Source organism: Pseudomonas sp. CFBP 5748 (genome assembly GCF_053850495.1).
Genome location: NZ_JBSPTN010000002.1, coordinates 456,304 through 512,118 on the forward strand (window position 1 = coordinate 456,304; position 55,815 = coordinate 512,118).

A 55,815-nucleotide genomic window follows, 5' to 3' on the forward strand; every position below is an offset into this window, starting at 1 on the left:
TATTGTTCAATTTCACAAAGATCGGTTTGGCCGGGAGATTCGGCTTGAGGCGGTTGGCCTCTATCGCGAGCAAGCTCGCTCCCACAGGTTATGTGGCTGGATCTGCGGTCTGCGGCAACAACTGAACCCCCAGGTACAACGCCAACATCCCATCCAACCGCAGCGGATCCACGCCGCTCAGCTCGGCGATGCGTTCCATACGGTAGCGCAAGCTGTTGCGGTGGATACCCAGGGCGTCGGCGCAGGCCTGGCTCTGGCCGTCGTGTTCGCACCAACTGCGCAGGGTGGCGAGCAACTGGCCGTTGCTGTCCTTGGCGATGACCTTGCGCAACGGGCTGAGCAATTCGTCCAGGGCATCGTCGCTGCGGTGGCGCCAGAGCAGGACCGGCAGGCGATAACGGTTGAGGTTCAACAAGCGCACTTGTGGCAACACATCACGCCCATAGGCCAACAGGTCCGCCACCCGTCGGTAGCAACGACGCAGCCCCGTCAGCCCTTCGGCCTGGCCACCCACCGCCACCCGCAGAATGTTCCAACCCAGCCCGTCGAGCTTGCCCAGCAGCCGCTCGTTCTCCACCGAAGCGGTGACCGGTCGGCACCAGAGCAAGGAAGACGTGGACGAGGTCAGGCACCAACTGTCGGGGTAACGGGACATCAGCCAGGCGCTCAGCGCCTCGACGGTCTGCCCAGGCCCGTGCTCCAGTCCCAGCTCGAACAGATAGGGCACCCGCGACAATTGCGGCTTGAGGCCCATCTGCCGCGCTTCGTCCAACAGCCGTGGCGAGTCCCCGGCGTCGCCCAGCAGCAGCGCCAGCAAGTCATCGCAACGTTGTCGGCGCCACTGCTGTTCGGCCTGTTGGTTGCGCTGGCCCACCAACATTTCGGCGGTCATGCGCACCAGTTCGGCGTAGGTGCGCAGTTGCGCTGGCTCGCCGGTGATGCCCAACACCCCAATCAGGCGTTGATCGAGCATCAATGGCAGGTTGATTCCCGGCTGCACGCCCTTGAGGTGCATCGCGGTGTGCTCGTCGATTTCCACCACCCGGCCATTGGCCAGGACCAGTTGCGCACCCTCGTGACGGGTATTGACCCGCTCACGCTCGCCACTGCCAAGAATCAGGCCCTGGTTGTCCATGACGTTGACGTTATAGGGCAGGATCGCCATCGCCCGGTCGACGATGTCCTGCGCCAGGTCGTGATCAAGTTCGAACATGGACGGTGTTCCTTGCAAGCGGCGTGGGTTGTTGTTTTGAGCATGGGATTGGTCAGGCGCACAGGGTCCGCATTCAAACCCTGTGCTCAGGCACAAAGACACGAGACCTCGGGCTGGCCGAGACTCCAGGGGCAGTCAACGTTACCCCTTGGCTCGCAAAAAATCATAATAAAGAGAGACCCTCCATGTCCCAGAGCGCAGCAGCCCTCCTGGCTACCCCCGACGAAAAAAACACCGTCTACAAGCGCATTACCCTGCGCTTGATCCCGTTTATCTTCATCTGCTACCTGTTCAACTACCTCGACCGGGTCAACGTTGGCTTCGCCAAGTTGCAGATGCTCGATGCCTTGAAATTCAGCGAAACCGTGTACGGCCTCGGTGCCGGGATCTTTTTCATCGGCTACGTACTGTGTGGCGTGCCGAGCAATCTGGCCCTGACCCGATTCGGCCCGCGGCGCTGGATCGCGCTGATGATGATCACCTGGGGCACCCTATCGACCTGCCTGCTGTTCGTCACCACGCCCACCGAGTTCTATACCTTGCGGCTGTTTACCGGCGCGGCTGAAGCCGGATTCTTTCCTGGCGTGGTGCTGTATCTCTCGCAATGGTTCCCGACGTTCCGACGCGGCCGGATCATGGCCTTGTTCATGTCGGCCATTCCGGTGTCCGGCCTGCTCGGCAGCCCGTTTTCCGGCTGGATCCTCAATCACTTCGCCGCCGGCCAGGGCGGCCTGGCGGGTTGGCAGTGGATGTTCCTGCTGCAAGGCATCCCGACGGTGATCCTCGGGGCGCTGGCGTTTTTCCTGCTCAGCGACACCTTCGCCAACGCCAAGTGGCTGACCGACCAGGAGCGCGCCGTGCTCACCGCGGACCATGCCGAAGACCTGGCGAATAAACCGAAAACCACCACCGACTCCCTGCTGGCGGTGTTCAAGAACCCGGTAATCTGGGCCTTTGGCCTGGTGTACTTCTGCATCCAGAGCGGCGTGTACGCGATCAACTTCTGGCTGCCGTCAATCATCAAGAGCCTGGGTTTCAGCGATAACCTGGTAATTGGCTGGCTGAGTGCGATCCCCTATCTGCTGGCGGCGGTGTTTATGTTGCTGGTGGGCCGTTCGGCGGACCTGCATAAGGAGCGTCGTTGGCATCTGGTGGTGCCGATGCTGATGGGCGCGGTCGGGCTGCTGATTGCCGTCAACTTCGCCGCCACCCCGGCCATCGCCATCCTCGGCCTGTCCATCGCCACCATGGGCGCCCTCACCGGTCTGCCGATGTTCTGGCCGGTGCCCACCGCGATGCTCAGCGCGGGTGCGGCAGCCGGTGGGTTGGCCTTGATCAACTCCATGGGCCAGATGGCCGGTTTCCTGAGCCCGTACCTGGTGGGTTGGGTCAAGGACGCCACTGGCTCGACCGATGCGGCGCTGTACCTGCTGGCGGCGGTGATTGTCGGCGGCAGCCTGCTGGCGTTGCGCATGACCCGCACCCTGCGGGCCTGACGCAAATCCCCTTGTGGGAGCGGGCTTGCTCGCGAAGGCGTCGTGTCAGGCACCATTGATGTTGACGGATACACCGCTTTCGCGAGCAAGCCCGCTCCCACAGTTGATTTGGGGGTGTTTGAGAATTGTGTTTGATCCAAGCGGTGGTTCTGGGGTTTGATTGGGCCTTTCTCTCCGGCAAAAGGATTTCGTCATGAGCTACCGCACGCTAGGCCATTCCGGGTTGCAAGTCTCGACACTGACCCTGGGCACCATGATGTTCGGCGAACAGACCAGCACCGAGGACTCGCTGCGGATCATCGACAAGGCCTGGGACCAGGGCATCAATTTCATCGACACGGCGGACGTCTACACCAACGGCCGTTCCGAAGAGATCGTCGGCGAGGCGATCGCCCGTCGCCGCCAGGAATGGGTGCTGGCCACCAAGGTCGGCTTCGGCCCACCGGACGGCGTGCCCAACCGCAGCGGCCTGAGCCGCAAGCACATTTTCAATGGCATCGAGGCCAGCCTGACGCGCCTGGGCACCGACTACCTGGACATCTATTACCTGCATCGCGAAGACCACAATACGCCGCTTGAGGTCACGGTGTCGGCCATTGGCGATTTGATTCGCCAGGGCAAAATCCGCTATTGGGGCCTGTCGAACTACCGGGGTTGGCGCATCGCCGAGGTGATCCGGATCGCCGACAGCCTGGGCATCGACCGGCCGGTGATCAGCCAGCCGCTGTACAACATCGTCAACCGCCAGGCAGAAACCGAGCAGATCACCGCTGCGCAGAATTATGGCCTCGGCGTGGTGCCCTTCAGCCCCCTCGCCCGCGGCGTGCTCAGCGGCAAGTACGCGCCGGACGTGGCGCCAGACGCCAACAGCCGTGCCGGCCGCCAGGATAAACGCATCCTGGAAACCGAATGGCGCGTTGAATCCCTGCGCATTGCCCAGCAGATCCAGCAATACACCCAGGACCGGGGCGTGGGCATCGTCGAGTTCGCCATTGCCTGGGTGCTGAACAATCGCGCCGTGACCTCGGCCATCGTCGGACCGCGCACCGAGGAACAGTGGGACGGGTACACCAAGGCGCAGGCGGTGGAAATCACGGCAGAGGATGAAGCCTTCATTGATTCGCTGGTGACCCCGGGGCATGCCTCGACGCCGGGGTTCAATGACGTCGGCCATTTCGTGTCGGGGCGGGTGCCGCGTACAGTTTAAGCCCTTTCCTGAAATAATCGTGGCGAGGGAGCTTGCTCCCTCGCCACAACCCTGCTTCATTTCCGTCAACAGAGGCTTCAGTGTCCAAAGGCATCGCTCTATCGGTCTCGGCCTCTGTGCTGTTCGCCGTCATGTACTACTACACGTCACTGCTCTCACCGCTGACCGGCCTGGAGATATTCGGCTGGCGCATGCTACTGACGATGCCGTGCATGACGGTGTTCATGCTGCTGGCCCGGGAGTGGAGCCTCGTTACGCAGTTGGTCCGGCGCCTGATCGCCACGCCACGGCTGTTGATCGCGGCGATCGCCTCTTCGGCACTGATGGGTGCGCAGCTGTGGCTGTTCATGTGGGCACCGCTCAACGGCTACAGCCTGGACGTGTCGCTGGGGTATTTCCTGCTGCCGCTGTCGATGGTGCTGACCGGTCGCATCGTCTACGGCGAACGCCTGTCGTACTTGCAGAAAGTCGCCGTGTTCCTTGCCACCCTTGGCGTGTTCAACGAGGTGTACCAAGTGGGCGGTTTTTCCTGGGCCACCTTGCTCGTGGTGCTGGGCTACCCGATCTACTTCATCCTGCGCAAACGCATCAAGACCGACAACCTGGGCGGGCTCTGGCTGGACATGACCCTGATGCTGCCACTGGCGCTCTGGTTCGTGCAGAGCGGTGAGCAAGGCTTCAATGTGTTCGATCAATACCCCAGGCTGTCGCTATTGATTCCGGTGCTCGGAGTCATCAGCGCTTCGGCCCTGGTGACCTACATCCTCGCCAGTCGACTGCTGCCGTTCAGCCTGTTCGGCCTGTTGAGTTATGTCGAGCCGGTATTGCTGCTGGGCGTTGCGCTGCTGTTGGGCGAAAGCATCCAGACCAGTGAATGGCTGACCTACATCCCCATCTGGATCGCGGTGGCGGTGCTGGTATTCGAAGGGTTCAAGCACCTGACGCGGCAGCGACGCCGGTCTTAAGGCTCACATCGCCCCCACAGGGGTTCTGTATTGGCAATAAAAAGCCCGCCCGACATCACTGCCGGGCGGGCTTTTTATTGGGTTCAGGCCTTAATCGGTAGCCAGCACCCCACGTCGCACCTGGTCACGCTCGATGGACTCGAACAGCGCCTTGAAGTTGCCTTCGCCGAAACCATCGTCGCCCTTGCGCTGGATGAATTCGAAGAACACCGGCCCCATCAGGGTTTCCGAAAAGATCTGCAGCAGCAGGCGCTTGTCGCCCTGCTCGGAAGCACCGTCCAGCAGAATGCCCCGCGCTTGCAGTTCGTCCACCGGCTCGCCGTGGTTCGGCAGGCGGCCTTCGAGCATTTCGTAATAGGTGTCCGGCGGCGCGGTCATGAAGCGCATGCCGATGCTTTTCAGCTTATCCCAGGTTTTGATCAGGTCATCGGTGAGGAATGCCACGTGCTGGATGCCTTCGCCGTTGAACTGCATCAGGAACTCTTCGATCTGCCCGGCGCCCTTGGACGACTCTTCGTTCAACGGGATGCGGATCATGCCATCCGGGGCTGTCATGGCCTTGGAGGTCAGGCCGGTGTATTCGCCCTTGATGTCGAAATAACGGATCTCGCGGAAGTTGAACAGCTTCTCGTAGAAGCCGGCCCAGTAGGCCATGCGTCCGCGATAGACGTTGTGGGTCAGGTGGTCGATGATTTTCAGGCCCGCGCCCACCGGGTTACGCTCAACGCCCTCGATGAACACGAAGTCGATGTCATAGATCGAGCTGCCTTCGCCAAAACGGTCGATCAGGTACAGCGGCGCGCCGCCAATGCCTTTGATCGCCGGCAGGTTCAGCTCCATCGGGCCGGTTTCGATGTGGATCGGCTGGGCGCCAAGTTCCAGGGCACGCTTGTAGGCCTGTTGCGAGTCCTTGACCCGGAACGCCATGCCGCATACCGACGGGCCGTGCTCGGCCGCGAAGTACGAGGCCACACTGTGGGGTTCGTTGTTGAGGATCAGGTTGATCGCACCCTGGCGATACAGATGCACATCCTTGGAGCGGTGGGAGGCCACTTTGGTGAAGCCCATGATCTCGAAGATCGGCTCCAGGGTGTTGGGTGTTGGGGATGCGAATTCGATGAATTCAAAACCCATCAGGCCCATCGGGTTTTCGTATAGATCTGCCATGTCGGCGCCTCATCATGCTTATCAAGTAACAGGAACGTTAGTTGCTGGCCATGCTGAGGGCGTGCGGTGGCGCGCAGGAAATGCCGCGAACGCTGCGGGCGAGGAAATCGCCATAGATCAGTTGAAACCCAAGTATCTTCATTGTCGACCCAAGGCTCTTGCGGGCGAGGCTTCTGCTGCCAGAAGACGTTTATTCTTATATGCGTAAATCGATTCTACACAGCGTAACCAGGTTTGTCCGCCTTCTGTATCAAATCGTCTTTTCCGCCGAGCGCGCAAGGGGTTTGTTGCACAGGAAAATGCCCACCAGGATCACGCCCCCGCCTACACACATCAAGGCTGTGAGCCGTTCGTCCAATAGCAGCGCTCCCAGCAGCACCGCCGTCAGCGGATTGAGGGCGATAAACACGCCGGAACGGGTCGCGCCAATCCGACGAATGCCGTCGTACCAGGCGATGTAGGCCAAAGCCGAACCCAGTACGCCGAGGTACAGCAAGCTCAGCCATTGGCGGATGTCCAGCCCGCGCAGTGCTTCGAAGCGAATCTCGCCCCCGGCCGCGCAGGCCAGCCACAACATCAACGTGCCCAGCAGAATCGACCAGGTTACGGTCTGCAGGGGGCCAAGGCTTTCGTTCAGGTTTCTGGAAAACAGTGAATAGATGCCCCAGCCCAGCACGCAACCAAAAATCAGCAGGTCGCCGATCCAGCTCTGCGCCGAACCCTGCAACAAAGACGGATCGCGACTGACGATCACCAACCCTGCCCCGCCGATGCACAGCACGATGCCCGCCACTTTCAAGCGGCTCAGCCGCTCCTTGAACAACCACCAGGACGCCAGTCCGATCACCGCCGGATTCAAGGCGACGATCAATGAGGCGCGCGACGCATTGATGTACTGCAGGCCGTAAAAGAAGCACAGGTTATAGAAGAAAATACCGAAGAACCCCAGGGCAGCCAATTGCAGCCCTTGCTTCACGCTGGGCCTGGCCAGCGGGATCCCGGCCACGGCGAGAAACAGCAGCAACGCGACACTCGCCAGCAGGAAACGCAGGCTGGCGGCGAACAGAGGCGCCAGGGCATCGGAAAGGATCCTGCCAGCGACGAAGGTGCCGCCCCAGATCATGGTGACCATGGCGAGCTTCAGGTAGACCGGCAGGTCTGAGGGCGTTGGGATGGTTTGTTCGAAGGTTTTCATGGTTCACCCGTTGAATCAAACAAATACCTGGGGCGAGGGAGCAAGCTCCCTCGCCCCAGAAAAGCTCCTGGCACCACAGTCCTTGTGCGCTTGAGATGTCGTATTGTTTACCTCATGCTTGGTCATCGTAAAATGAGCAATCACTCATGACCCTCACCCAACTCGAAATCTTCTCCCTGGTCGCCGAGCTGCGTGGCTTCACCGCCGCGGCAACGCGATTGGGCATCGGCCAGTCGGCGGTGTCCCACGCCATCAAATCCCTGGAACAAGAGTTGGGCGTGGAACTGCTCAGGCGTCATCAGTCTGCGGTGGAACTCAGCGACATTGGCGAGCAATTGCTGCTGCGGGCCCGGGCCATGCTCGGGTTGGCCAACACCTTGCGCCAGGAAGCCGCCGACGCCCGAGGCATGCGCCGTGGCACCTTGCGCATCGGTTCGTTCGGGCCGACTTCGTCGATGAAATTGCTGCCCGCCATCCTGCAGCGCTACCGCGCGCTGCATCCGGGGATCGAGGTGCACATCGACGAAGGACCGGACCGACAAGTCATCCAGTGGCTGGATGAACGACGAATAGACGTCGGCTTTGTGGTGCTGCCCGAGGACCGTTTCGATACGTTCATGCTGATGGAGGATCAGATGGTCGCCCTGCTCCCCACCGCCCATCCCCTCGCCGCCCAGGCCAGCGTGAGCCTCAAGGACCTGTGCAACGACCCCTTCGTACTCACCGAGGCCGGATCGTCGGAGCTGGTGTCGCGCCTGTTCAATGCCGCCCGGCTTACACCAAACGTGCGCTTTCGTTGTTCGCAACTGCTCAGCACCCTGGATGTCGTCAGCCGCGGCGAGGCGGTGAGCGTGGTTTCCGAAGGCTCGCTGCCGGGCGGCCCCAACCCGGGCTTCGTCACACGGCCATTGTCACCTCGAGTTCCGCGCCAGATTGGCCTCGCGGTATTGGACAGCCGCCAGGCCTCACCGGCCACCCTGGCCTTTGTCGAACTGGCCCGGCAGTCATGAGTCTCCAGATCCCACAGAGGATTTGCAGAGACCACAAAACCCAAGGCCACCCTCCCACACTCCATCACAGGTGTTCACACCGCTCGGGGCAAGGAACCGGCCGGCCATCTATCATGGTCAGCATTCGACGCGTCCTCTCCTTGATCCCTTTTCCCTCACGCCACAGGTTGTGCAGATGCCCTTGACCGCCACACGCTCGCGCACGCGGCCCCGTCGCTACCTGATCACCCTGCTCTGCGGCCTGCTGCCGATATTGTCTGGGCTGGGCATCCTGTACATGCAGGCCGAACGGACGCTGGAGCAACACACCCGGCAGACTGCCCAAGAGCTGGTCCAGCAGGTCGAGTTGATGCTCGACAACACCGCGTTGTCGTCTCGTGAATTGCTGCCCCTGGCCGGCCAGCCTTGCGAGGCGGTCAAGCTGGCGTTACGCGAACAAGTGACACGACGGCCCTTTGTCCGTTCGACCAACCTGGTACGAGACAACACCCTGTATTGCAGTTCGTTGTTCGGCGCCTTCGAGGAAAAGGTCAATCCGGACGATTACCACCAGGGCACGTTGTGGCTCATGAATGGCAACCCAGTCACGCCCGACACCGCGCTGCTGATCTACCGGCTCAACGAGGGCCAGCAAGGCGTATTGGCGACCCTCGACGGTTATTACCTGGCCAATGCCCTGCATCTGATTGGCGGCCAGACTCGACTGCGGCTACAAGTAGGATCGAACTGGCTGGCGGCGGACGGCAAGGTCCGACAAACCCCACTGCCCGCGCTGCTGGTTGCCCAGAGCGGCCTGGCCTCATCACGCTACCCATTCAATGTTGAAGCCGGCTTTGATGAGGGGGAAGTCTGGCGTTACATGGCCCGGGAGTATCCACCGCTGTTCAGCCTGCTGATCTTCTTCGGTGCCATCGCCGCAGCACTCGGACACTGGCTGCAACAACGCACCTCCTCTCCCAGTCGTGAACTGCAACGGGCCCTGGAAGCCGGAGAGTTCGTTCCGTACCTGCAACCGATCGTGCATAGCGACAGCAAGCGCTGGGCTGGCGTTGAAGTGCTGATGCGCTGGAACCATCCCACCGAAGGCCTGGTACGCCCGGACCTGTTTATTCCGTTCGCCGAACACAACGGCTTGATCGTGCCGATGACCCGGGCATTGATGCAGCAAACCCTGCAGTTGCTGGTACCGCTGACTCCTCTGCTGGAAGCGCCGTTTCATGTCGGCATCAACATCACCGCTCGCCACTGCCAGGATCTGGCGCTGGTGGACGATTGCCGCCGGTTTCTCGATGCCTTCCCACCGGGTGCGATTGCACTGGTGCTGGAGCTGACCGAGCGCGAACTGATCGAACCTACGCCCATCACCCACCAATTGTTCGAACAGTTGCATGGGCTGGGGGTGAAGATCGCCATCGACGATTTCGGCACCGGACATTCCAGCCTGGGTTATTTGCGTCAGTTCAATGTGGACTTCCTGAAGATCGACCAGAGCTTTGTCGCGATGATCGGTGCCGACGCCCTGTCGCGCCACATCCTCGACAGCATCATCGAACTGTCGGGCAAGCTGGACCTGAATATGGTTGCCGAAGGCGTCGAAACCGTCGAACAAAGCGACTACCTGGCGGCCCACGGGGTGAACTTCCTACAGGGCTTTCTATTTGGTCGACCGATTAGCGGGCAGGACTTCATTGAGGCCTTGACCGCCCTTAATGGCAATTACCCGCCGCCGGGCTATTGACGATGACCCGCCGACGGATAAAAACGTTTGCTGTTGTTACATAACGAAAAAGTTACGATTTACACTTTCCTGATTAACTACTACAATTTTTTTACCTGTGCTAGACAGCAGGAGAGTCATTTATCACCGAGTCGCTTCAAGGCACTTGGCTTATAGCTTTGTTTGCGGTTGGTATCAGCCAAACATTCTGATTGGAGTAACGATTTTGTCCAGACTCGCTGAATTTCGTGCAGCCGAAAAGGCCCTTCAAGAGCAGCTCAAGCAGCTGGAATCGCTGAAGAACGATGCCGGGCTCAAGAAAGAAATCGAATTCGAAGAAAAGCTCCAGGGACTGATGAAAACCTACGGCAAGAGCCTGCGCGACATCGTCGCGATCCTCGATCCGAACCCGTCCAAGACCAGCCTGCAATCGACCAAGCCCGTTAAGACCCGGCGTGCGCGAGTGGTGAAGGTTTACCAGAACCCGCATACCGGTGAGTTGATCGAAACCAAGGGCGGCAACCATCGCGGCCTGAAAGCCTGGAAAGAACAATACGGTGCGGGCACCGTTGATTCCTGGTTGCGTGGTTGAAATCTCCTGGATGAAAAAAAGCCCTGAGTACATTCAGGGCTTTTTTATGGGATCAACTTCTGGATCACACCATGGCGTATTGCGCTGCTCGCCTTATAGTTTCAGGCTCTTTCGTACCGACTGTATTTCATCCTGACTTTCAACAAACACCTGCGCCTGTCCCGCATAGGACAGCACATAAGCCCGGCCCTCATTTAGTGCCGCGACGAGAGTCTGAGACAACACATGTCGGCCGTTCTGCGTGATTGTGCAAGTGGTTTCCAAGGCCGTGACCTCGCCCAACATGGAAGAATGAATCCTGTTACACACACTTTGATAACCGCCCTGGAAAAAATCCTTTTGGATTGACTTACGCATTTCCAGTAAAACGCCTTCTAAGTTGACTTGATGATCGGGCCCGACGGGCGTTGCGGTCAGTTCCATGACCATGACCGCATTGCCCGCAGAATCGCTTTTGGTCGCGCGTTGTCGAGTGGTTCCCGGCGCCGCCGTCGGCGCAGGTGCATCGGCGGGCAGCGGCTCGACGACCCAACCCGCTGGCCATGCGACCTGCGGCTGGCCTGCCTGGACGCCGACACTCGCAGCGGTGGCCAACAGCAGGACAAACAGCGAAAGAAACAGTCGAATCATTGCGTTGCACTCAAGGACGAAGCGTAAAGTCTGAAGCCCGCCGCAGAACCAGGCAATAGCCACACGCGGTTTGGCGATGCCACGTCCCTTGCGTATCATGGGCGCACCTGCATGGAAGCCATCTGACGCAAGCCCAGGAACCGTCACAGCACATTTGCGACGCCGTTTGCCCCACTTATTCTCCGGAGGGCCCATGAGCCTGCAAGAACTCAATACTTTCCCTGGCGTCACCGCACAACCTGACGCCGCCACCGCCAAATTCGTTTTCAACCACACCATGCTGCGGGTCAAGGACATCACCCAGTCACTGGATTTCTACACCCGCGTGCTGGGTTTTTCGCTGGTGGAGAAGCGCGACTTCCCGGAAGCTGAATTCAGCTTGTATTTCCTGGCCCTGGTGGACAAGAGCCAGATTCCAGCAGAAGCCGACGCACGTACCGAATGGATGAAGTCGATCCCTGGCATCCTCGAGCTGACCCACAACCACGGCACCGAAAGTGATCCGGCATTCGCCTATCACAACGGCAACACCGACCCGCGCGGCTTCGGCCACATCTGCATCTCGGTGCCGGACATCGTCGCGGCCTGCGAGCGCTTCGAAGCACTGGGCTGCGATTTCCAGAAGCGCCTGAGCGACGGCCGCATGAAAAGCCTGGCGTTCATCAAAGACCCGGATGGCTACTGGGTTGAAATCATCCAGCCTGCGCCGCTGTAAACCTCACCACCATCCCCCTGTGGGAGCGAGCTTGCTCGCGATGACGGCGGTGCATTCAACATGAATGCAGGCTGAACCACCGCTATCGCGAGCAAGCTCGCTCCCACAGAGTGACGCTTGATCCAAAATAAAACCCCATGAGCCATGGCCCATGGGGTTTTGTTTTTTCCGCTATCGGCTGTTTACGCCGGCGCAGAGGTACGGATCAGGTGGTCGAAGGCGCTCAGCGAAGCCTTGGCCCCCTCGCCCACGGCGATCACGATCTGCTTGTACGGCACGGTGGTCACGTCACCGGCGGCGAATACCCCCGGGATCGAGGTTTCACCACGGGCATCAACGATGATCTCGCCACGCGGCGACAGCTCGACGGTGCCTTTGAGCCAATCGGTGTTGGGTAACAGGCCGATCTGCACAAAGATCCCTTCCAGCGCCACATCGCGCACTTCACCACTTGGACGGTCCTTGTAGCGCAAGCCGTTGACCTTCTGGCCATCGCCCGTCACTTCGGTAGTCTGGGCGTTGGTGATCACCGTCACGTTCGGCAGGCTGTGCAGCTTGCGTTGCAACACCGCGTCGGCACGCAATTGCACATCGAACTCCAGCAGGGTGACATGGGCCACGATACCGGCCAGGTCGATGGCCGCTTCGACGCCGGAGTTACCGCCGCCAATCACCGCCACGCGCTTGCCTTTGAACAACGGACCGTCACAGTGCGGGCAGTACGCCACACCCTTGTTGCGATATTGCTGCTCACCTGGCACGTTCATTTCGCGCCAGCGGGCACCGGTCGCCAGGATCACGGTCTTGGCCTTGAGGCTCGCACCGCTGGCGAATCTGATTTCGTGCAGCGCGCCATCCTTGCCAGACACCAATGCATCGGCGCGTTGCAGGTTCATGATGTCCACGTCGTACTGCTTGACGTGCTCTTCCAGGGCGACAGCCAGTTTCGGCCCTTCGGTTTCCTGGACCGAGATGAAGTTCTCGATGGCCATGGTGTCGAGCACCTGACCGCCGAAACGCTCGGCCGCGACACCGGTGCGGATGCCTTTACGGGCCGCGTAGATCGCCGCTGAAGCACCGGCCGGGCCACCGCCAACCACCAGCACATCAAAAGCCTCTTTGGCGCTGATCTTCTCGGCCTGGCGTTCGATGCCGCTGGTGTCGATCTTGGCAAGAATCTCCTCCAGGCCCATGCGGCCCTGGCCAAAGTTCACACCGTTCAGGTAAACGCTCGGCACGGCCATGATCTGGCGTTCATCGACTTCGGCCTGGAACAGCGCGCCATCGATAGCGACGTGACGAATGTTCGGGTTGAGCACCGCCATCAGGTTCAGCGCCTGGACCACGTCCGGGCAGTTCTGGCACGACAGCGAAAAATACGTCTCGAAGTTGAACTCACCTTTAAGGGAGCAAATCTGTTCAATGACTTCGACACTGGCCTTCGAAGGGTGGCCGCCGACTTGCAGCAAGGCCAACACCAGCGAAGTGAATTCGTGCCCCATGGGGATGCCGGCAAAACGCAGGCTGATATCGGCTCCCGGGCGATTCAACGAAAACGATGGCTTGCGCCCGTCGGTGCCGTTGTCGAGCAAGGTAATCTGGTCGCAAAGACTGGCAACGTCTTTGAGTAACGCAAGCATTTCCTGGGATTTCGCACCGTCGTCGAGGGAGGCGACGATCTCGATCGGCTGGGTGACCCGTTCCAGGTATGACTTCAACTGAGCTTTAAGATTGGCGTCCAACATACGGGCGATTTCCATTTTTTGATTTTCAGAAAAAACAACGCCCGAGCGAATCTCGCCCAGGCGTTTTTTGGGGCGAAGCGGCTTGCTTGATTAAGAGCGAATCGCCCTCGAATGACTCACAGGTTTAGATCTTGCCGACCAGGTCCAGGGACGGAGCCAGGGTGGCCTCGCCTTCTTTCCACTTGGCTGGGCAGACTTCACCCGGGTGAGCGGCAACGTACTGAGCGGCCTTGACCTTGCGCAGCAGCTCGGAAGCGTCACGGCCTACACCGCCGTCGTTGATTTCAACGATCTTGATCTGGCCTTGTGGGTTGATCACGAAGGTACCGCGGTCAGCCAGGCCGACTTCTTCGATCAGCACGTCGAAGTTGCGGGAGATAACGTGGGTCGGGTCGCCGATCATGGTGTACTGGATCTTGCCGATGGCTGGCGAAGTGTTGTGCCAGGCCGCGTGGGCAAAGTGGGTGTCGGTCGACACGCTGTAGACTTCGACGCCCAGTTTCTGGAATTCGGCGTAGTTGTCGGCCAGGTCTTCCAGCTCGGTTGGGCAAACGAAGGTGAAGTCAGCTGGGTAGAAGAACACGACAGACCACTTGCCCTTCAGGTTGGCGTCCGATACTTCGACGAATTCGCCGTTTTTGAAGGCGGTAGCGTTGAACGGTTTAACTTGGCTGTTGATGATAGGCATCGATGTTTCTCCATCAGGGTTGAAAAGTTGATGGAGGGAATCTTATCCACTCATTCCTGGGCTGGCTCATTGGCAAACCTCATGTGAATGATTGGTTTTGGCTATCAGCAGCTAAATCAATAGAAGAAAACTTAATATGGCGAGCAAGCGCGCTCGCCATATGTTCGCTTGGTGATCAGGAGGCTACGGGGGTACGCATGGTGACGAATTCCTCGGCGGCGGTTGGATGCACGCCGATGGTTTCGTCGAAATCACGCTTGGTGGCGCCGGCCTTGAGGGCGATGGCCAAGCCTTGGACGATTTCCCCGGCATCCGGCCCGACCATATGGCAACCCAGCACCTTGTCGGTCTTGGCATTCACCACCAGTTTCATCAGGGTGCGCTCCTGGCATTCGGTCAAGCTCAGCTTCATCGGCCGGAAGCGGCTTTCGAATATCTCAACCTCATGGCCCTCCTCCCTGGCCTGCTCTTCGGTCAGACCCACGGTGCCGATGTTCGGCAGGCTGAACACGGCGGTGGGAATCATCCGGTAATCCACCAGGCGATACTGCTCAGGCTTGAACAGACGCCGCGCCACCGCCATGCCTTCGGCCAAGGCAACGGGGGTGAGCTGGACGCGACCGATCACGTCGCCAATGGCCAGGATCGACGGTTCAGTGGTCTCGTATTTTTCGTTGACCACGACAAAACCCTTCTCGTCCACTGTGACAGCGGTGTTCTCCAGGCCAAGATTGTCGAGCATCGGTCGCCGGCCAGTGGCGTAGAACACGCAATCGGTGATCAACGTCTTGCCATCCTTGAGCTCTACCCTGAGGCTGCCATCGTCCAGTTTTTCGATGGATTTGATGTCCGCGTTGAATTGCAGATCCAGGCCACGCCGGGTCAGCTCTTCCGCCAGGTGCTTGCGCACCGCACCGTCAAAGCCGCGCAGGAACAGGTCACCGCGATACAGCAGTGACGTCTGCGCGCCCATGCCGTGGAAAATCCCGGCGAACTCCACCGCAATGTAGCCGCCGCCCACCACGATGACGCGCTTGGGCAGTTCCTTGAGGAAAAACGCCTCGTTGGAGCTGATGGCATGCTCGCGCCCCGGAATGTCCGGGATCACCGGCCAGCCGCCGGTGGCGATCATGATGTGCTTGGCGGTATAGCGTTGGTCGTTGATCTCGACCTCATGGGGCCCGGTGATTTTCGCGTGACCTTCGTGCAGCACAACGCCGCTGTTGACCAGCAGGTTGCGATAAATCCCGTTGAGGCGATTGATTTCCCGGTCCTTGTTGGCGATCAGCGTGGCCCAGTCAAAACTCGGCTCCCCCGCCGTCCAACCATAGGCCGACGCTTGCTCGAAATCCTCGGCGTAATGCGCGCCGTAGACCAGCAGCTTCTTGGGCACGCACCCCACGTTCACGCAGGTGCCACCCAGGTAGCGGCTCTCCGCCACGGCCACTTTCGCGCCAAAACCGGCCGCGAACCGCGCCGCCCGCACACCGCCGGAACCGGCGCCAATCACATACAAGTCAAAATCGTAGGCCATCTCTATCTCCTTCGGCAGGCCATCAGCATACCCGCTGTTTTCACCTGAGGCAGCGTTGCGATGGTTATGGGGGCGGAAAATGGAAAAGCCAGCTGGACTGGATCGAATTGGCAGCAATGCTCAAGTTAAGCGCACTCCCACAGGGGGGTTTGCTTGTGTGATCTGCGAGCAACTTTTCCCCGGGCAAAAAAAACGCCCCGAACCAGTCGGGGCGTTTTTTTCAAGGCATGGCCCAGGCTATCAGTAAGCCTTGCCCGTCTTGTAGAAGTTCTCGAAGCAGAAGTTGGTCGCGTCGATGTAGCCTTCGGCGCCGCCGCAGTCGAAACGCTTGCCTTTGAACTTGTAGGCCATGACGCAGCCGTTCTGGGCCTGCTTCATCAGGGCGTCGGTGATCTGGATTTCGCCGCCCTTGCCTGGCTCGGTCTGTTCGATCAGGTCGAAGATGTCCGGGGTCAGGATGTAGCGACCGATGATCGCCAGGTTCGACGGTGCATCTTCAGGCTTTGGTTTTTCAACCATGCTGTGGACGCGGTAGATGTCGTCGCGGATCATTTCACCAGCAATCACCCCGTACTTGTGGGTTTCCTGCGGATCGACTTCCTGGATCGCCACGATGGAGCAGCGGAACTGCTTGTACAGCTTGACCATCTGGGTCAGCACGCCGTCGCCTTCGAGGTTGACGCACAAGTCATCCGCCAGGACCACGGCGAACGGTTCGTCACCGATCAGCGGGCGGCCGGTCAGGATCGCGTGGCCCAGGCCTTTCATTTCGGTCTGGCGAGTGTAGGAGAACGAGCACTCATCCAGCAGTTTGCGGATGCCGACCAGATACTTCTCTTTGTCGGTGCCCTTGATCTGGTTTTCCAGCTCGTAGCTGATGTCGAAATGGTCTTCCAGGGCGCGTTTGCCGCGACCGGTGACGATGGAGATTTCCGTCAGGCCCGCATCGAGGGCTTCTTCGACGCCGTACTGGATCAGTGGCTTGTTCACCACCGGCAGCATTTCTTTGGGCATGGCTTTAGTCGCTGGCAGGAAGCGAGTACCGTAACCGGCTGCTGGGAACAAGCATTTCTTGATCATATAAGTCCTTGAAAAGGCGGTGTGTACGAGTTTCGGGGCAGTCTAATCAGGCGGCGGGCACCTTACAATGCCCGCACTGGCCAACCGATGCCATCATAGAGAAATAAAAAACGCCGGATAGTTCAATCGCCTTTCGTCTCGATGGGTCCGGCGGTCTCACTGTACGCCCATGAGCGCTGTTTGCGAGCATTTGACGTATCATGGCGCCCTTGATTCCGCCAACGAGGCAGTTAGATGTCGGTCACACAAAACGCAAACGGTTATTCGGTCAGCCAGGACAAGGACGGCCAATGGTGGATTATCAACTACCACGGCGAGCAGGTCGCCGGCCCCCTGCCCAGCAAGTCGATGGCGGTAGAAGTGGCGGCGGTATTCCAGGACGACCGCTCGGCCCCGGCGACCAAGGAACGTGAAACGGCCCCGGCCCGCAGCCCTCGCCGCAAGAAGTAAACAGACACGCCTCAAGTAAATGACGCACGGCATTGAACGGGGCTTTGTTTATCTGTACCGGAATGGCCATTCGCTATACTCTCGGGCCTGCCCCTCCCTTCTTGATGACGATTCGATGAAAACACTTCTGGCGCTGTTTGCCGTCCTGGCCTTGGCGGGCTGTGCCTCTGCCGAAAAAACCTACTTGAACAATGGCGAACAGGGGCTGACCATCGATTGCTCCGGCGAAGCCAATTCCTGGGCCACCTGCTATGAAAAGGCTGATGCATCCTGTGCCGGTACTGGCTACCGCATCGTCGGCACCGATGGCACGCCGCAAGCCAAGGAAAGCGAAAAGACCCTGGGGGTCGATGTCGGCAACTACACCAGCCGCAGCGTCCTGGTCGTGTGCAAGTAAATAACTAGATATGGATCTCGGCGAATTTGATCCCCAAGCCACGTATGGTCTCGATCAAATCGTCGAGACGGCTGAAAGACTCGACTTCGTCCTGCTCATCCACCAGGAAAAAACTGCGCCCGGCGCTTTTTTTGAAGAAGACGATCCATTCGCCCGGGCTCGCCGGGTTCTGAATCACATGGGTGGCAGATATAAGACCTTCTGCATGGCGCTCCCGCACCTGCTCGCGTTTCATCGACTGACTCCATAAATGACAATGCCGCCAACGTTGACCGTGGCGGCATTTTTTGTCGAGGGCAATAGTTTATCCGATGCCCGGCCCGCTCGTCAGGTCGCGCTCAGCCGGAAATGCAGGCGTTGGCGGCATCCTGCACATCGCCTGGGCGCACCGGCACATTGGATAGGCTTTCGTGCAGCTTGATGCTGCTGCCACTGGAGCGCTCGTCAATGTCGAACACCGCCGCCGGCAGGGCCGACAGTTTGCCCGGCACAATCAACCGCACGCCGTTCTTGTGCGGTTCCATTTGCAGCGGGCCACGGCTGCTGGCCAGCTTGTCGGACACGCACTTGGCATATTCATGGGGCTTCTTTCCGGAGATGACGCTCATGGTGGGCGGCGTCTGGTTGATGTCCGATACCGATGCACATCCACTCATTGCCAATGCCAACACCCACACGCTGCGCTTCATATGATTCCTCCATTAAAGACCCTCCGACAGTGCAGACGCCGTTTTTCTCCGGGGCCGCACCGCTTTTTTTTATCCCGCTTCCTGCGATAAATGATCAAAGCCTGGAGCGCGGGCCGGATATTAACACTCGGGGCTGATAAACTGCGCATCATTGCCCCTTGCTATCGTTTTGATTTTGTAGAAAAAGCCCTTCTGGAGGCGCCCATGAAATTCATCCACCAGCGCGAGCACCTGAACGAAGACGACATCGTCGTCATCGAATGCTCCCAAATGTGCAACATCCGTTTGATGAACGACGCCAACTTCCGCAGTTTCAAGAACGGCGGCCGGCACACTTATCACGGCGGCGCGTTCGATACGTTCCCGGCCAGGATCACCGCACCAAGCACCGGTTTCTGGAATATCACCATCGACACCGTCAACCGCCGTGCAATCAGTGTTACGCGCAAGCCGACCCTGACCCACAAGATCAAGATCATCCGGCGTTCCAGCTCGAAACTGAGCTGAGCATCGCCCCTTCAAGAAAGGCAAAACCGTGGCCCAGACGACCAAATACGTCATCAAGTACAAGCTCAACGGCGAACGCCGTTTCGAGTTCGCGCAACTGCAAACCGGCACCGAGGAAGAAGCCAGGGCAGCGCTGCAGGCGTTGCACGGCCAGACCGATGATGTCATCAGCGACGTCAGTGTCAGCAAGGCGCTGTAAAGGCTCGCCCTGATTGATTTTTTGTGGCGAGGGGATTTATCCCCTCGCCACAGGGTAGGTGGTTTATCGGCTGGCATAGGGATCCAGCCCCCCCTCTTGGCGCACCGGATAAAATATTGACCGCAAGCCTCGGAGTGCCGATCGTCGGGGCACTCGCCAGACTGAGCAATCCTTTCTACCAAGGTTTGTGATCATGTCCGCTATCCTGCAAACACCCTCGCTGAACCACGCCATGGACAATCTGGACTGGCCTGCCCTGGAGCAAAACCTCGATCAGGACGGCAGCGCGATCATCCGCAACCTGCTCTCGGCCACCCAATGCCGGATGCTCAGCGGTTTGTACGCCGAGCCCGGGCTGTTTCGTTCGCGGGTAATCATGGCGCGCCACGGATTCGGGCGTGGCGAATATCAGTATTTTCGCTATCCGCTACCCGATATCGTCCAGCAACTGCGTCAGTCGCTGTATCCGCTGCTGGTGCCGCTGGCCAATCGCTGGAACGAATGCATGGGCGTCGAAGTACGCTACCCCGACGAGCACGCCGACTTTATTCAGCGCTGTCATGCCGCCGGGCAATCGCGTCCGACTCCGCTGTTACTGCAATACGGCCCGCAGGATTACAACTGCCTGCACCAGGATCTGTACGGCGAGCAGGTGTTCCCGTTGCAGGTGGCGATCCTGCTGGCGGAACCTGGCGAGGATTTTACCGGCGGCGAGTTTGTCCTCACCGAACAACGCCCGCGCATGCAGTCGCGACCACAGGTCATCGATCTGAAACAGGGCGACGCCGTGGTATTTGCCGTGCACCAACGGCCGGTCAAAGGCGTTCGCGGTTATTATCGGGTGAACATGCGCCATGGCGTCAGCCGCGTACACGGCGGCAGGCGACACACCTTGGGAATCATCTTTCATGATGCGCAATAACGACCACCCGATCACCCTGGACCTGTTCGCCGACGAGACACCGACGACGCCCGGCCAGGTCGAACGGATCGGCCAGCAATCCTTCGTGCTGCGCGGGTTCGCCCTGCCCTGGCTCGACCGGCTTCTGCCGGCGCTGGAAGCCGTCCTGCAGGCCGCGCCGTTCCGGCAAATGGTCACGCCCGGCGGCTTTACCATGTCGGTGGCGTTGAGCAGTTGCGGTGCGCTGGGCTGGACCACTGACCGCAGTGGCTATCGCTACACCGCCCATGACCCACAGACTGGTAAACCCTGGCCCGACATGCCCGTGGTGTTCCGCGAACTGGCACAGGCCGCCGCCCGGCAGGCGCAGTTCGAGCACTTCGAGCCCGATGCCTGCCTGATCAACCGCTACGTACCCGGCGCGCGGATGTCGCTGCATCAGGACAAGAACGAACGCAGCCTCAACGCCCCCATCGTCTCGATGTCCCTGGGCCTGCCGGCGGTGTTTCAGTTCGGCGGTTTCGAGCGCAGCGACAAAAGCCTGCGCATCCCGTTGTTCTATGGCGACATCGTGGTCTGGGGCGGCGTCGACCGCTTGCGCTACCACGGTGTACTGCCGCTCAAGGAAGGACAGCACCCGCGCCTGGGCGGCCAGCGGATCAACCTGACGTTTCGCACCGCCGGGTGAAGGTGCAGAATTCAACCGCAAGACCCGGAGTGTTGCCACCTCGCAGGCTCGCTACTGTAGGTAAAACGGGCCAATGGACATAACGACCATGAACAGCACTTCGAACAATCTCGCCCCTGAACTGGATCCGCGCTGGGCCGCCGTGCTCGCCCGGGATCCACGCGCCGATGGGCAATTCGTCTATGGCGTAAAAACCACCGGCATCTACTGCCACCCCAGCAGCCTGTCGCGCCTGCCCAACCCGCGTAACGTTGAATTCTTCGATACCCCGGAACAGGCCCAGGCGGCGGGCTATCGCCCCAGCAAACGCGTGGCCAGGGACCAGACCCAGGTCGCCGCCCAACAAGCAGCCCGGGTCGCGGCCGCCTGCCGGCAGATCGAAGCCGCCGAAGAACTGCCGGGCTTGAATGAACTGGCGCAAAGCGCCGGCTTGAGTCCTTTCCATTTTCATCGGGTCTTCAAGGCGATCACCGGCCTGACTCCCAAGGGCTATGCCGCCGCCCACCGCTCGCGCAGGGTCCGCGAACGCCTGGCCGATGGCGGGACGATCACTGACGCGCTGTACGACGCCGGTTTCAATTCCAACAGCCGTTTTTATGAAGCCGCCGACAAAGTCCTCGGCATGAAACCCGCCGACTACCGCGCCAAGGGGCAGAACACCGACATCCGTTTCGCCGTCGGCCAATGCTCCCTCGGGGCGATCCTGGTGGCACAAAGCGAGCGTGGCGTGTGCGCGATCCTGCTGGGAGACGACCCGGACGTGCTGGTGCGGGACCTGCAAGACAAGTTCCGTCGGGCCAACCTGATCGGCGCCGACCGCGAGTTCGAGCAGTTGATCGCCCAGGTGGTGGGCTTTATCGAAGCACCGGCCCTGGGCCTCGACCTGCCCTTGGACCTGCGCGGCACGGCGTTCCAGGAACGGGTCTGGCAGGCTTTGCGGGACATTCCAGCGGGCAGCACCGCCAGCTACGCCGAGATCGCCCAGCGCATCGGCCTGCCCAAGGCCGTGCGCGCCGTGGCACAAGCCTGCGGCGCCAACAGCCTGGCGGTGGCGATTCCCTGCCACCGGGTGGTGCGCAGCGACGGCGCCCTGTCGGGCTATCGCTGGGGCGTGGAGCGCAAGCGTCAGTTGCTGGCGCTGGAACGCTCGTCCGCGGACTGAACACCGATGTAAATCGCCACCGAATCGGGGCCGCTGTAGACCTCGAAATCGCTGGTGAAACGGCGCAGGGTTTGCGGGTTATCGGCGAAGTACGCCCAGATCAGGCCCCAGGTCTGGATCACACAATCGGGCATCGGACCCTTGGCCGAAAACACCAGGTAATCCCCGCCTTCGATGTCCACGGCGGGGTAGCCTGCGCTCGTCGCATCCACCTGCACGCCGGCGGTCACATCAAAGTAGCCGGTGGCGTCGGACTCATAATTGGAATACACGCCGTAGACGAACGACTCCGACTGCCGGGCCGGGATTTTGTCGAACAGTCCTTCGGTGAAGAACCGCTGCCACATCGGACCGATCCTTGCAGTGTCGGGTTGCTGCTCGTCGGTGTTGCGGGTGTGCACCTGCAAGCCGGCGACGGTGAAGGGTTCGACGGTCTTGAGTTTTACGTCCATGAGTCAGGCTCCTTGAAAAGTGAGGCCTGCATGGTAACCCTCCCGCCGTGGGGATCAAGTTACGGTGCGCCATTGAAAAACTCGACTGGCCCTGGCCGGGGTACACCTGCTAAAAACACGGTTTCCTTCTGCCGTCGGAGACCCGCCCATGAGCCAGTGGCCAGACACTCGCATTCTTGACCTGCTCGGAATCGAGCAGCCCATTATCCAGGGGCCGCTGGCTGGGGTGACGGGGCCGGCCATGGTGGTTGCCACTTGCAATGCCGGCGGGCTGGGTTCGATGCCGGCGGCGATGCTGGATGTCGAGCAACTGCGCCAGGCGCTGACGGCGATCCGCGAACAGACCGACAAACCGTTCAGTGTGAATTTTTTCTGTCACCAGCCGCCCGTGTTCGATGAACAGCGGGCCGAGGCCTGGAAGCAACGGCTCAAACCTTACTACGAGGAACTGGGCGCCGATTTCGCCGCGCCGACCCCGGTGTCCAACCGCACGCCGTTCGATGATGCCGCCTGCCGTGTGCTGGAAGAGATGCGTCCAAAAGTGGTCAGTTTCCACTTTGGCCTGCCGGAAAAATCCTTGCTGGATCGGGTGAAAGCCACCGGGGCGAAAATCCTCTCTTCGGCCACCACCGTGGAGGAAGCCATCTGGCTGGAACAGCACGGTTGCGATGCAATCATTGCCATGGGCTATGAAGCCGGCGGCCATCGCGGGATGTTTCTCAGTGACGACCTCAACACCCAGGTCGGCCTGTTCGCCTTGCTGCCGCAGGTGGTGGATGCGGTGAAGGTGCCGGTGATCGCGACCGGCGGCATCGGCGATGCACGGGGGATCGTCGCGGCGTTCGCCCTTGGCGCCTCAGCGGCGCAACTGGGCAGCGCTTATCTGTTCACCCCTGAGGCCAAGATCAGCGCGTCCCATCACCGGGCGCTGCGCACGGCGAAGGAAAGCCAGACGGCTGTCACCAACCTGTTCACCGGCCGCCCGGCCCGGGGCATCGTCAACCGGGTGATGCGCGAAGTGGGCCCGATGAGCCCGATGGCGCCAGCTTTTCCCTTGGCCGGCGGCGCGTTGATGCCGCTGCGGGCCAAGGATGAAGCGGACTTCAGCAACCTCTGGGCCGGCCAGGCATTCCCCCTGGGGCGCGAGTTGTCGAGCGCCGAGTTGACCCGACAACTGGCCGAGGAGGCGCTGGCCCAACTGAACAGCCGTGGTCGGTCCTGACGGTCGTCACCGCCTGTCAGGCCGCCATGGCGGCGGCCCTCTCACCTTTCCTGTTGTTGATCCCCGACAAAATGCCACGTTCCGTTTATCGGCCATTCGCTATATATTTCCGTATACAGCGACCTGACCCTACGGATCCCTACCATGCCCCTCACCCGCTTCGCGCCGTTGCTACTGACCACGCTGTTTACCGTTGGCGCCGTCCAGGCCGATGAGGTGCAGGTGGCGGTTGCCGCCAATTTCACCGCGCCGCTCCAGGCCATCGCCGCCGATTTCGAAAAAGACACCGGCCACAAATTGGTGGCGGCTTACGGCGCCACCGGGCAGTTCTACACCCAGATCAAGAACGGCGCGCCGTTCGAGGTTTTCCTCGCCGCCGACGACACCACCCCGGCCCGGCTCGAGAGCGAAGGCAACACCGTCAAGGGCTCACGCTTCACCTACGCCATCGGCACACTGGCGCTGTGGTCGGCCAAGGACGGTTATGTCGACGGCAAGGGCCAGGTGCTCAAGGACAACGGCTTCCAGCACCTGTCCATCGCCAACCCGAAAGCCGCGCCCTATGGCCTGGCCGCGACTCAAGTGCTGGACAAGCTGGGCGTGACCGCCCAGGTCAAAAGCAAGCTCGTCGAAGGCCAGAACATCACCCAGGCCTATCAGTTCGTCTCCACCGGCAACGCCGAACTGGGCTTCGTGGCCTTGTCGCAGATTTACAAGGACGGCAAAGTGACCAGTGGCTCGGCGTGGATCGTCCCGGCCCAACTGCATGACCCGATCAAACAGGACGCGGTGATTCTCAGCAAAGGCCAGGACAACCCTGCCGCCGTAGCGCTGATGGACTACCTCAAGGGCCCGAAAGCCGCCGCCATCATCCAAGCCTACGGTTATCAACGTTAAATGCCGCTAACCAGTGCCGACTTCGCAGCGATCTGGCTGACCCTGAAACTGGCGTCGCTGACCACGGTGATCCTGCTGCTTATCGGAACGCCAATCGCCCTGTGGCTGTCGCGCAGCCAATCCTGGTTGCGCGGGCCGGTGGGTGCGGTGGTGGCGCTGCCGTTAGTGCTGCCGCCCACAGTGATCGGCTTTTACCTGCTATTGGCCCTAGGGCCGAATGGCTGGATTGGCCAGTTCACCCAGGCTCTCGGGCTGGGCACCCTCACCTTCAGTTTCACCGGGCTGGTAATCGGCTCGGTGATCTATTCCATGCCGTTTGTGGTGCAGCCGTTACAGAACGCTTTTGCCGCGATCGGCAGCCGCCCCCTGGAAGTCGCCGCCACTCTGCGGGCCGGTCCGTGGGATACCTTCTTCAGCGTCATCCTGCCCCTGGCTCGCCCCGGGTTCATCACCGCCGCGATTCTCGGCTTCGCCCACACCGTCGGCGAGTTCGGCGTGGTGTTGATGATCGGCGGCAACATCCCCGAAAAGACCCGGGTGGTGTCGGTGCAGATCTACGACCACGTCGAAGCCCTGGAATACGCCCAGGCCCACTGGCTGGCAGCGGCAATGCTGGTGTTCTCCTTCCTGGTGCTGCTGGCGCTGTACTCCAGCCGCAAAACCCGCGCAGGCTGGAGCTGACCGATGATCCAGGCACGTTTACAACTCGACCACGGGGATTTTTCCCTGGACCTGGATGTGCAACTGCCGGGCCGGGGTGTGACCGCGCTCTATGGCCCGTCCGGTTCCGGCAAGACCACCTGCCTGCGCTGCATCGCCGGGCTTGCGCGGCCGACCCGTGGTTTTATCGAGGTCAATGGCCACGTGTGGCAGGACACTGAGGGCGGCGTGTTCCTACCGCCCCATAAGCGGCCGGTCGGGTATGTGTTCCAGGAGGCGAGCCTGTTCGCCCACCTGTCAGTGCGGGGCAACCTGGCGTTCGGCCTCAAGCGCATTGCACCGGCGCAACGGCGTGTGGACATGACCCAGGCGACCGAACTGCTGGGCATCGGTCACTTGCTCGATCGACAGCCAGACCACCTGTCCGGCGGCGAACGCCAACGGGTGGGCATCGCCCGGGCCTTGCTGACCAGCCCGCGACTGTTGCTGATGGACGAGCCGCTGGCGGCCCTCGATAGCCGGCGCAAAAACGAAATCCTGCCGTACCTGCAACGCCTCCATGATGAACTGGACATCCCGGTGCTGTATGTCAGTCATTCCCAGGACGAGGTGGCGCGCCTGGCCGACCATATCGTCTTGCTGGACGGCGGTCGCGCACTGGCCAGCGGGCCGATTGGCGAGACCCTGGCCCGACTCGATCTGCCACTGGCCCTGGGAGATGACGCAGGGGTGGTGGTCCAGGGCAAAGTCAGTGGCTATGACCCCACCTATCAACTGCTGACCCTGACACTGCCCGGCAGCCAGTTGAACATGCGCGTGGCCCATACGGCACTCGCCCTCGGGCAGCCATTGCGCTTCAAAGTCCAGGCCCGGGACGTCAGCCTCAGCCTGGCGAACGATGCCCAGACCAGCATTCTCAACCGCCTGCCGGTGACGGTGGTCAGCGAACTGGCCGCCGACAATGCTGCCCATGTCCTGATCCGCCTGGACGCGGCCGGAACACCGCTGTTGGCGCGTATCACCCGCTATTCCCGCGACCAGTTGAAACTGCATCCGGGGCAGTTGTTGTGGGCGCAGATCAAGGCGGTGGCGGTGTTGGCGTAGGGCAGCCGCACACAAATCCCTTGTGGGAGCGGGCTTGCTCGCGAAAGCGGTGGGTCAGGCACCGTCAATGTTGGATGTGCCGACGCCTTCGCGAGCAAGCCCGCTCCCACAGGTTCGGTGGTCTACCTGAGACCTCAGAAACTTGGCACGACCGCAACGGGCTGCGGTCAATGAATCCATAGGCCATCGGATTCGCCGCCAAGGACTTTTTCATGCCCGACACCCTGCCGCCGGATGCACTGCCGGCCGATTTGCATTACGTCGACGACACCGCCCCCGGCATCACCCGTAAAAAACTGCGGGGCAAGTTCTGTTATTTCGACCCGCAGGGCCAGCGCATTACCGACGCCGCCGAAATCCAGCGCATCAACGCCCTGGCGGTGCCGCCGGCCTACACCGAGGTGTGGATCTGCACCGACCCGCGCGGCCATCTCCAGGCCACCGGTCGCGATGCCCGAGGGCGCAAGCAATACCGTTACCATGCGCGCTGGCGTGAGGTGCGCGACGCGGACAAGTATTCGCGCATGCTCGAATTCGGACACACCCTGCCCCGCTTGCGCAAACGCCTGGAAGAAATCCTCGCCACACCTGGCTTCAGCCGCGACAAGGTCATGGCCACGGTCATTACCTTGCTGGACAAGACCCTGATCCGGGTCGGCAATACCCAGTACGCCCGGGACAATCGCTCCTACGGCCTGACCACCTTGCGCACCCGGCATGTCGAGGTCAACGGCAGTGCCATCGCCTTCCAGTTCCGTGGCAAGAGCGGCGTCGAACACCAGATCACCGTAAAAGACCGGCGCTTGGCGCGAGTCATCAAACGTTGCCAGGAGATACCCGGGCAGAATCTGTTCCAGTACCTGGACGAGGATGGTGAGCGCCACTCCATCAGTTCATCGGACATCAACGCCTACCTCAAGACCCTCACTGGCGCTGATTTCACGGCCAAGGATTACCGCACATGGGCCGGCAGCGCAGCGGCGCTGGCCGGGTTGCGGGCGCTGCACTGGGAAACCGAGACCGAGGCGAAGAAACACGTCACCGAGATGGTCAGGCAGGTGTCCAGGCAACTGGGCAACACGCCGAGCGTCTGTCGCAAGTGCTACATTCATCCTGCGGTGGTCGAGGGTTTCCTGCTCGGGACCCTGAGGGAATTGCCTAAACCCCGGGTACGCAAAGGCCTCAGCGCGGAAGAAGCCGGGCTGACGATGTTTTTGCAGCGCATGACCCAAGCCGCCGAGGCCTGCGAGCAGAAGCAATCGGCTTGACGGGTTCACGAACAGCGAACCACGCAGGAGGAACATCCGCAGAGCGCTGGACTCCCAGCTGTACGGCCCCCCGAGCGCAGACACGTCAACGGATAAAGTCGACAGGAGTTTCAGATGTCCGAACACATTGTCCATTTTCACTGCCAGATCGACCAGGGCACCACGGAACGCTTCCGCGACAATTGCCTGGAAGCCATCGAGAAAGGCGCCGACTCGTTGATGCTCAACCTCTCGACAGTGGGCGGCAGTACCAACTTCGGTTTCACCCTCTACACCTTCATCAAGTCCCTTCCCGTGCCCGTGCGCGCCGTGAATGCCGGAAATATCGAATCGATGGGCATCGTCATGTACCTGGCCGCCAGCGACCGCACCACCACGCCCCACTCGCGGTTTCTGATCCACCCGATGAACTGGTATTTCGGCCAGAAATCGGTAGACCACTCCCGCTTGCGCGAATACCTGTCCAGCCTGGATAACGACGTGGCGCGGTACGTGGAAATCTACGTCAAGGAAACCGCCGGCGCCGCGACCCAGCTGGATATCTTCAAATGCCTGTGCGCCGAGGAACGGGTCATTCCGGCGGAAAACTCCCTGGCCTTCGGCATCGCGCACCGGGTCGAGCAGGTGGTTTTTCCGGCGGATGCCACGCATTGGAAAGTCAGCGGCGGCGAGGATTAGAAGTGAAGACCGGGGGCCGCTGACCATTCGTCGCGAGCAAGCCGTTTTTATTAAACTTCCAGCGGCTATTTTCTTTCCCAAATAATGCGAGGCTCGTTGCTCGCTCAACCAAGAAGAGGATTCTCGAAATGGCCAGTAGCGGAAACAAAAACCCAGGCAACTTCGCAAATGATCGCGACAAAGCATCTGAAGCCGGCAAGAAAGGCGGACAAGCGTCAGGCGGCAACGTTGCCAACGACCGGCAAAAAGGCACTGGAGCCGGTAACAAAGGTAACGACCGCAACCAAGGCGGCGGCAGAAAATCGTAACCCTCCAGGCCGTTGGGGCGTAGCGCTGCTGCGCCCCACATTTGCTTCTTCAACCTTTGTTCCCCTGGGCAAGACCCTAGCGGTAATGCAGGTGTCCGGCGGCTCGCAGTCGTTCAGCACCGTCAATTAACTGCGAGTGTTGGGCCGCTCAATCAGCGCTCGATATAGGCCTGTTTCACCGTTTCGATCCAGGCCGGGTCCAGGCGCGACTGCTCGGTGTCCAGGTTCAGTGCCTGCATCTTCGCCAAGTGTTCGTCGGCCTCGCGGGTCAGTGAGCCCTGGGCGCTGGAGTTGGCGTCCAGTTGATGCATCTGGGCCAGCCCCAGGTGATAGAAGCGCAGCAGCCTCATCGCGGTGGGGTCCTGGGCCTGCACGCCGGCTGTCACCTGGTGCATCACGTTGGTGATTTTCATCAGGCTGCGCTTGAGCTGCCAGCCGTACACCGCTGCGGCCATCCATGGCTGCGACCAGAAGTACAAACGCATCAGCGCAACCATCGCCAGCACCGCGACAATCACCCCGCCGAGATTGAAGCGAAAGTTATCGCCTCCCGGCGTGCCGAACAACATCACCGCCAGACTCGACAGCAGCATCGCCAGGGCCAGGAACGTCACGGCGACGATGAGGGTGCTGCGGCGGGTCTGCTGTCGGTAGGTGCCGGCATCCCACGGTTTGATCTCGAACATCGCGGTGCAATTTCCTTGTACGGCATAAAAAGAGTCACGCATTATCGCCTCCCCGGCCGATTTAGCTATGCTGGGGCTCATTTTGTGCTGCAACCGAACCGAAGGATCCGGATCAAAGTCCATGGCGATACCGCAAGGATCGTGCGATCTTTCTGCGTGGACGTTTTTTTCAAGATGTCGCCTTAGTGTGTGCGGCATCGTTTTCAAGGAAAGCTGAATGAATCAAAGACATGTAATCAACGCCTCGGTAAGCCCCAAGGGCAGCCTGGAGACCCTGTCCCAGCGCGAAGTCCAGCAACTGAGCGAAGCCGGTTCCGGCAGTATCTATACCCTCTTCCGCCAGTGCGCCCTGGCCATCCTCAATACCGGCGCCCATGTTGATAACGCCAAGACCATCCTGGAAGCCTACAAGGACTTCGAGATCCGCATTCACCAGCAGGACCGCGGCGTACGCCTGGAGCTGCTGAACGCGCCGGCCGATGCTTTTGTCGACGGCGAAATGATCGCCAGCACCCGCGAGATGCTGTTCAGCGCCCTGCGCGACATCGTCTACACCGAGAACGAGCTGGACAGCCAGCGCATTGACCTGAGCTCGTCCCAGGGTATCAGCGACTACGTGTTCCACCTGCTGCGCAACGCCCGCACCTTGCGCCCTGGCGTGGAGCCGAAGATCGTCGTGTGCTGGGGCGGTCACTCGATCAACACCGAAGAATACAAATACACCAAGAAAGTCGGCCACGAACTGGGCCTGCGCAGCCTGGACATCTGCACCGGTTGCGGCCCGGGCGTGATGAAAGGCCCGATGAAAGGCGCCACCATTGCCCACGCCAAGCAGCGGATCCATGGCGGCCGTTACCTGGGCCTGACGGAGCCGGGCATCATCGCCGCCGAAGCGCCGAACCCGATCGTCAATGAGCTGGTGATCCTGCCGGACATCGAGAAACGGCTGGAAGCCTTCGTACGCGTCGGCCACGGCATCATCATCTTCCCGGGCGGTGCCGGTACCGCGGAGGAGTTCCTCTACCTGCTGGGCATCCTGATGCACCCGGCCAACCAGGACCTGCCCTTCCCGGTGGTGCTTACCGGGCCGAAAAGCGCTGCGCCGTACCTCGATCAGTTGCACGCGTTCGTCGGTGCGACCCTGGGCGAGGAAGCGCAGAAGCACTACCAGATCATCATCGATGACCCGGCCGAAGTGGCGCGGCAAATGACCCAGGGGCTCAAGGAGGTCAAGCAGTTCCGCCGTGAGCGTAACGACGCCTTCCACTTCAACTGGTTGCTGAAAATCGACGAAGGCTTCCAGCGTCCGTTCGACCCGACCCACGCGAACATGGCCAGCCTGGGCCTGCGCCGCGACCTGCCCGCCCACGAACTGGCCGCCAACCTGCGCCGGGCGTTCTCCGGGATCGTGGCGGGTAACGTCAAGGACAAGGGCATCCGCCTGATCGAGGAGCGCGGCCCGTACGAAATCCACGGCGACGCCGCGATCATGGAACCCCTCGACCGCCTGCTCCAGGCCTTCGTCGCCCAACACCGCATGAAACTGCCGGGCGGCGCGGCGTATGTACCGTGCTATCGCGTGGTGACCTGACCTTCAAAATCTCCACTCCCCCCTGTGGGAGCAAGGCTTGCCCGCGATGGCATTGGCACATTCAACATGAATGCAAGCTGACCCACCGCTATCGCGAGCAAGTCCGCTCTCACAGGGGATTTTTGTGGTTACAGAATCCGCATCAGGCCGGCTTCATTCACCTCAACAGCAAGCCCACGGTAATCCTTGATCAGCGGATGGTGGGTGTCCACCGGGTGCATATGGGTCGCCGTCACCACCCTTACATCCGCTCCCGCCGCTTCGCCGGCCTTGATTCCCGCGTCGGCGTCTTCGAAGACCAGGCACTCCTGGGGTGTTACTTGCAAACGCTCGGCGGCCAAGCGATAGCAGGCTGGGTTGGGCTTGCCGTCGCTTACGTCCTCGGCGGTGACCATCACCCCGGGGCGCGGTATCCCCGCCGCTTCCATGCGCCGCAACGCCAATGCCATCGGCGCCGAGGTGACAATTGCCCATTGCGTGGGCGGCAGGCTTTTCAGAAACGCCAGCGCACCGGGCACCTGCACCACCCCTTCGACGTCTTCGATTTCCTCCCGGGTAATCTGCTCGGACTCAGCCTGGGCATCCACCCCCGGCAGATGCTGACGGGCAATGGTGTCGATGGCGCGCACGCCATGAATCGTCGGCAGGAACGTCGCCACGTCCACGCCATGACGCATGGCCCAGCGTGTCCAGATGCGCTCGGCGGCGGCGATGGAGTTGAGCAGTGTGCCGTCCATGTCGAAGAGGAAGGCGCGGTAGGAATGGTTGGCTGGCATCGAGGCCTCGGTGATGAAGGGTGGATGGGGGTCACTGTAACATCGCCAAGCGCTGCCCCCCTTGTGGGAGCGGGCTTGCTCGCGAAGGCGGTGTTTCATTCAACATCAATATTGACTGATCCACCGCCTTCGCGAGCAAGCCCGCTCCCACATTAGGGTTCTGTGTTGTGTCGCAGAGCGGTGATCTACACCAACCGCTCAATCGGCTGATGCTGCCAGACCCGTTTGTAATACAGCGTCTGCAACAACAGCATGCTCAGATAAGCCACGGGAAAGGCCATCCACACCCCTTGCAAGCCGAAGTGGGCGTCCAGCAGATACGCCGCGGGCACCTGCACGCCGACGATACAGAAAATCGAGATCGCCACCGGCATCAGCACCGTGCCGCTGGCGCGCATGATGCCGCCGACAATCGCCTGGAAGCCGAACACCAGCAGGCTCCAGAGCATGATGTGCAGCAGGTGCTCGGCCTGCACCCGCGCCGCCGGATCGGTGATGAACAGGCCCAGCAGCCAGTGGGACAACAGATACCCCAACACCACCAGCCCACCGGTGAGCCAGAGGTTGATCAACAGCCCCGTGCGCAGGATCGGTCCCAGGCGTTCCAGGCGTCCGGCACCGATGGCCTGGGCGCCGAGGATCGAAGCGGTGATGGCGATTGATAGCGCCGGGAACTGCACGTAATTGACGATCTGCGTCACCGCGCCGTAGGCCGCCGTGGCCTGGGAACCGTGGCCGTTGACCAGCGCCAGGATCACCAGCTCCGACAACGAGATCACCACCATTTGCAGCCCCGTGGGCAGGCCGATGCGCAGCACTTTGCCGAGGATGTCCATGTCCAGGCGCATCGCCGCGAACAACGCGCGGTCCGGCGCCAGGGCATGCTCGCGACGGTTCAGGCGCCACGCCAGCATCAGCATCGCCGACGTCGTCCCCACCAACCCCGCCAATGCCGCGCTCTGGATGCCCATCTGTGGCAGCCCCAGCCAGCCGCGAATCAACGCCGGCGTGAGCAGCAGCCCGACGCTGGTGGACACCAGCAACGCCAACATCGGTGACACCGTATCGCTCACCCCGCGTAACAGCTGAGTGAACAGCACGAATACCAGCAACATCGGCAGGATCCACATCATGACCCGCGCATAGGAAACGGCGTCCTCCAGCACATCGGCCGGCGTGCCGAGCCCCTGCAACGCCTGGCGCGCAAAGACACTGCCGAGCACCGCCGCCACCAGCCCGATAATCGCCCCCAACAACAATGTCGAGCCGGCGATGGCTTTCACCGTACCGGTTTGCCCGGCGCCGTAGGCTTGCCCGATCAATACCCCTGCCCCCGCCCCCAGGCCGATGACCAGGGCAATGAAGAAAAACACGATGGGAAACATGCCCGACACCGCCGCCAATGCCTGGGTGCCGAGCATCTGGCCGATGTAGATGCTGTTGAGTGTGCCGGACATGGACTGCAGGAAATTGGACAGGACCATGGGGACCAGGAACAGAAGATAGGTTTTCCAGAGAGGCTGGGTGGGCATGAGGGCTCGTAATGGCAGGTTCGACAATTCAGGTGCCGGTAATTTAGCGCAATCCATACCTGTGGCGAGGGGATTTATCTGTGGGAGCAAGGCTTGCCCGCGAAGCAGGCGACTCGGTTCCAGATCGACAGCGTCATCTTCATCGCGGGCAAGCCTTGCTCCCACAGATATCCTCGCCACCGGGTTACCCAATTCCTAGTCCAACATAGGGCACTCAGTGCGGCTCATACCTTCGTCGGGTGCCCTCGACATTTTGCAGACTGCGTCTAATCTGAGATAGCACAGTGCCAGGCGCTGTGTAGGTGAATGTCTATAGCTATGTGATATCGGACGACTGGTCTTCAAGTCCGAGCAAAGGACGCAGATAACCAGTTATTCGCAAATAACCAGTTAGCTACATTTGTTCAAGGACCGAACCATGACGTCGTATTCACCCGGTCATTCCCCTTCCCAACCCCAGCCACGCATCCTTTGGAGCGCAGTGCTCGCAGGTATCGCCGCCAGCGTCGGCGTGCTGGCACTCAACGGTCCCAGTGTGCAAAACATCGGTTTGAGTGTCACGGTCCTGGCTTTGGGCGTTGGTGCTGGCGTGTGGAGCGCACGTGCGCAGCGTCGTCAGCTCGACAGCGCCGTTGCAGCGGCCATTGCCCAGCACGAGCAGGCCTCTGAACGTCTTTCCCATAAAACCCAAGCGCAACTCAACGAAGTCATCCTTGGGGCCATGCCGATCTGGGCCAAGCAGGTGGAAAGCTCCCGGCAGCAGACCGAAACCGCGATTGTCTCCCTCACCAGCCGCTTCACCGGCATTTCTTCGCGCCTGGAGGAAACCGTGCAAGCCTCGCAACTGGCCGCCGGTGAACTGGCCGGCAAAAGCAGCGGCGGCGCCGTGCAGGTGCTGGCCCAGAGCGAAGGCGAACTGGTCCAGGTGATCGACTCCTTGAAGGCCACCCAGGCCAGCCGTGATGAAACCCTGGCCCAGGTGCGCAACCTCACGGCCTACACCGGCGAGCTGCGGACCATGGCCGCCGATGTCGCGGCGATTGCCGCCCAGACCAACCTGCTGGCACTCAACGCCGCCATCGAAGCCGCCCGTGCGGGTGAAGCCGGGCGCGGTTTTGCGGTGGTGGCGGACGCCGTGCGCAGCCTGTCGAGCAAGTCCAGCGAGACCGGCCAGCAGATGTCGGCCAAGGTCGACATCATCAATAACGCCATTACCCAACTGGTCCAGGCCGCCTCCAGCGGCGCCGACCAGGACAGCCACTCGGTGACCAGCTCCGAAGACAGCATCCAGCACGTGCTGGAACGATTCAAGAGCGTCACCGGACGGCTGGCCGAATCGGCTGACATGCTCCAACAGGAGAGTTTCGGCATTCGTGACGAACTCACCGAAGTGCTGGTCAGCCTGCAATTCCAGGATCGGGTCAGCCAGATCCTCAGCCACGTACGCGACAACATCGAGGACCTGCATGTGCACATGCAGCAGGCCAGTCAGTCGCCGGACCAGGCCGTTACCATCGATGCCCGCCAATGGCTGGCACGCATGGAAACCACTTATGCCACCGACGAGCAACGCCGCAACCATCGCGGCGACTCGGGCGCGCAACAGGTTTCACAGGAAATAACCTTCTTTTAGGAGAGCCTTCATGGCTAAGAGTGTATTGGTTGTCGACGACTCCGCGAGCGTTCGGCAGGTCGTCGGCATCGCGTTGAAAAGTGCCGGCTACGACGTGATCGAGGCCAGCGATGGCAAGGATGCACTGGGCAAGCTCAATGGCCAGAAAGTGCACCTGATCATCAGCGACGTGAACATGCCGAACATGGACGGCATCACCTTCGTCAAGGAGGTCAAGAAACTGGCCAGCTACAAGTTCACGCCGATCATCATGCTCACCACCGAATCCCAGGAATCGAAGAAACAAGAGGGCCAGGCGGCGGGTGCCAAGGCCTGGGTGGTCAAGCCGTTCCAGCCGGCGCAGATGCTGGCGGCGGTTTCCAAGTTGATTCTTCCTTGATGGCCGGAGGCTGCAATGCCCTTGTTGTACGAAACCCACGATGACACCGCGCAGGTTCACATCGACGGCGAGCTGACGATCTACACCGCCGCCGACCTGGCCGCGCAGTGGCTGCCGCGCTTGGGAGAAACGCCGCACATGGCTCTGGACCTGTCGCAGATTACCGAAATGGATGGCGCCGGCCTGCAACTGCTGTTGATGGCGCTGCGCGAGGCACCGAAAGCCGGTACCCAACTGACATTGACCGGTCGTAGCAAGGCCGTTACCGAAACGCTGGAGCTGTGCAACCTGAAGGCCTAGCGACCTGCACCACCGCCCCGACACGACAAAGGATATGAGCGTGAGCATCAATCTCGATCAGGCACAACAAACGTTCATCGTCGAGGCACGGGAGTTGTTGCAGTCGATGGAAGAATCGCTGCTGCAACTGGAAACCGACCCCGGCGACGATGACGCCGTTGGCGCGATTTTCCGGGCCGCACACACCATCAAGGGCTCGGCCGGGCTGTTCGGCCTGGAACCGATCGTCAGCTTCACTCACATCGTCGAAGACGTGCTCGATCGCCTGCGCGACGGCAGCGTCGAGGTGGACACGGGCCTGATCGCCGTGTTGCTCAAGTCCAGCGATCACATGCTGGAATTGATCAACGTGGTGGCCAACCAGGGCGGGACACTGACCCCACCAGCCCTCGAACGGGAAATGCAGCTGTGCCAGATCCTGCAGGAATACCAGGCGCCCTCGCCTGCCGCCGACCCGACACCGGAGGCTGAAGCCAAAACCGCCGAGCCTGGCGAAACGCGCCTCTGGCACATTTCCCTGCGCTTCGGCCCGGACGTATTCCGCAACGGCATGGACCCGCTGTCGTTCCTGCGCTACCTGCAAACCCTCGGTGAAATCGCTCACATCGATACGTTGACCGACACGTTGCCCTCGGCCGAATGCTGGGATGCCGAATCCTGCTACCTGGGCTTCGACATCGAGTTTCGCTCGGCCGCCGGCCACGGGGCAATTAACGAAGTCTTCGATTTCGTGCGTGAAGACTGCCAGATCGAGATCGTTGCCGTGGAGGACCTCGCGCCGCAGGTGAACACCGGTCTGGTGACCACCGGACAAGAGCAGCCCGACGCCGGCACAGCACTGGTCACCACGGGCGAGTTGCTGCCGGACCAGCGCAAGACACCGCGCCTGTCCACCCAGGTAGCCGTCGACAAACAACCGGTGACGAGCGACAACAAAGCCAAGGACGGCACTTATGTGCGGGTCAACGCTGACAAGCTCGACGAGTTGATCAACCTGGTGGGGGAACTGGTCATCGCCAGTGCCGGTGCCAGCCTGCTGGCGCGCACCTGCAACAACGATCCGTTGCAGGAGTCCACTTCGACGGTGTCCGGGCTGGTGGAAGAAATCCTCGATGGCGCCCTGCGCCTGCGCATGATCCCCATCGGCGAAACCTTCAACCGGTTCCGCCGGGTGGTGCGCGACGTCAGCCAGGAACTGGGCAAGGACATCGACCTGATCATCAGCGGCGCGGAAACCGAACTGGACAAGACCGTGGTGGAGAAAATCGGCGATCCGCTCATGCACCTGCTGCGCAACGCCATGGACCACGGCATCGAAACCGCCGAGGCACGGCTGGCGGCCGGCAAGCCGGTCAAGGGGCATCTGCACCTCAACGCCTACCACGACTCAGGCAGCATTGTGCTGGAAATCGCTGACGATGGCGCCGGCCTGAACCGCGACCGGATCCTGGAAAAAGCCCAGGAACGTGGCCTGGTGCCCGCCGGGGCGAGCCCGACCGACCAGGAAATCTACAACCTGATCTTCGAACCCGGCTTTTCCACCGCCCAGGCCGTCACCAGCCTTTCAGGGCGTGGCGTCGGCATGGACGTGGTCAAGCGCAACATTACCCTGCTGCGCGGCACCGTCGACCTGGACAGCCAGCCGGGCAAGGGCACCGTGGTGCGCATCCGCCTGCCGCTGACCCTGGCGATCATCAATGGTTTTCTGGTGGGCATCGGCCAGTCCACCTACGTCATTCCCCTGGACATGGTCCAGGAATGCATCGAACTGAGCGAAGACGCTGGGACCGCCAGCCGCGAACAAGGTTACCTGGACCTGCGCGGCGAAGTGCTGCCCCTGGTGTACCTGCGTGATCACTTCAGCCACGAAGGCCCGGCCTCGCGCCGGCAGAACGTGGTGGTGGTGCGCTACGCCGAACTCAAGGCAGGGCTGGTGGTGGATGACTTGCTGGGTGAATTCCAGACCGTCATCAAACCCCTGGGCAAACTGTTCGGCGCCCTGCGCGGCATCAGCGGCTCGACCATCCTGGGCAGCGGCGCCGTGGCGTTGATTCTCGACGTTCCCGCGCTGCTCACCCAGATCGCACAAATCGAAACCCGCTACACCGCAACCCCATTACAACAAGCCACTGCTCGCTGACGCTTTAGCAACTCCATGGAGAGGTACTTCCCAATGAAATGGTTCTACGATCTTAGAATCGCCACCAAACTGATCACATCATTTGTTGTGGTGCTGGCCCTGACCGCCGTCATGGGTGTGTTCTCGATCATCCAACTGGGTCAGGTGAACGGCACCACCTTGGAAATCCGTGAAAACTGGATGCCCTCCATGCGTGCGGCCTCGGGGATGCGTTTCTATGGGGCGAACTACCGCCTCAAGGAAAACCGCCACATTACCGCCGATTCCGAACAGGAACGCGTCGCCATCGAGCAAGAAGCGGAAGATGCCAAGAAAGGCTTCGAAACCCGTCTCGCGACCTATGAAAAACTGCTTTCCAGCGCCGAAGACCGCCAACTGTTTGAGACCGCTCGTAATGATTGGGCGGCCTATTTGGCGGTGAGCAAGGATCTGTTCGCACTGTCCCGGCAAAACCTCACCGACGAGGCCCATGCGCTGCTCAAGGGCGAGTCCAAGCGTCATTTCGACCTGGTGACCACCGATCTACAAAAACTGGTCGAATTCAACGATGCGGGGGCCAGCGTGGCCGCCGAGCACGGCACGACGCTGTTCGAAAATGCGCGTCTGTCGATCATCGTCGTGCTGATTGCCGCCTTGCTGGTGGGGTTGGCCCTGGCGCTGTTCATTTCGCGAATCATCTCCCGTCCGCTGAAACAGGCCGCAGCCGTGGCCGAACAATTGGCCGAAGGCAACCTGAACGCGAAAATCGAGGGCGGCTCCAAGGACGAAACCGGCATGGTGCTCAACGCCATGCAGAATATGGTGGGCAAGCTGTCGCATATCATCGGTGAAGTGCGCAACGCGGCGGACAATCTGGCCAGTGCTTCGGAACAAGTCAGTGCCACCGCACAATCGATGAGCCAGGCCACCAGCGAACAGGCGGCCAGTGTCGAGGAAACCAGCGCCTCCATCGAACAGATGAGCGCCAGCATCAACCAGAACACCGAGAACGCCAAGGTCACCGACGGCATGGCCAGCAAGGCCGCCAAGGAAGCCACCGACGGCGGCGAATCGGTGCAGCAAACCGTGGTGGCGATGAAGAAAATCGCCCAGCGCATCAGCATCATCGACGACATTGCCTACCAGACCAACCTGCTGGCACTCAACGCAGCTATCGAAGCGGCCCGCGCCGGGGAGCACGGCAAAGGCTTCGCCGTCGTTGCCGCCGAAGTGCGCAAACTGGCGGAACGCAGCCAGGTGGCGGCCCAGGAAATCGGCGAGCTGTCCTCCAGCAGCGTCGACATGGCCGAGAAGGCCGGGCACTTGCTCAATGAGATGGTGCCGTCCATCAACAAGACCTCGGACCTGGTACAGGAAATCAGCGCCGCTTCCGAAGAACAGGCCGCCGGCGTGGCGCAGATCAACACCGCCATGACCCAGCTCAACCAGGTGACCCAGCAGAACGCCTCCAGCAGCGAAGAGCTGGCCGCCACCGCCGAAGAGATGAGCAGCCAGGCCGAACAGCTGCAACAGGCCATGAGCTTCTTCACCCTGGACACGCCGCCCAAATCGGCCAGCCAGCCCCTGAAGGTGGACAACACGCCCGGCTCGTCCAGCCGCAAATCGGTCCGAGCCCCCGTGCCCGCATTGCCCAAGGCGTTTGCCTACAGCATGGCCAACGCTCCGGACGAATCCGAATTCACCCGGTTCTGACGGTTCGTTCCCACAGGCTCGCTAAAAGGAGATAACGGCATGGGCGCCATCGCGACCACACGTCACGCCGCCATTGCGGTTGAGGAAGAAGCGCAATACCTGACGTTTATGCTCGGCACGGAGATGTTTGCCATCGGCATTCTGTGCATCAAGGAAATCATCGAGTACGGCAACCTCACCGTGGTGCCGATGATGCCGACCTTCGTGCGCGGGGTGATTAACCTGCGCGGCGCGGTGGTGCCGGTGGTGGATTTGTCGGCGCGTTTCGGCCGGCAGAATTCGGCGATCACCCGGCGTTCGTGCGTGGTGATCATCGAGGCCAACACCGAGGACGGACACGCTCAGGACATCGGCCTGCTGGTGGACACGGTGTCGGCGGTGCTGGAGATTCCGGCGTCGCAGATCGAACCGCCACCGAGTTTCGGGGCGAAGATCCGCGCTGACTTTATCAGCGGCATGGCCAAGGTCGACGGTAAGTTCGTGATCGTGCTGGAGGTGGGCCGTGTGCTGTCCATCGACGAAATGTCTCAACTCGCCCAGACCAGCCCTGCGCTGGAAGTTGACGCACCATGAACGCCGAGAGCTGCAAGGAACGCACGGTGAGTTCACTGGCGCTCAGTGATCGGGAGTTCAGCCAGTTTCAATCCTGGCTATACCAGGCCGCGGGCATTAACTTGTCCTCGGCCAAGAAAGCCCTGGTGGCCGGGCGTTTGTTCAAGCGGCTCAAGCACTATGAACTGGAGAACTACGGCGAGTATTTCAAGCTGATCATGAGCGGTCAGCGCACCGATGAATTGCAGGTGGCGCTGGACCTGCTCACCACCAACGAGACCTACTTTTTCCGCGAGCCCAAGCATTTCGACTTCCTGCGTCAGCATGTGCTGCCCCACGCAACGCCGGGCAAGACCTTTCGCCTGTGGAGCGCGGCCAGTTCATCGGGCGAAGAACCCTACAGCCTGGCCATGACCCTGGCCGAAGGGCTGGGCACCACGCCCTGGGAAGTCATCGGTTCGGACATCAGCACCCAGGTGCTGGCCAAGGCGCGCGCCGGGCATTATCCGATGGAACGCGCCAGCAACCTGCCCCATCCGCTGTTGGTGAAATACTGCCTCAAGGGCACCGGCAACCAGCAAGGCACGTTCCTCATCGACCGGGCGTTGCGCAGCCGGGTCAATTTCATCCAGGTCAACCTCAACGACACCTTGCCGGACCTGGGGGAATTCGATGTGATTTTCCTGCGCAACGTGATGATCTATTTCGACCAACCCACCAAAAGCAAAGTGGTCGCCCGATTGGTCCCCCGGCTCAAGCCCGGCGGGTATTTCATCGTGAGCCATTCGGAAAGCCTCAACGGCGTGTCCGATGCGTTGAAACTGGTGTCGCCCTCGATTTATCGCAAGCCATGAGCGCCGCGATGAGGGAAGTGGTCGAGATGTACCTGGCGCCGGGAGAGTTTCGCTTCGCCACCTGCCCAACCCGGCTGCGCACCATCCTCGGTTCTTGCGTGGCGATCACGCTGTGGCACCCCGAGCGCCGGATCGGCGGCATGTGCCACTTCATGTTGCCCAGTCGGGTGCGCTGCTCCACGGCGCTCAATGGCATGTACGCCGACGAAGCCATCGAGCTGTTCGTCCGCCAGGCAAAGGCCCATCACACTGAGCCCGAAGACTACCAACTCAAGCTGTTCGGCGGCGGCGAAATGTTCCCCGAACTGCAACGCCACGTGCCCTACGGCGACGTGGCGCGACTGAACGTCAATGCGGCCCTGGAAATCGCTGCCCTCTACCGCCTCGACCTGATTGCCCAGGACATGGGCAGCACCGGTCACCGGAACATCATCTTTGACCTTTGCAGCGGCGATGTATGGGTCAGGCACCAACCGATAAGGACCCGGCATTAACCATGTCAAAAAAGATAAATGTACTGCTGGTGGATGACTCGGCCGTGGTTCGCCAGGTGTTACTGGCAATCCTCAGCGACACGCCGGACATCCATGTCATGGGCGCGGCGTCCGATCCAATTTTCGCCATGGACAAACTGGCCAAGGAATGGCCAGACGTGATCGTACTGGACGTGGAAATGCCGCGCATGGATGGCATCACCTTTCTGAAAAAAATCATGAGCGAGCGCCCCACGCCGGTGGTGATCTGCTCGTCGCTGACGCCCAAAGGCGCGGAGACCACCTTGCAGGCGATGGCTGCCGGCGCGGTAGAGATCATTACCAAGCCCACCAGCGGCTTGAAGAGTTTCCTGCTGGAATCGGCCCCGGAACTGGTGGCGGCGATCCGGGCTGCGGCCCAGGTCAACGTGCGCAACCTGGGCAAGCGCCCGGCCCCGTTGACACCCGCGATCAAACTCACCGCTGACGCCATACTGCCCGCCGCCAATGGCCACGCCATGGCGCAGACCACCGAACGCATCGTCGCCCTGGGCACCTCCACTGGCGGCACCCAGGCCCTGGAAGCGGTGCTGACCGCCCTGCCGCGCGTGTGCCCGGGCATCGTCATCGTCCAGCACATGCCGGAAAAATTCACCGCCTCGTTCGCCGCCCGGCTCAACAGCCTGTGCCAGATCGAAGTACGTGAAGCGCGCAACAACGACCGCATCCACCCCGGCCTGGCGCTGATCGCGCCCGGCGGCAAACACATGATGGTGACCCGCAGCGGCGCGTTCTATCACGTGCAAGTGGTGGACGGCCCCTTGGTCAACCGCCACCGCCCTTCGGTGGACGTGCTGTTCCGCTCAGTGGCCAAATTCGCCGGCCGCAACGCCACCGGCATCATCATGACCGGCATGGGCGACGACGGCGCCCGTGGCCTGAAGGAAATGCTCGACGCCGGCAGCACCACCGTGGCCCAGGACGAAGCCAGCTGCGTGGTCTTCGGCATGCCCAAGGAAGCGATCAAACTCAACGCCGCGCAACGGGTGATGGGATTGCAGGAGATTGCGCAGGTGATTTTGCATAAATAGTCAGGACCGAGCACCTCCCACAGTGGATATGTGGCGAAGATAAATCCTCTCGCCACAGATGCTTCAGCCATTTGCGCCTATACAGGCGAAATCGTCGCCAGCACGCCAATCAAAAGAGTCAGTGCCAAAAAACCGCCCAAAAAAATCGCCATCTTCGCCATGAGCACTCCTGAAGCAAAAAATTGCAGTACACAGGCGGTCTGATAAGCAAACCGCGTGGCTATTCTGGGGTGGGGATGGGGTTCATTACAGCGGCAGGTGTAACAGGAAAATACGGATCAGACGAAGCGCGTAGCCCTCAGCACGCGGCTCTTTTGTGCGCCATCGAAAGGATCCAGCCATACAACGAGTTCCTTTAACCAAAGCGACCTGCCCCTCACCTATACCAAAGTATATTTTCCTGTCCCAAGTCAGCGTGGCGATCCGCGAAGGCCAAGCTTAATCTTGCCGGGCATTTAACACGCCAAGTTGAGTGCTCGCTAACTTCATGTTCCTACTGCCCTGGTTTCAATAGCGTAAAGAGGTGATAAATGCGCCCTTCATCTCCAGTACCTGCATTTACTTCCTTTAGCGACACGGAACAACTCACTCACAGTTCCTGGTGGGCAGATATCGCGCTACTTGCCATTCTGGTGCTCCTGGCAGGCTTCATATTCTATGGCCTCGAGCAAATGAACCAACCCCTCGGCGCCCTTGACGCTTCGCCGCTATCCCTTGATCTGGCCCAACTGCCGGAATATACGCTGCGCACCACACTGCGAATGTTCATCGCCTTGTTCGCTTCATTTATCTTTTCTGTAGTCGTTGCCACGTTGGCCGCAAAGAGTCGCAAGGCGGCAATCGTTATCCTGCCCACCTTGGATATTCTCCAATCCGTGCCGGTACTTGGATTTCTCACCTTTACCGTCGTGTTCTTCATGGGACTTTTCCCCGGCAAGGAAACCGGCGTGGAATGCGCGGCAATCTTCGCCATTTTCACCAGCCAGGTCTGGAACATGACCTTCAGCTTCTATCAATCACTGAGAACCGTGCCTCACGACCTTTATGAAGTCAGCCGACAGTTCTCGTTTTCACCATGGCAACGCTTCGTCAAGCTGGAGTTGCCTTTCGCAACCCCGGGCCTGGTGTGGAACATGATGATGTCCATGTCGGGCGGCTGGTTTTTTGTGGTTGCCTCCGAGGCCATCACCGTGGGCGACACAACCGTCAGCTTGCCAGGCATCGGCTCGTGGCTGGCCTTGGCGATCGAGCAGCAAAATATTGCCGCGATTGCCTGGGCAGTGCTGGCCATGGTCGGGGTGATCATTGCGTATGACCTGCTATTTTTCCGGCCGATCGTCGCCTGGGCGGACAAATTCCGCTTCGAACAGACCGCCTCTCAAAAACGCCCACGGTCCAGGGTTTACGACCTGTTGCGCTCGACGCGTCTTGTGCCCTGGGTGCTGCAAACACTGGCAGGTATCAAGGCTTCGTTGTTCCTGGACAAGCTTCCCCGGCTGCCTCGGATCGGGTTCAAGAGCAGTGCCCGCTTCAGCCGTGCATCTGACTTGATCTGGACCGCCCTGGTCATCGCGGCCTGCATGATCGGTATCCTGCAATTGTCGCGCTTCATTGGCAGCACCCTGGGTTTGGAGGACGTGATCAACACCTTCGGCCTTGGCCTGGCCACCCTGTTGCGCGTGACTGTGTTGATCGCCCTGGCCAGCGTGCTTTGGGTGCCCATCGGCGTCTGGATCGGCTTGAACCCACGTTGGGCCGAGCGCTTACAGCCCGTCGCGCAATTGCTGGCGGCGTTCCCGGCCAACGTTCTGTTTCCGTTTGCGGTGATCGCCATCGTCGCCCTGAAACTCAACCCGGATATCTGGCTGTCGCCGCTGATGATCCTCGGTACGCAGTGGTACATCCTCTTCAATGTGATTGCCGGGGCCAGCGCGTTGCCCACCGATTTGCGCGAGGCGGCGCGCAGCTTCCACGTGCGCGGCTGGCAGTGGTGGCGCCAATTCGCCCTGCCCGGAATTTTCCCCTACTACATCACTGGCGCCCTCACCGCAGCGGGTGGCTCGTGGAACGCCAGCATCGTCGCCGAGGCAGTTTCCTGGGGCAACGAGCATCTCTACGCCTGCGGGTTGGGATCCTATATCGCCCAGGCCACCGCGGCGGGGGATCTGCAGCGGGTGGCGCTGGGCGTGTCGGTCATGTCGATTTTCGTGGTGGGTTTCAACCGGTTGCTATGGCGTCCGCTGTACGGTTTTGCCGAGCGTCGGCTTCGAATTGATTGAGGATGAACCAATGCAAGTAATAGACAAACCTTGCCTCGTCGACGTGCAGCAACTGGGGCACGTCTATGGCACAACAGGTGGCGCCGATCGACGGGTGTTGGACAATGTCTGCATGCGCCTGGACGAGGGGGAAATCGTCGGCCTGCTGGGACGTTCGGGGTCTGGGAAGTCGACCCTGCTGCGCTCCATCGCGGGCCTGATTTCGCCCACCACCGGCATGGTTGATTTTCCGGCCAATGCTCAGGGAGTCTCGAGCTCGGTGCGCATGGTCTTCCAGAGCTTCGCCCTGTTTCCCTGGCTGACCGTGCTGCAGAACGTCGAGATCGGCCTGGAGGCCCTGGATGTGGCAGCCCCGGAGCGCCGGCGTCGTGCCTTGGCCGCCATCGACATGATCGGCCTCGATGGTTTCGAAAGCGCTTTCCCGAAAGAACTGTCAGGCGGCATGCGCCAACGCGTCGGCCTGGCCCGGGCCTTGGTGGTCGCCCCGGATGTGTTGTTGATGGACGAGCCGTTTTCCGCGCTCGACGTATTGACCGCCGAAACCCTGCGCACTGACCTGCTGGATTTGTGGGGCGAGGGACGGATGCCGATCAAGTCGATATTGATGGTCACCCATAACATCGAAGAAGCCGTGCTGATGTGTGATCGGATCCTGATTTTTTCCTCCAACCCGGGGCGGGTCATGCGGGAAATCAGCGTGGACCTCAGTCAGCCGCGTAACCGCGCAGACCCGGCCTTCCAAGCCCTGGTCGAACACATCTATGTGCAGATGGCCGGGGGCGCGAATGTCGGTTCTCCCCGCCAGGGCATGTTTGCAGGCACCGGCATGGGCATGGTCTTGCCGACAATTTCCACCAATGCCCTGGCTGGGCTGATCGAGGCGGTGCAGGCTCAGCCGTTTGCCGGCCAGGCGGATTTGCGCGAACTCGCCGAAGTGTTGCGCTACACCGCCAGTGGCCTTCTTCCGGTCGCCGAAGTGCTGCAACTCATGCGTTTGGCCGACATGCAGGATGGCCATGTAACGCTGCTGCCGGCCGGGCAACGCTACGCCGATTCAGCAGTGGATGAGCGCAAACAACTGTTCGCCCAGCACCTGCTTAGATACGTGCCGTTGGTGGGTCATGTCCGCAGGGTGCTGGACGAGCGCCCTACCCGCACGGCACCGGCCAGGCGTTTCCGCGATCAACTGGAAGATTTCATGTCCGCACACGATGCCGCCAATACCCTGGATTGCGTCACGCAATGGGGACGCTACGCCGAGCTGTTTGCCTATGACGAAGTGGCGGATCAGTTCAGCCTGGACAACCCGTCCTGAGGGCTTGGCGGTATAAACTGCATGGATCACGCCTGGTGGTTGGAGCAATGCGAGATGAACACTCGATGAGAAGAACCCAGTTGACGCTTCGCCTGCTGCTGTTGCTGGGCTTGGCGCTGGGCATTGCCGCGATCGATACCGTCACCGATCTGGAAATTGCCGTGGGCGTATTCCAGATCGTGGTGGTCCTGATCGCGGTGCGGATCCTGCCGGCACGGGCGGTGGCGGGCGTCTCGCTCCTCTGCATGGCATTGACGATCCTGAGTTATCGGCTCACCCGCTTTGGCGATACCGAGGCGGGGCTGATCAACGTCTTGATCAGCCTCGCGGCGATCGCTGGCACCACGTATCTGGCGCTGCGCCTGTCGGCCGCGATCCGCACGGTGCATCAGACCCGCGCCCACCTGGCGCACATCGCCCGCATCAACATGTTGGGCGAACTCGCCGCCTCGATTGCCCACGAAGTCAACCAGCCACTGGCCGCGGTGGCCACCAGCGGCAGCGCCTGCCTGCGCTGGATGGCCACCGAGCCACCCAACCTGACCAAAGCCCAGCAAGCGGTGGAGCGAATCATCGCCGACACCCATCGGGCCAGCGAAATCATCGCCCGCTTGCGCGGCATGGCCAGGCATCAAGCGCCGACCAAGCAATGGCTGAACGTGGCCGACACGGTCAATGCCGCGCTGCGCTTGCTGGCCGGAGAGCTGAACGAGCAGAGCATCACCTTGCGCGTGCATGTCGAGGAAGGCCTGCCACCGATGCTCGCGGATGAAGTGCAAATCCAACAAGTCATCCTCAACCTGGCGATGAACGCAGTCGAGGCGATGCGTCAGGTAGACGTCGAGCGCCGGATCCTGCAATTTGATGTGGCGCTGGAGTCGCGCCAGCAACTACTGTTTTCGGTTTCCGACCAGGGCAGCGGTCTGTCGTCAAGCGACCGCGAGCGAGTGTTCGAGGCCTTCTACAGCACTAAGCAGGATGGCATGGGCATGGGGTTGGCGATCAGCCGTTCAATCATCGAAGCCCATGACGGTCGTCTCTGGGCCTCAAGCGACCCACAGACCGGCGCGACTTTCCACTTCACCCTGCCAGCCGTCACCAGGGAATCCGATGAGCCAAACTGACGTTCACGACCTGGCCGAATCGATGATCTACATCGTCGACGATGACAGCTCGGTGCGCGAATCGCTGCAAGACCTGCTGGCTTCTGTAGGCCTGGCGAGCCGGGCATTCGGCTCGGCCCGCGAGTTCATGGACGCCGACCTGCCGGATGCCCCGGCGTGCCTGATCCTGGATGTGCGGATGCCGGGTTTGAGCGGGCTGGATTTCCAACAGGAAATGGCTCGATTGAATATTCGCATCCCGGTTGTGTTCATCACCGCCCATGGCGACATTCCCATGTCGGTAAAAGCCATGAAGGCCGGGGCTCTGGAGTTCTTGACCAAACCATTCCGTGAACAAGACCTGCTCGATGCAATCAGCCTGGGCCTGGGCCGTGATAGGGAACGGCGCAAGACTTCCGCGCTGGTCGACGACTTGAAACGCCGTTATGCCGGACTGACTGACGGGGAACGGGATGTGATGGGGTTGGTGGTTTCGGGGCTGCTGAACAAGCAAGTGGCCGCCCGGTTGGGCTTGAGCGAGGTGACCGTGAAAGTGCGGCGCGGGGCCTTGATGCGCAAGATGGAGGCAGATTCATTGGCGGCGTTGGTCAAGATGTCGGAAAAACTCAAGGAAGCAGATCGCTAGCGGCCCACCATCGCGGCTATCATTGCCGTTCGCCCTGTTGACGGGCGATGTCGCAGCCCCCCTCAAGGACTCAGGTATGAATCTTCTGCCGTCACGCTCCACCCTCCTCGTCTCCAGCCTCTTGCTCAGCTCAATGTGCTTCGCCGAAGGCGAGCCAACCGACGGCAGCCTCATCAAGGACTCGACCAAAGCCGCAGTTTCAACGTTCATCACCGCCGGCAAGAACCTGCTGGGCGGGGTCAGCGAGGGCGTGCTCGATGGCCGCGAGTCGGCCCAGGGCACCGATGGCGCGGCGATCATTTCGTCTGGCGAGCAAATGAAAGATCGCATCGCAATCGAGGTGTTGAAACTGGAACCCAGCGACGACAACGTCAGCATTACCCTCGGTTTCAAGAACAGCACCGACACCCAACTGCGCCTTGTGAACCTCGGCCAGACCGGCGTGCTGCTGGCCATTGACCAGGCGGGTTACTCCAACCGCCTCACCGGCCTGGACAACCCGGATGAAGTCACCGTTCCGCCGAAGACGGCTGTGCGGCAGAAGTTTGTTTTTGAAGGCATGAACGAAGCGGTCAGCACGGTACGGGTGTGGGGGCAGGATTACCCGGTCAAGAAATAGTGCGCCGGGCAGCCGAAAACATTGGCGGCGTGCTCCAAGGCCTTGGCATATGGGATTTCAGGCATCGATCTGTCCTCACGATATAAAACGAAGCTGAGCATGCCGGATACCACACGGAGCACCGAGGCAACGCCAGATCGTAAGTGCGGTACTTCCGAAGGCCAACCCTAAAAAGTTGTCAGAGACTTCCTCGACTTTCCCCAAAGTGATCACCTGTCCGTAGGACAGGGTTTCGTGGCACTCCGTGTGGCGACAACATCCAACGTCATTGCCCATATACACGACAGAATCAACCAACTTTTGCCCCACTCCCCGGCTCAAGACTCAACGCCAACACGCTCATCAACACAATCACCGCCCCAACAATAACCATCATTGACGGCCGCTCGGCCAGCACCAAAGAAGCCATCAACATCGCCGTGGGCGGTATCAGGTAAAGCGCCATGGAGGCACGGCTCACGTTGCTGTGCGCCAGCACGTAAGCCCAAGCGAGGTACGCCAGCGCGCTGGGGAAAATACCGAGAACCAACATCGCCAGATTCACCGAAACCGGAGCCTGTCGCGCCGAGCTCGACATTCCTGGCGCGAAAATGAACAACAGGATCGTGCCCGACCAGACGGTGTAACAAACCAGGGTCAATCCGTCATAGCGATGGGAGTGGCGCTTTTGCAAAGTGAAATACAGGCTCCAGGACAGCGCCGCCAACAGGATCAATAGTCCACGGGCGTCCATGTCACCCAAGCCACGATCCCCCGCAACCACCACGCCGGCGCCAAGCAAGCCGCACAGCACACAACCCCACTGCCAACCGCTGACTCTGTCCTTGAAGACAAAATGCGCCAGCAACGTGCTGAACAACGGCGTGGACTGGGCCAGCACACTGGCCGCCCCAGCGCTGACGCCCCGTTGGCCGTAGTTAAGGGCAATGTGGTGCAGGCTGACGGCAAAGAAACCCAACACCGCTAGCAATGGCAGATCCCTGATACGCGGCAGGGAAATGCCCTTCACCATCGCGACAAAAGCCATGAACGCCGAAGCAATGAGAAACCGCATCAACGCTAGTTGACCGGGCTCGTAAGCCTGCAAGCCGATGCGAATGCCAATCGGCGAATAGGCCCAGCAAAGAATCACGAACATCGTCGCCAGGAAAATTTTCGCACCAGGTTTGCTGGAAGAACCTTCAAACGGCACACAACGCATTTCCATCGAGAGTTCCTGCTCACTGAGCGTCTGGCTGATTTACCTCGAAGTATCGAAACCACCCAACCTCAGCACAAGTGACTTAAACTCTATCAATCATTCACTTTTGGTGAGCTATGGAACTGTCCCAACTGCGCATGCTCAAGACGGTCTGCGACACCGGCAGCATCGCCCGCGCCGCCGAAGTGCTGCACTGCGTGCCGTCCAACATCACCGCGCGCCTCAAGTCCCTGGAGCGGGAACTCGGCACGCCGCTGTTTTTCCGCGAAGGTCGCGGGCTGCGGGTCAGCCCGGCGGGCGAAGTGTTTCTGGAATACGCGACAAAAATACTGAGCCTGACGGAAGAAGCCCGCCGCGCAGTCGCCCCCACCCGCGCACCGAGCGGCCCACTGCGCATAGGCGCGATCGAGTCCAGCGCCACCGGGCGTCTGCCTCAATTGCTCGCCAAATACCACGCGCAGTATCCGCAGGTGTCGCTGGAACTGAGCACCGGCACCTGGGCGCAGTTGCTGGACGATATCCAACATCACCGGCTCGACGGCGTGATCGTAGCGGTGGACATCGAACGGCCTGGACTCAAACGAGCGGTGATGTACCGCGAGGACTTGGTGCTCATCGCCTCCGAGTCCCACGGCCCGTTGCGCAGCGCTGAAGATCTGCAAGGCAAGGCGATCTTCATGTGGCCCACGGGCTGTCCGTACCGCTTGGCCCTGGAGCAGTGGCTGCTGCGTCATGGTCAGGTGCAACCGATCACCAGCATCGCCAGTTATGGCGCCATTGTTGGTTGTGTCAGTGCGGGGGCTGGTGTGTCGCTGGTGCCTCGGGGGATCTATGAGCAATACCGTCAGGGGGCTGGTTGGACGGGGTATGAGTTTTCTGAGCTGACGGGGATCGATAACCTTTTTTACTGGCATGAAAACGCTGGGAAGCATCCTGCCAGGGAGGCGTTTTTGGCGATGCTGCAAACGGAGTTCGAAGGCTAGTTGCAGCACTCTCCCTGTGGCGAGGGGATTTATCCCCGCTGGACTGCGAAGCAGTCCTAAAGCTCACACCCTGCCTGTCGATGGTTTTGAATCAGTCGGGCCGGCGATGTCAGATCCCTCCGGCAAAAAACGATCGCAACTCCTACGAAGCTTTAGGAAGCCGTCACCTTCCCCACCCAATCCGACAAAATCTATAGTGATGCCCATCGCTCAATAGCGATCAGGTTTGGCGACCTGAGGATCGGATCAGCCCATTAACCTGATCGGAGCAATCCCATGGAAAGATACATCCCCATCACCGGCATCGACTGCACTCCCGCTTCCCTGCTAATCGACACCCAAGCCCCGCTTGACGTCCTGCATGCAACGGCTGATTACCGCATACGTGTGGTGACTCAGGTACTGGAGAACATCGCGTTTCGTTCTGAAATCACCAGCGATACAGTGGTGCTTTCGGACTTCGCACAGCTTCTGGTGATTCCGTTGCGTGATGGCTGTGATTTGCTGGAGGTGATTGGTAGGCGACTTCAGGCGCAGGTCGAAAGCTGATGGAACTACGGGCGCCTAAAAGCGCCCGTTTTACGTAATTAGAGGTGGTATCTGCACCGCGCCTCAAATCTGGCCACCTAGTTTAAAGGTCCCTGCCGGCAGAGATCGGCCAGGAGCGGTCATTCAGAAATCGTCAGAATGCGGCTAAGAATCTGAAAATTCAGCTCGATAATCACTGTGCGTCAGTGCCAGTCCCTAAAACAGTGCATGCATTGACGCGCACGCCATGTCCTCAACTGCCCTCCGCAAAATGAGCATCGGGTAATTTTTTGCTCGCACAGAGGCCTCATCCGATGGCGGAAATATTCCCAGACGACCTCCGGCTCAGTATTTTCTCGGCGGACTATCTCATCTACTACTGCCTGATCACCCTTCTCGTGGAAAACCCCGATGATCGCTAGCGTTTCAATTGAAGGACAGTAAGCAGTAATTGATTCGCCGCACCGATTACAAACGCGTTGACCATAGTCATTAGTCATAAATTCGTTTCAGTGCCTCGAACTGGAGATAACCTTTTTACTAGACGCTGGGTGCAGTGACAACGTCCACTAAGGGTCGACTGCAGCCATTCGCAAGAGGCAGCAATCGGCCAAAAGCGGACGTTTTGGGCTACTCCTCGCTCCGGTAGACACCTGCATGAGACGCTTCGACCTCAGCAGACCTATTCCTGTCGTGCGGCGTAACCCACTTGCAATAGACACGCTCAGTGCGAATCGAGTACTGTCTCAGACAAATTAGCTTTAATCGTTATGCACAATTTGATTCCGGAAAATGAGTGAAGAAATTAGAAATTGGTATATCTATATTTTGAAGCTTGAACTGAACTCATGGTACGTGGGCACAGCTAAGGGGTTGAGATCAAGGTTGCGAAGCCATGGTAAGAAAAGCCCTTACTCTACATTAAAGAAAAAGGGCGCTGTCGGATATATGGAGAGCGGCCTCACGGGAAAGAGAAAAGCAACTCATTTACATACGGCTTTTAGATCAATTGGCGATTGTTTCTGGGTTACAGAGATTGAAAATACTATCACCGTAGCCTTGGGGCAAAAGTATGGTTTCGATAAAGTTAGGGGCGGCTCTATAATTCAGCCTTGGAATTACGAGCTAAGTGATATTGAAGTAAAAAATCTAATTTGACAATTTAGTTGTAGTGATATTAGGTTTAAATACAAGCCAAACGAAATAAATTTAACTCAAGAAAAGCCATTTGTCTTCCCGGTTACTCGGTGAAGGAATGCATAGCAAGGCATTCAAGCACGCTCGCCGGGACGCGCTTTCAGCGCGCCCCTTAATTCCACGTCATGCATTACAGGGGACTTTCAATGTCTGAGCGAAGTATCGAATTAAAATGTGAGTTTTGCACGTCTTCAAATATAAGGGCATTCGTTCAGCATGGCAGTTATTTTTTGCGCTGCATCTCTTGCAGCCAATCGCATGTCGCCACAAGCTGGCTTGCGCTCTCTTCAGAAATCACAGAATCATTGCGAGCCACCGTCGTAAGCGAAGAATTTCAAGAAATAGAATTTCTTGCTGAGGGCGTTGGCCCTAACTTCATTTCAAAGGTTTCAAAAGCAGCATATGCAGGCCAGCTTGTAATGCTTACGTCGAGCAGCAAAAATGCATAACATGCCAATCAAGTTCGCGCCTTCGGCGCCGGACGTTGCTACGCAACGCCGTTTATTTCAACGTTAGAGCTTTTATCATGCCAATCTCGGCAGAGGTATTTCGCCACTCAATGGCGTCTACTGCGTCAATAGCCCGCTCATGGTTCGAAGATCGATCAGAGATTAAGACACACGAGCAATTTGAGTATCGAGGCCAACTGTAGTGGTCAACAATTCCCGGACACTGAATCGCCCCGAGTTTCATAGATGCTTTCGAGCCTCAGGGATACCAGCCCAGTCCCAGTGAGACTGTCCGCTTTTGGCCGAAATCGACTATGGCTCCCGATTGCTCCAATGACGCAGCCCACCCACCGATAGCACATGACTACTTGCTTAATGCGACCTGCCTCACCACATCGCAAGAATCAACTGCCCCTCTCACATCCGATGATGCTCCAGCAAAAAATCCACAAACAGCCGCACCCGCGCCGGCATTGCCGAGCCCCCTACGAACACCGCATGAATCGGTTCCCGGTCGCCGGGGTTCCAGGCTTCCAGCAGTGGTATCAGGTCGCCGCGCTGCAGGTCCTCGCTCACGGTGAACTCGCCGATGCGCGCAATGCCGGCACCTACTCGCGCGAATTGTGCCAGGGCTTCACCACTGCTGCATTCGATGTTGCCGCTGACCTTCAGGGAAAACTCTCTGCCGTCGCGGATGAACGGCCAGTTGGGTTCGGCACGTCGGAAGTTGAAGCGTAGGCAGTTGTGCCGTAGCAGGTCTTCCGGTTCCTGGGGGTGGCCGTGGCGCTGCAGATATTCGGGCGACGCCACCACTACCTGTCCGGTGTCGCCGATCCTGCGCGCGGTCAGCGGGCTGTCGGGCAGGTGGCCGAAGCGTACCGCCACGTCGGCCTGGCCGCCGAGAATGTCGACCACTTCGTCGCCGAGGGTGAGGTCGACGACGATGTTCGGGTAACGGGCGCTGAATGCTGCCACCAAGGGAACGATGGCCAGCCGTCCATGGCCAAGGGCAGCGCTGACCCGCAAGCGGCCTCTGGGTACGCCCTGGTCGGCGATGGCTTCTTCTACCTCGGCCATGTCGGCCAGGATACGTCGGGCGCCGCGCAGGAACGCCTCGCCCTCGGCGGTGAAGGTGATCGCTCGGGTGGTGCGCAACAGCAGGCGGGTGCCAAGACGTTGTTCGGTCCGCGCGATGATCCGGCTGACCGCCGAGGGCGTCAGCCCCAGTGCACGCGCGGCGGCCGACAGGCTGCCCTCCTGTGCCACGGTGACGAACACGTCCATTTCACCTGACCTGCCATTGAAGTCCATTTGTGCCTCTTACGCAAAGGTGATTACCAAAAACGCTATCTACCGCCTGAAAAGGTTGGATCGTAGCATTGACGGCATAGATAAGGAGCCTTCCATGCGTATCAATCCACCACTTGTCGCACTCGCCATTGGTGCCTTTGGCATCGGCGTTACTGAATTCGCCCCCATGGGCATGTTGCCGGGCATCGCTGCTGATCTCGGCGTTTCCATTCCCGCCGCAGGTCTGTTGGTCAGTGCTTACGCCCTGGGCGTACTGCTTGGCGCGCCGCTGATGACCCTGACCACCGGCAGGGTCCCCCGGCGCTATCTGCTGATCGGACTCATGGCGATTTTCACCCTGGGTAACCTGATGTCAGCCTTGGCTACCGATTACTACAGCCTCATGGTCGCCAGGGTGGTGACCTCACTGAACCACGGTGCGTTCTTTGGCGTTGGCTCCATCGTCGCCGCCAGCGTGGTCGCCCCAGAGAAACGTGCCGGTGCGGTTGCGGCCATGTTCATGGGGCTGACCCTGGCGACCATCGGCGGTGTGCCGCTGGCCGCCTGGTTTGGTGAACTGTTCGGCTGGCGCACCGCATTCTGGGGGATTACCGGACTCGGCGTGTTGACCATGGCCGCGTTGTGGTTCGCCCTGCCCAACCTGCCGGCGCCGCAAAGCGTCGGTGTACTGGCCGAAGTTCGGGTACTGGGCCGTGGTCCGGTGCTGGGGGCGTTGGCCCTGACCGTAGTAGGCTCCGGTGCGATGTTTACCGTCTTCACCTACATCGCGCCGATCCTCAGCAGCGAGACCCATGCGTCCACCGCGTACATCACCGCCATGCTGGTGCTGTTCGGTGTGGGGTTGACGCTGGGCAACATGTGGGGCGGCAAGGCCGCCGATCGTTCGATAGACCGTACTCTGATCGTTTCACTGAGCGTGTTGATTCTCGTCTTGCTGGCGTTCACCGCACTGATGCGTTGGCCGCTGCCGGCTGCCGTTGCCATCCTGATATGGGGTATCGCCAGCTTCGCCCTGGTGCCGCCGCTACAGATGCGCGTCATGGAAGCTGCCAAGGACGCGCCCAATCTGGCCTCGGCGGTGAACATCGGTGCCTTCAATCTCGGCAACGCGATTGGTGCGGCGCTGGGCGGAGCGGTGATCAAAGCGGGGTTGGGTTATCCGGCGATTTCCCTGGCCGGGGCGGCAATGGCGGGGTTGGGGCTGCTGATGGTGTTGGCCTTTGCCTGGCGCTCCAGAACGATTGCAACTGCGGTGGTATGACGATGATGTGAGGGGGGCTGTTAGTCGCCATTGAGGTCGCTACCCGAGATATTCAAGCAGCCCCTTTTGAAATGACAATCAAGCCCTGCGCTTGGAGCAATACTTCACAATGAGCTGAGTGACCGCTGCCACTACCGTCTGATCCGCATCAGGCGAGGTGAACAGCCGGCATTACGCATCCGGCAAATCCGGCAACCCTTGTTCTGCCCCAATAACCGCCTATCCTTGCCCCAGCTGAATCAGTGGGATGGGTGCTACTGCGAAGCCTGCCAAGGCCGACGCCCGTATTGCATTCCGCTCTGAAATCACCAGCGATACGGTGGTGCTTTCCTCCTGCAACATGACCTACACAAAGCCATGATTCCAAAATCCGGAGAATCTTTTTTTCGAAGGCAGAGAAAAGCCCGGCATTTCAGCCGGGCTTTGCATAGCGTTCTAAGCACGCCGTTTGATTGCGACCTTCGACCACAGGGTAAAGGCAACTGGTGGTGTCCAGCCTGAGTTTGATACGTGCTCTTGCAGGCACACGTAATTATTACCTTCGTAAGTCACGCCATCCTCCTTGCGATACCGATAGTTCAACTGCCACTCGGGGAACTCTGGATCGGTGATGTCTCCAGCAGTTCGAACGCTCAGGCTCTTGCTCGGAAGCGACTCATTTCCCTGAGAGTCTGTTGCCGTGACAAAG

57 protein-coding genes and 2 pseudogenes (1 of these 59 only partly in view) are annotated in these 55,815 nt (G+C 60.3%); 41 read left to right on the forward strand and 18 right to left on the reverse strand.

Going from position 1 to position 55,815, the window contains the following annotated elements; genetic code table 11:
* Positions 1–88: 88 nt before the first annotated feature.
* Positions 89–1,213, reverse strand: a complete 1,125-nt coding sequence (locus ACWNZ1_RS06635; RefSeq protein WP_280944868.1) for a sugar diacid recognition domain-containing protein — start codon at positions 1,211–1,213, stop codon at positions 89–91.
* A gap of 185 nt (positions 1,214–1,398) precedes the next feature.
* On the opposite strand from ACWNZ1_RS06635, the gene ACWNZ1_RS06640 reads away from it, so the two are divergent.
* The 3 genes from ACWNZ1_RS06640 (at position 1,399) to rarD (ending at position 4,881) form a co-directional block, all read left to right on the forward strand.
* The gene (locus ACWNZ1_RS06640; protein ID WP_135844934.1) at positions 1,399–2,709 is read left to right on the forward strand and encodes an MFS transporter; all 1,311 of its coding nucleotides are present in this window, start codon (positions 1,399–1,401) and stop codon (positions 2,707–2,709) included.
* A gap of 193 nt (positions 2,710–2,902) precedes the next feature.
* Positions 2,903–3,916 (forward strand): aldo/keto reductase, encoded by a 1,014-nt coding sequence (locus ACWNZ1_RS06645; RefSeq protein ID WP_135844933.1) that lies wholly within the window; start codon positions 2,903–2,905, stop codon positions 3,914–3,916.
* An 80-nt stretch (positions 3,917–3,996) separates the two neighbouring features.
* Positions 3,997–4,881, forward strand: a complete 885-nt coding sequence (gene rarD / locus ACWNZ1_RS06650; RefSeq protein WP_256452652.1) for an EamA family transporter RarD — start codon at positions 3,997–3,999, stop codon at positions 4,879–4,881.
* Between the two features lie 90 nt (positions 4,882–4,971).
* Here rarD and hppD read toward each other — a convergent pair whose 3' ends face one another.
* On the reverse strand, positions 4,972–6,048 hold the full coding sequence (gene hppD, locus ACWNZ1_RS06655; protein WP_135844931.1) for a 4-hydroxyphenylpyruvate dioxygenase: 1,077 nt from the start codon (positions 6,046–6,048) through the stop codon (positions 4,972–4,974).
* A 250-nt stretch (positions 6,049–6,298) separates the two neighbouring features.
* Positions 6,299–7,243: a DMT family transporter gene (locus ACWNZ1_RS06660; RefSeq protein WP_256452651.1), complete on the reverse strand. Its 945-nt coding sequence runs from the start codon at positions 7,241–7,243 to the stop codon at positions 6,299–6,301.
* Positions 7,244–7,389: 146 nt separating this feature from the next.
* Between ACWNZ1_RS06660 and ACWNZ1_RS06665 the strand changes: the two genes are divergently transcribed.
* The 3 genes from ACWNZ1_RS06665 to ACWNZ1_RS06675 all read left to right on the forward strand — a co-directional run bounded on the left by ACWNZ1_RS06665 (position 7,390) and on the right by ACWNZ1_RS06675 (position 10,562).
* Positions 7,390–8,253 carry a LysR family transcriptional regulator gene (locus tag ACWNZ1_RS06665; protein WP_456027505.1) on the forward strand — a complete coding sequence of 288 codons (864 nt, stop codon included), beginning with the start codon at positions 7,390–7,392 and terminating at the stop codon, positions 8,251–8,253.
* Positions 8,254–8,428: 175 nt separating this feature from the next.
* Positions 8,429–9,991 (forward strand): EAL domain-containing protein, encoded by a 1,563-nt coding sequence (locus ACWNZ1_RS06670; RefSeq protein WP_135844928.1) that lies wholly within the window; start codon positions 8,429–8,431, stop codon positions 9,989–9,991.
* Positions 9,992–10,196: 205 nt separating this feature from the next.
* Complete coding sequence (locus tag ACWNZ1_RS06675) at positions 10,197–10,562, forward strand: histone-like nucleoid-structuring protein, MvaT/MvaU family (RefSeq protein WP_135844927.1); 366 nt, start codon at positions 10,197–10,199, stop codon at positions 10,560–10,562.
* 93 nt (positions 10,563–10,655) lie between these two features.
* Here ACWNZ1_RS06675 and ACWNZ1_RS06680 read toward each other — a convergent pair whose 3' ends face one another.
* Positions 10,656–11,192 (reverse strand): DUF4946 domain-containing protein, encoded by a 537-nt coding sequence (locus ACWNZ1_RS06680; protein ID WP_135847979.1) that lies wholly within the window; start codon positions 11,190–11,192, stop codon positions 10,656–10,658.
* A gap of 193 nt (positions 11,193–11,385) precedes the next feature.
* Between ACWNZ1_RS06680 and gloA the strand changes: the two genes are divergently transcribed.
* Complete coding sequence (gene gloA, locus ACWNZ1_RS06685; RefSeq protein ID WP_135844926.1) at positions 11,386–11,907, forward strand: lactoylglutathione lyase; 522 nt, start codon at positions 11,386–11,388, stop codon at positions 11,905–11,907.
* Between the two features lie 182 nt (positions 11,908–12,089).
* Here gloA and ahpF read toward each other — a convergent pair whose 3' ends face one another.
* The 4 genes from ahpF to galU all read right to left on the reverse strand — a co-directional run bounded on the left by ahpF (position 12,090) and on the right by galU (position 16,954).
* Positions 12,090–13,652, reverse strand: coding sequence for an alkyl hydroperoxide reductase subunit F (ahpF, locus tag ACWNZ1_RS06690; protein WP_256452649.1), 1,563 nt, complete (start codon positions 13,650–13,652; stop codon positions 12,090–12,092).
* Between the two features lie 124 nt (positions 13,653–13,776).
* A complete protein-coding gene (gene ahpC, locus ACWNZ1_RS06695) occupies positions 13,777–14,340 on the reverse strand; it encodes an alkyl hydroperoxide reductase subunit C (RefSeq protein ID WP_135844924.1) in 564 nt (187 codons plus the stop codon).
* A gap of 175 nt (positions 14,341–14,515) precedes the next feature.
* The gene (gene gorA, locus ACWNZ1_RS06700) at positions 14,516–15,874 is read right to left on the reverse strand and encodes a glutathione-disulfide reductase (protein ID WP_135844923.1); all 1,359 of its coding nucleotides are present in this window, start codon (positions 15,872–15,874) and stop codon (positions 14,516–14,518) included.
* 240 nt (positions 15,875–16,114) lie between these two features.
* The gene (gene galU, locus ACWNZ1_RS06705; protein WP_007900040.1) at positions 16,115–16,954 is read right to left on the reverse strand and encodes a UTP--glucose-1-phosphate uridylyltransferase GalU; all 840 of its coding nucleotides are present in this window, start codon (positions 16,952–16,954) and stop codon (positions 16,115–16,117) included.
* 234 nt (positions 16,955–17,188) lie between these two features.
* Between galU and ACWNZ1_RS06710 the strand changes: the two genes are divergently transcribed.
* Both ACWNZ1_RS06710 and ACWNZ1_RS06715 read left to right on the forward strand, forming a co-directional pair.
* On the forward strand, positions 17,189–17,404 hold the full coding sequence (locus tag ACWNZ1_RS06710) for a hypothetical protein (protein WP_135844922.1): 216 nt from the start codon (positions 17,189–17,191) through the stop codon (positions 17,402–17,404).
* A gap of 115 nt (positions 17,405–17,519) precedes the next feature.
* Positions 17,520–17,801, forward strand: coding sequence for a hypothetical protein (locus ACWNZ1_RS06715; RefSeq protein ID WP_135844921.1), 282 nt, complete (start codon positions 17,520–17,522; stop codon positions 17,799–17,801).
* A gap of 4 nt (positions 17,802–17,805) precedes the next feature.
* Here the strand turns inward: ACWNZ1_RS06715 and ACWNZ1_RS06720 are convergent, their stop codons facing one another.
* The gene (locus ACWNZ1_RS06720) at positions 17,806–18,036 is read right to left on the reverse strand and encodes a hypothetical protein (RefSeq protein WP_135844920.1); all 231 of its coding nucleotides are present in this window, start codon (positions 18,034–18,036) and stop codon (positions 17,806–17,808) included.
* A gap of 103 nt (positions 18,037–18,139) precedes the next feature.
* Positions 18,140–18,490: a hypothetical protein gene (locus ACWNZ1_RS06725; RefSeq protein ID WP_135844919.1), complete on the reverse strand. Its 351-nt coding sequence runs from the start codon at positions 18,488–18,490 to the stop codon at positions 18,140–18,142.
* A 204-nt stretch (positions 18,491–18,694) separates the two neighbouring features.
* On the opposite strand from ACWNZ1_RS06725, the gene ACWNZ1_RS06730 reads away from it, so the two are divergent.
* The 5 genes from ACWNZ1_RS06730 to ada all read left to right on the forward strand — a co-directional run bounded on the left by ACWNZ1_RS06730 (position 18,695) and on the right by ada (position 21,947).
* Positions 18,695–18,997 carry a DUF1883 domain-containing protein gene (locus ACWNZ1_RS06730; RefSeq protein ID WP_003182962.1) on the forward strand — a complete coding sequence of 101 codons (303 nt, stop codon included), beginning with the start codon at positions 18,695–18,697 and terminating at the stop codon, positions 18,995–18,997.
* 28 nt (positions 18,998–19,025) lie between these two features.
* Positions 19,026–19,196: a hypothetical protein gene (locus ACWNZ1_RS06735; RefSeq protein WP_178084248.1), complete on the forward strand. Its 171-nt coding sequence runs from the start codon at positions 19,026–19,028 to the stop codon at positions 19,194–19,196.
* Between the two features lie 193 nt (positions 19,197–19,389).
* On the forward strand, positions 19,390–20,118 hold the full coding sequence (locus ACWNZ1_RS06740; RefSeq protein WP_135844918.1) for a 2OG-Fe(II) oxygenase: 729 nt from the start codon (positions 19,390–19,392) through the stop codon (positions 20,116–20,118).
* Positions 20,105–20,785 carry a DNA oxidative demethylase AlkB gene (gene alkB / locus ACWNZ1_RS06745; RefSeq protein ID WP_456027506.1) on the forward strand — a complete coding sequence of 227 codons (681 nt, stop codon included), beginning with the start codon at positions 20,105–20,107 and terminating at the stop codon, positions 20,783–20,785. The genes ACWNZ1_RS06740 and alkB overlap by 14 nt, the downstream gene beginning before the upstream one ends.
* An 88-nt stretch (positions 20,786–20,873) precedes the next feature.
* Complete coding sequence (ada, locus tag ACWNZ1_RS06750) at positions 20,874–21,947, forward strand: bifunctional DNA-binding transcriptional regulator/O6-methylguanine-DNA methyltransferase Ada (RefSeq protein ID WP_135844916.1); 1,074 nt, start codon at positions 20,874–20,876, stop codon at positions 21,945–21,947.
* Here the strand turns inward: ada and ACWNZ1_RS06755 are convergent.
* Positions 21,911–22,399: a GyrI-like domain-containing protein gene (locus ACWNZ1_RS06755; RefSeq protein WP_256452647.1), complete on the reverse strand. Its 489-nt coding sequence runs from the start codon at positions 22,397–22,399 to the stop codon at positions 21,911–21,913. The genes ada and ACWNZ1_RS06755 overlap by 37 nt on opposite strands.
* A 148-nt stretch (positions 22,400–22,547) precedes the next feature.
* Between ACWNZ1_RS06755 and ACWNZ1_RS06760 the strand changes: the two genes are divergently transcribed.
* The 7 genes from ACWNZ1_RS06760 (at position 22,548) to ACWNZ1_RS06790 (ending at position 28,536) form a co-directional block, all read left to right on the forward strand.
* Positions 22,548–23,621 (forward strand): NAD(P)H-dependent flavin oxidoreductase, encoded by a 1,074-nt coding sequence (locus ACWNZ1_RS06760; RefSeq protein WP_135844914.1) that lies wholly within the window; start codon positions 22,548–22,550, stop codon positions 23,619–23,621.
* Positions 23,622–23,765: 144 nt separating this feature from the next.
* Entirely contained in the window at positions 23,766–24,518 is a 753-nt protein-coding gene (gene modA, locus ACWNZ1_RS06765) for a molybdate ABC transporter substrate-binding protein (protein ID WP_135844913.1), read from the forward strand.
* Positions 24,519–25,199: a molybdate ABC transporter permease subunit gene (gene modB, locus ACWNZ1_RS06770; RefSeq protein ID WP_256452646.1), complete on the forward strand. Its 681-nt coding sequence runs from the start codon at positions 24,519–24,521 to the stop codon at positions 25,197–25,199.
* A gap of 3 nt (positions 25,200–25,202) precedes the next feature.
* A complete protein-coding gene (gene modC, locus ACWNZ1_RS06775; RefSeq protein ID WP_256452645.1) occupies positions 25,203–26,282 on the forward strand; it encodes a molybdenum ABC transporter ATP-binding protein in 1,080 nt (359 codons plus the stop codon).
* A gap of 212 nt (positions 26,283–26,494) precedes the next feature.
* Positions 26,495–27,550: a DNA topoisomerase IB gene (locus ACWNZ1_RS06780; protein WP_256452644.1), complete on the forward strand. Its 1,056-nt coding sequence runs from the start codon at positions 26,495–26,497 to the stop codon at positions 27,548–27,550.
* Positions 27,551–27,664: 114 nt separating this feature from the next.
* The gene (locus ACWNZ1_RS06785) at positions 27,665–28,228 is read left to right on the forward strand and encodes an ATP-dependent Clp protease proteolytic subunit (RefSeq protein WP_135844909.1); all 564 of its coding nucleotides are present in this window, start codon (positions 27,665–27,667) and stop codon (positions 28,226–28,228) included.
* Positions 28,229–28,356: 128 nt separating this feature from the next.
* Complete coding sequence (locus ACWNZ1_RS06790; protein WP_135844908.1) at positions 28,357–28,536, forward strand: con-10 family general stress protein; 180 nt, start codon at positions 28,357–28,359, stop codon at positions 28,534–28,536.
* Positions 28,537–28,688: 152 nt separating this feature from the next.
* On the opposite strand, the gene ACWNZ1_RS06795 is transcribed toward ACWNZ1_RS06790, so the two are convergent.
* Positions 28,689–29,222 (reverse strand): DUF3087 family protein, encoded by a 534-nt coding sequence (locus ACWNZ1_RS06795; RefSeq protein ID WP_135844906.1) that lies wholly within the window; start codon positions 29,220–29,222, stop codon positions 28,689–28,691.
* 217 nt (positions 29,223–29,439) lie between these two features.
* On the opposite strand from ACWNZ1_RS06795, the gene ppnN reads away from it, so the two are divergent.
* Positions 29,440–30,813, forward strand: coding sequence for a nucleotide 5'-monophosphate nucleosidase PpnN (ppnN, locus tag ACWNZ1_RS06800; RefSeq protein WP_135844905.1), 1,374 nt, complete (start codon positions 29,440–29,442; stop codon positions 30,811–30,813).
* Positions 30,814–30,941: 128 nt separating this feature from the next.
* Here ppnN and ACWNZ1_RS06805 read toward each other — a convergent pair whose 3' ends face one another.
* Entirely contained in the window at positions 30,942–31,589 is a 648-nt protein-coding gene (locus ACWNZ1_RS06805; protein ID WP_135844904.1) for an HAD family hydrolase, read from the reverse strand.
* Between the two features lie 185 nt (positions 31,590–31,774).
* Positions 31,775–33,121 (reverse strand): MATE family efflux transporter, encoded by a 1,347-nt coding sequence (locus tag ACWNZ1_RS06810; protein ID WP_256452643.1) that lies wholly within the window; start codon positions 33,119–33,121, stop codon positions 31,775–31,777.
* Positions 33,122–33,809: 688 nt separating this feature from the next.
* Between ACWNZ1_RS06810 and ACWNZ1_RS06815 the strand changes: the two are divergent.
* The 14 genes and pseudogenes from ACWNZ1_RS06815 to ACWNZ1_RS06880 all read left to right on the forward strand — a co-directional run.
* Positions 33,810–34,754 (forward strand): annotated as a pseudogene (locus ACWNZ1_RS06815) (methyl-accepting chemotaxis protein); the annotation flags it as partial.
* A gap of 10 nt (positions 34,755–34,764) precedes the next feature.
* The gene (locus ACWNZ1_RS06820; protein WP_003203044.1) at positions 34,765–35,133 is read left to right on the forward strand and encodes a response regulator; all 369 of its coding nucleotides are present in this window, start codon (positions 34,765–34,767) and stop codon (positions 35,131–35,133) included.
* Between the two features lie 15 nt (positions 35,134–35,148).
* Complete coding sequence (locus tag ACWNZ1_RS06825) at positions 35,149–35,433, forward strand: STAS domain-containing protein (RefSeq protein ID WP_135844901.1); 285 nt, start codon at positions 35,149–35,151, stop codon at positions 35,431–35,433.
* Between the two features lie 40 nt (positions 35,434–35,473).
* Positions 35,474–37,573, forward strand: coding sequence for a chemotaxis protein CheA (locus ACWNZ1_RS06830; protein ID WP_256452641.1), 2,100 nt, complete (start codon positions 35,474–35,476; stop codon positions 37,571–37,573).
* A gap of 33 nt (positions 37,574–37,606) precedes the next feature.
* Complete coding sequence (locus ACWNZ1_RS06835; protein WP_135844899.1) at positions 37,607–39,265, forward strand: methyl-accepting chemotaxis protein; 1,659 nt, start codon at positions 37,607–37,609, stop codon at positions 39,263–39,265.
* A gap of 39 nt (positions 39,266–39,304) precedes the next feature.
* Positions 39,305–39,838 (forward strand): chemotaxis protein CheW, encoded by a 534-nt coding sequence (locus tag ACWNZ1_RS06840; protein WP_135844898.1) that lies wholly within the window; start codon positions 39,305–39,307, stop codon positions 39,836–39,838.
* A complete protein-coding gene (locus ACWNZ1_RS06845; protein WP_456027507.1) occupies positions 39,835–40,671 on the forward strand; it encodes a CheR family methyltransferase in 837 nt (278 codons plus the stop codon). Before ACWNZ1_RS06840 ends, ACWNZ1_RS06845 begins: the two co-directional genes overlap by 4 nt.
* Positions 40,668–41,165, forward strand: a complete 498-nt coding sequence (gene cheD, locus ACWNZ1_RS06850; RefSeq protein WP_456027508.1) for a chemoreceptor glutamine deamidase CheD — start codon at positions 40,668–40,670, stop codon at positions 41,163–41,165. Before ACWNZ1_RS06845 ends, cheD begins: the two co-directional genes overlap by 4 nt.
* A 2-nt stretch (positions 41,166–41,167) precedes the next feature.
* Complete coding sequence (locus ACWNZ1_RS06855) at positions 41,168–42,235, forward strand: protein-glutamate methylesterase/protein-glutamine glutaminase (protein ID WP_456027509.1); 1,068 nt, start codon at positions 41,168–41,170, stop codon at positions 42,233–42,235.
* Positions 42,236–42,765: 530 nt separating this feature from the next.
* A complete protein-coding gene (locus ACWNZ1_RS06860) occupies positions 42,766–44,514 on the forward strand; it encodes an ABC transporter permease (protein ID WP_456027510.1) in 1,749 nt (582 codons plus the stop codon).
* 10 nt (positions 44,515–44,524) lie between these two features.
* Positions 44,525–45,829, forward strand: a complete 1,305-nt coding sequence (locus ACWNZ1_RS06865; RefSeq protein ID WP_280944860.1) for an ABC transporter ATP-binding protein — start codon at positions 44,525–44,527, stop codon at positions 45,827–45,829.
* A 47-nt stretch (positions 45,830–45,876) separates the two neighbouring features.
* A complete protein-coding gene (locus ACWNZ1_RS06870; protein ID WP_406550131.1) occupies positions 45,877–46,953 on the forward strand; it encodes a sensor histidine kinase in 1,077 nt (358 codons plus the stop codon).
* Positions 46,940–47,578: a response regulator transcription factor gene (locus ACWNZ1_RS06875; RefSeq protein WP_135844891.1), complete on the forward strand. Its 639-nt coding sequence runs from the start codon at positions 46,940–46,942 to the stop codon at positions 47,576–47,578. The genes ACWNZ1_RS06870 and ACWNZ1_RS06875 overlap by 14 nt, the downstream gene beginning before the upstream one ends.
* A gap of 76 nt (positions 47,579–47,654) precedes the next feature.
* Entirely contained in the window at positions 47,655–48,197 is a 543-nt protein-coding gene (locus ACWNZ1_RS06880) for a hypothetical protein (RefSeq protein ID WP_256452635.1), read from the forward strand.
* 289 nt (positions 48,198–48,486) lie between these two features.
* Here ACWNZ1_RS06880 and ACWNZ1_RS06885 read toward each other — a convergent pair whose 3' ends face one another.
* A complete protein-coding gene (locus tag ACWNZ1_RS06885; protein ID WP_456027511.1) occupies positions 48,487–49,404 on the reverse strand; it encodes a DMT family transporter in 918 nt (305 codons plus the stop codon).
* Between the two features lie 110 nt (positions 49,405–49,514).
* Here ACWNZ1_RS06885 and ACWNZ1_RS06890 point away from each other — a divergent pair, with 110 nt between their 5' ends.
* The 4 genes from ACWNZ1_RS06890 to ACWNZ1_RS06905 all read left to right on the forward strand — a co-directional run bounded on the left by ACWNZ1_RS06890 (position 49,515) and on the right by ACWNZ1_RS06905 (position 52,555).
* The gene (locus ACWNZ1_RS06890; protein ID WP_265072982.1) at positions 49,515–50,381 is read left to right on the forward strand and encodes a LysR family transcriptional regulator; all 867 of its coding nucleotides are present in this window, start codon (positions 49,515–49,517) and stop codon (positions 50,379–50,381) included.
* A 276-nt stretch (positions 50,382–50,657) separates the two neighbouring features.
* The gene (locus tag ACWNZ1_RS06895) at positions 50,658–50,930 is read left to right on the forward strand and encodes a hypothetical protein (RefSeq protein ID WP_041475875.1); all 273 of its coding nucleotides are present in this window, start codon (positions 50,658–50,660) and stop codon (positions 50,928–50,930) included.
* 771 nt (positions 50,931–51,701) lie between these two features.
* The gene (locus ACWNZ1_RS06900) at positions 51,702–52,067 is read left to right on the forward strand and encodes a GIY-YIG nuclease family protein (RefSeq protein ID WP_265072981.1); all 366 of its coding nucleotides are present in this window, start codon (positions 51,702–51,704) and stop codon (positions 52,065–52,067) included.
* A 185-nt stretch (positions 52,068–52,252) separates the two neighbouring features.
* Positions 52,253–52,555 carry a hypothetical protein gene (locus tag ACWNZ1_RS06905; RefSeq protein ID WP_456027512.1) on the forward strand — a complete coding sequence of 101 codons (303 nt, stop codon included), beginning with the start codon at positions 52,253–52,255 and terminating at the stop codon, positions 52,553–52,555.
* A 417-nt stretch (positions 52,556–52,972) separates the two neighbouring features.
* Here ACWNZ1_RS06905 and ACWNZ1_RS06910 read toward each other — a convergent pair whose 3' ends face one another.
* A complete protein-coding gene (locus ACWNZ1_RS06910; RefSeq protein ID WP_265072980.1) occupies positions 52,973–53,866 on the reverse strand; it encodes a LysR family transcriptional regulator in 894 nt (297 codons plus the stop codon).
* A 94-nt stretch (positions 53,867–53,960) separates the two neighbouring features.
* Between ACWNZ1_RS06910 and ACWNZ1_RS06915 the strand changes: the two genes are divergently transcribed.
* A complete protein-coding gene (locus ACWNZ1_RS06915; protein WP_265072979.1) occupies positions 53,961–55,127 on the forward strand; it encodes an MFS transporter in 1,167 nt (388 codons plus the stop codon).
* A 78-nt stretch (positions 55,128–55,205) separates the two neighbouring features.
* Here the strand turns inward: ACWNZ1_RS06915 and ACWNZ1_RS06920 are convergent.
* Positions 55,206–55,415 (reverse strand): annotated as a pseudogene (locus ACWNZ1_RS06920) (LysR family transcriptional regulator); the annotation flags it as partial.
* Between the two features lie 147 nt (positions 55,416–55,562).
* Positions 55,563–55,815: the 3' portion of a glycosyl hydrolase family 18 protein gene (locus tag ACWNZ1_RS06925; RefSeq protein ID WP_280944854.1), read on the reverse strand. The gene runs 1,214 nt beyond the window's last position; 253 of the gene's 1,467 nt are visible here — the last part of the coding sequence; the start codon falls outside the window, past its right edge; the stop codon is at positions 55,563–55,565.

Coding starts and splice junctions, on each gene's coding strand:
- ACWNZ1_RS06865 (WP_280944860.1), top strand. CDS start 44,525: ATGCAAGTAATAGACAAACCTTGCCTCGTCGACGTGCAGCAACTGGGG.
- alkB (WP_456027506.1), top strand. CDS start 20,105: ATGATGCGCAATAACGACCACCCGATCACCCTGGACCTGTTCGCCGAC.
- cheD (WP_456027508.1), top strand. CDS start 40,668: ATGAGCGCCGCGATGAGGGAAGTGGTCGAGATGTACCTGGCGCCGGGA.
- ACWNZ1_RS06825 (WP_135844901.1), top strand. CDS start 35,149: ATGCCCTTGTTGTACGAAACCCACGATGACACCGCGCAGGTTCACATC.
- ACWNZ1_RS06855 (WP_456027509.1), top strand. CDS start 41,168: ATGTCAAAAAAGATAAATGTACTGCTGGTGGATGACTCGGCCGTGGTT.
- ACWNZ1_RS06870 (WP_406550131.1), top strand. CDS start 45,877: ATGCGAGATGAACACTCGATGAGAAGAACCCAGTTGACGCTTCGCCTG.
- modA (WP_135844913.1), top strand. CDS start 23,766: ATGCCCCTCACCCGCTTCGCGCCGTTGCTACTGACCACGCTGTTTACC.
- ACWNZ1_RS06805 (WP_135844904.1), bottom strand. CDS start 31,589: ATGCCAGCCAACCATTCCTACCGCGCCTTCCTCTTCGACATGGACGGC.
- ACWNZ1_RS06885 (WP_456027511.1), bottom strand. CDS start 49,404: ATGGAAATGCGTTGTGTGCCGTTTGAAGGTTCTTCCAGCAAACCTGGT.
- ahpC (WP_135844924.1), bottom strand. CDS start 14,340: ATGCCTATCATCAACAGCCAAGTTAAACCGTTCAACGCTACCGCCTTC.
- ACWNZ1_RS06645 (WP_135844933.1), top strand. CDS start 2,903: ATGAGCTACCGCACGCTAGGCCATTCCGGGTTGCAAGTCTCGACACTG.
- ACWNZ1_RS06840 (WP_135844898.1), top strand. CDS start 39,305: ATGGGCGCCATCGCGACCACACGTCACGCCGCCATTGCGGTTGAGGAA.
- modB (WP_256452646.1), top strand. CDS start 24,519: ATGCCGCTAACCAGTGCCGACTTCGCAGCGATCTGGCTGACCCTGAAA.
- ACWNZ1_RS06910 (WP_265072980.1), bottom strand. CDS start 53,866: ATGGACTTCAATGGCAGGTCAGGTGAAATGGACGTGTTCGTCACCGTG.
- ACWNZ1_RS06665 (WP_456027505.1), top strand. CDS start 7,390: ATGACCCTCACCCAACTCGAAATCTTCTCCCTGGTCGCCGAGCTGCGT.
- ACWNZ1_RS06905 (WP_456027512.1), top strand. CDS start 52,253: ATGTCTGAGCGAAGTATCGAATTAAAATGTGAGTTTTGCACGTCTTCA.
- ahpF (WP_256452649.1), bottom strand. CDS start 13,652: ATGTTGGACGCCAATCTTAAAGCTCAGTTGAAGTCATACCTGGAACGG.
- modC (WP_256452645.1), top strand. CDS start 25,203: ATGATCCAGGCACGTTTACAACTCGACCACGGGGATTTTTCCCTGGAC.
- ppnN (WP_135844905.1), top strand. CDS start 29,440: ATGAATCAAAGACATGTAATCAACGCCTCGGTAAGCCCCAAGGGCAGC.
- ACWNZ1_RS06670 (WP_135844928.1), top strand. CDS start 8,429: ATGCCCTTGACCGCCACACGCTCGCGCACGCGGCCCCGTCGCTACCTG.
- ACWNZ1_RS06895 (WP_041475875.1), top strand. CDS start 50,658: ATGGAAAGATACATCCCCATCACCGGCATCGACTGCACTCCCGCTTCC.
- ACWNZ1_RS06725 (WP_135844919.1), bottom strand. CDS start 18,490: ATGAAGCGCAGCGTGTGGGTGTTGGCATTGGCAATGAGTGGATGTGCA.
- ACWNZ1_RS06795 (WP_135844906.1), bottom strand. CDS start 29,222: ATGTTCGAGATCAAACCGTGGGATGCCGGCACCTACCGACAGCAGACC.
- ACWNZ1_RS06755 (WP_256452647.1), bottom strand. CDS start 22,399: ATGGACGTAAAACTCAAGACCGTCGAACCCTTCACCGTCGCCGGCTTG.
- ACWNZ1_RS06740 (WP_135844918.1), top strand. CDS start 19,390: ATGTCCGCTATCCTGCAAACACCCTCGCTGAACCACGCCATGGACAAT.
- ACWNZ1_RS06860 (WP_456027510.1), top strand. CDS start 42,766: ATGCGCCCTTCATCTCCAGTACCTGCATTTACTTCCTTTAGCGACACG.
- ACWNZ1_RS06640 (WP_135844934.1), top strand. CDS start 1,399: ATGTCCCAGAGCGCAGCAGCCCTCCTGGCTACCCCCGACGAAAAAAAC.
- gorA (WP_135844923.1), bottom strand. CDS start 15,874: ATGGCCTACGATTTTGACTTGTATGTGATTGGCGCCGGTTCCGGCGGT.
- ACWNZ1_RS06875 (WP_135844891.1), top strand. CDS start 46,940: ATGAGCCAAACTGACGTTCACGACCTGGCCGAATCGATGATCTACATC.
- ada (WP_135844916.1), top strand. CDS start 20,874: ATGAACAGCACTTCGAACAATCTCGCCCCTGAACTGGATCCGCGCTGG.
- ACWNZ1_RS06915 (WP_265072979.1), top strand. CDS start 53,961: ATGCGTATCAATCCACCACTTGTCGCACTCGCCATTGGTGCCTTTGGC.
- ACWNZ1_RS06790 (WP_135844908.1), top strand. CDS start 28,357: ATGGCCAGTAGCGGAAACAAAAACCCAGGCAACTTCGCAAATGATCGC.
- ACWNZ1_RS06820 (WP_003203044.1), top strand. CDS start 34,765: ATGGCTAAGAGTGTATTGGTTGTCGACGACTCCGCGAGCGTTCGGCAG.
- hppD (WP_135844931.1), bottom strand. CDS start 6,048: ATGGCAGATCTATACGAAAACCCGATGGGCCTGATGGGTTTTGAATTC.
- ACWNZ1_RS06730 (WP_003182962.1), top strand. CDS start 18,695: ATGAAATTCATCCACCAGCGCGAGCACCTGAACGAAGACGACATCGTC.
- ACWNZ1_RS06710 (WP_135844922.1), top strand. CDS start 17,189: ATGTCGGTCACACAAAACGCAAACGGTTATTCGGTCAGCCAGGACAAG.
- ACWNZ1_RS06785 (WP_135844909.1), top strand. CDS start 27,665: ATGTCCGAACACATTGTCCATTTTCACTGCCAGATCGACCAGGGCACC.
- ACWNZ1_RS06680 (WP_135847979.1), bottom strand. CDS start 11,192: ATGATTCGACTGTTTCTTTCGCTGTTTGTCCTGCTGTTGGCCACCGCT.
- ACWNZ1_RS06720 (WP_135844920.1), bottom strand. CDS start 18,036: ATGAAACGCGAGCAGGTGCGGGAGCGCCATGCAGAAGGTCTTATATCT.
- ACWNZ1_RS06660 (WP_256452651.1), bottom strand. CDS start 7,243: ATGAAAACCTTCGAACAAACCATCCCAACGCCCTCAGACCTGCCGGTC.
- ACWNZ1_RS06890 (WP_265072982.1), top strand. CDS start 49,515: ATGGAACTGTCCCAACTGCGCATGCTCAAGACGGTCTGCGACACCGGC.
- ACWNZ1_RS06635 (WP_280944868.1), bottom strand. CDS start 1,213: ATGTTCGAACTTGATCACGACCTGGCGCAGGACATCGTCGACCGGGCG.
- ACWNZ1_RS06760 (WP_135844914.1), top strand. CDS start 22,548: ATGAGCCAGTGGCCAGACACTCGCATTCTTGACCTGCTCGGAATCGAG.
- ACWNZ1_RS06845 (WP_456027507.1), top strand. CDS start 39,835: ATGAACGCCGAGAGCTGCAAGGAACGCACGGTGAGTTCACTGGCGCTC.
- galU (WP_007900040.1), bottom strand. CDS start 16,954: ATGATCAAGAAATGCTTGTTCCCAGCAGCCGGTTACGGTACTCGCTTC.
- ACWNZ1_RS06715 (WP_135844921.1), top strand. CDS start 17,520: ATGAAAACACTTCTGGCGCTGTTTGCCGTCCTGGCCTTGGCGGGCTGT.
- ACWNZ1_RS06900 (WP_265072981.1), top strand. CDS start 51,702: ATGAGTGAAGAAATTAGAAATTGGTATATCTATATTTTGAAGCTTGAA.
- ACWNZ1_RS06835 (WP_135844899.1), top strand. CDS start 37,607: ATGAAATGGTTCTACGATCTTAGAATCGCCACCAAACTGATCACATCA.
- ACWNZ1_RS06780 (WP_256452644.1), top strand. CDS start 26,495: ATGCCCGACACCCTGCCGCCGGATGCACTGCCGGCCGATTTGCATTAC.
- gloA (WP_135844926.1), top strand. CDS start 11,386: ATGAGCCTGCAAGAACTCAATACTTTCCCTGGCGTCACCGCACAACCT.
- ACWNZ1_RS06810 (WP_256452643.1), bottom strand. CDS start 33,121: ATGCCCACCCAGCCTCTCTGGAAAACCTATCTTCTGTTCCTGGTCCCC.
- ACWNZ1_RS06880 (WP_256452635.1), top strand. CDS start 47,655: ATGAATCTTCTGCCGTCACGCTCCACCCTCCTCGTCTCCAGCCTCTTG.